Raw genomic sequence first — 51,066 nt, forward strand, 5'->3', positions numbered from 1 at the left:
CGGTGCACCGAGGCGACCCGCGCCATCGCCATCTCCAGGCACCCCAGCGCCATCACATCGTTGCCCTCGGTCTTGGCCAGGGCGACCCCGCCGAACAGATCGGAAAGCTCCGCCAGCTCAGCCCGCACCCGCACCCAGGCCGGATCATCCGCCGTCGGCTCGGACACTGGCCCAGACGCATCAGGCTCGGACACGTCAGGCTCAGACAGCGGCCTAGTCACCGGCTCGGATGTGTCAGCGTCGGCAACCGGGATCGGTGCGTCGTCGGCCGGGTCAGGACCCTCGCCGGGCGCGTCATCGCCGGTCACATCCTCCGGCAGGTCCGGCATCTCCTCGATCAGGTCCTCCTCGCCGGTCGGCTCGGCCGCCGGGGCGGGCTCGGCCGAATTAACGGCGGCGGCCGGGAGCGTCTCCTCCGGCGCGGGCACGGTGTCAGCGTCCGGGATGGCGCTGGCGGTGCCGGTGGCGTCAGCATCCGGTACGGCGGGCGCCGTCTCTGGCATATCGCCATCCGAGGTGCCCGGGGCGGTACCGTCCGAGGCGATGGTGTCCGAGGAGGCGGCGTCACCGCTGCTGACGGTGATCGGGTACCACCGGTCGGCGGCGCGGCCCCGCGTCTGACCGTCATTCAACCCCGGCTCACGGCGAGCCCGCCCCTCGGCCTCGAACTGGTTGAGGATCTTGCCCGCCACCATCCGGCTCAGCCCGGCCGCCGCCCCGATCACCGTAGCCGACCCACCCGGCTCGGCGTTCAGCGCCGCCCACGCCGCCGTCACACGCCCGTCCGTGTCCGTGCCGGGGTCGGTGTCCGGGGCAGCGGCGTCGGGGCCGTCAGGGGCCGCCACAGGCCCGGCGTCAGCGGGAATCGCGGCGGCGGTTTCCGCGTCAGCGGGGACGATTTCAGTAGCGGCAATTTCCGCGATGTGAATAGCCATGGCGTGACGCCCTTTCCGGTTGCATCACCGGCCCCCGTCCGGGCCGGTGCTTTTTCGTTTGCATCACGACCATCCCTCGCACAAAACGCGGACGGCAAGTCGACCGGGCCATTTTTTGTATCACCCCAACGGCTGGAGAGGCTAACCTAACAAAATAACCACTGATCTGCGGAAACATCTCGCGAGAAACTCACGGGATCAGCTTGACGTCACACGCGCGTCCGGCTCTTCGCCTTTTCGTCGGACCACGGCGAACGATGCCCGAATGCCGCGCGAAAGAATCTGCGAGAATAATATGCATCCCGGTTGACAAGCGTTGTTGATCGAGCCCTCATTGAATGAGGTGGTAACACCGCCGACACGGCACCGGAATAACATGCCCGGGACATCGAAAGGCACACCACATGGCACACGCCAACATGACCGCCGCCCGTCCCATCGTCAGCCCCCGGCAGCCCGCGCTCACCGACCATGGCCCCGAATGGGCGATCACGAGGGACCCCCGCTACGTTCAACCCGTCATCGTCCGCCCCGACGCGGCGACGACGGCAGTCTCCTCGAAATCTGCACCTACGAGGAGATGCTCACCTTGGGCGGCGAATGCGACCCCATCGAATGCAACCCCGGCGAAGACGCCCCCACCTGCCCGGCATGCACGCCGAGCGCACAACCCGACTCGACATGATCGCCGCCCACATGACCGACATCCTGGGCGACTACCACCGCGACCGACACGGCAGGGTGAGGGGCATGTACGCGGCGATGTCGGCGACGACGCGGGGGCCAGGGGAACCGTCGGGTGTTGGGGGTTGGCGGCGCGAAGGCGTCACCCGTCACACGCGCCGGTCACACGCGTGCGACGCACCCATGACGACCTCAGACGAAGACGCTGCTCGCCGCTCAGACCGAGGTCACCACCGAGACCGGCCCGCGGCTAAGCCGCGAGCCGGCCAGACTGCTGGCAGTCCAAGAAGAACCAAGGGATGCAGGCAAGCCGCTGCCGCCGCACAGGACACGAGCAGCACGACCAGCCCCTTCACACACGCGCACACATATTCAAAGGACTCGTCCTTAGACGAGTCGGGCCGCCCACCGCACCGTCCGAAACCGGGAAGACCTGCGAAAACAACACCTGAGAGGGGTAGCGGCCTTAACCGCGGCAGGGAACGCCACCCCTATTTCCAGTACGGAAATCTCCCCCCATCCGACACACCTTCGCTGCCGCACACGCCCCGATAGCGAACGCGGGAACCGAGGTCGGTGCGGCCGCTCCCCGGCCCCAGGAGTGAGGCGGGCGGCGAAGAGAACCTGCTCACCCAGCACCTTCTCGGCAAGGGCCTCACCAGGGCCGGCCGGGCCGGCAACCCCACGGTGGGCCACGGTAGGAGCATCAGCGAGAGAGGACGGGAAAGTAGCAGATGATGGGAACCACGCCGGCAGAGGAGGAGGCAGCACGTCAACGTGCCCGCACATATATTCAAGGAGTCGCCTTAAGGCGATTCGGGGCGGCCATCGCAACAGCCGAAACCCGCCTAACCTGAGCAGATGGCACACCGATGGGTGTCGCGCTCTTAGCGGCGACACTGAGCGCGACAACAAAAAGCGACACCGAAGGCAACACCGAACAACGCCCCGCCCATGCACCCGCAACAGCGACCGCGACACCCCAAACGGACTCAACACCCATCTCCTCGTCTCAGGCGGTACGTTCGCCTTGCCCCATCAGAGCAACGCCATCCCAGCCCGGTCGATCCGCTCAGCACCCCCTCTGCATCGGGCGGACGGACCGGTATCGACACCCACCTCCGCGCCGCCTGTCAAGCCTGAGCCCCGATCAGACATGCGTGGGTGTGGTCTCGGGCCTCAGCAGGGACAACTACGGCGGGAGACGACGGGGCTCGGCGATGACGAGGCCCGTCCACGCCTACCGTCCCGCCCTGGCGAGTTGGACCACCTGTTTCCCGGGCTCGCGCACCTGACGGTGAGCGGCCCCGACGCCTGCCCCGCGCCCACATCGCCCATCCATGCGGCCACCATGCCACCCGCGCCGGATCAGAGGCGGCAACCGCCCACGTGCCCGTCCCTGACCGTTCGGCGGCCAACGTCGCTGACGGCGGCGTAATTGGTCTGGCCGAGGTCAGTGAACGACCACGTGGACGAGTGCGCACCAGGACTCTGCTGACGGCGGGCGGAGCCGCCGTCGTCGAACGCCTTGATAACCCTAGGCAGCGCCGGGGCCAGCAAGCTCGGCGGCCAGTCGGACTCCTCGCCTCACACCATGGACGTTCTGCCAGACGCCACCGGGAATCGTGTCCCGCGCCTGGTCTGCCACAGCCCGAGTCCAGCGTCTCATCCGCCTCCCTTACCGGACCCACGGGCGTGTCGCGGGTGGCTGGCGAGTTTCTGGTTTGCTAAGCGGAGCATGTGACGGCTGTGCCACGCTGCTAGTTCGACAGCGAGCGCGGTCACACCCATCGTGGAGTGGCCGCAGCGACCGGCGCAGTAGGGACCGCTTGATGATCATTCGTAGGAGCTGACTGTGTCGGTGCCCGTCGTCTACTTCCGAGCAGTCGGTCGCGGAGAGCGTTGCTCTCGGGGCGGTGGGGAGGTGCCCCGTGGCGATCAGTGACTCAGACATCTCGAGCACATTGACCGCATACCTTGAGCAGCACCCGGACGAAGCCGCGCTGCTGTCTGAGCCGGTACGACTGCTGTCTCAGGGAGGGGATTTCGCCTCGCGGCGGAATTTTCGGATGCACGTGACCGTCGGAGCGCTGCTGGTCCGAGGCGCCAAGATCCTGCTTGTCGAGCACCTTGCGTACGGGATCCCGCTGCAGCCCGGAGGCCACCTGGAGCCGACCGATACCACGCTGATCGACGCGTCAGTGCGCGAGTTGACGGAGGAGTGCGGTGTCGACCCCGGCCAGGTCTTCCTTGCGTCGCCGACCCCCGTCTACATGGAGTACGGCGCGGTTCCGGCCCGGCCGGCGAAGGATGAGCCGGATCACTACCACTTGGACATCGGATACGCGTTCGTGACAGATGCAGACGTGGGGCGAATTCAGGAGTCCGAAGTGAGCGGGGCCGCCTGGTACCCGCTCGCCGACGCCGAGCGCCTTGTCGGGCCCCGCATTGCGCGGGCGATCAGCTGCCCGGCTCGGATCGGTTGACCGGGTCCGTCGAACGCTTGCGGTCGGCACCAGAGCCGCTGTTCGCCACCTCAGTCGGCGTCGGTCGCGCTGTGGGTGCCCACTCACTCAAATGACGGTTTGACGCTCCGGTCCCGGCTCCGCTTGAGCTCGAAGAAGCCATCCGTCCCCGCAACCAGGACGAGGCCGTCCCAAAGACGTCCAGCAGCTTCACCGCGGGGAGCCGGTGTGATCACGGGGCCGAACAAGGCCGTGCCACCGATACGGAGAACGGGCGTCCCGACATCGAGGCCGACCTCGTTGAACGCCTCGTCATGCGAGGCTTTGATGAGCTGATCGAACTCCGTGCTGGTGGCAGCTGCGGCCAGTGACTCGGGCAAGCCCGCCTCAGCCAGAGCTTCGGCGATGACTTGGGGGTCGTCGCGACGTCTTTGATTGTGAAGCCGGATGCCGATGGCGGTATACAGCGGTCCGAGGACGCCACGGCCAGCGTGCTCGGCGGCTGCCGCGCAGATGCGCACTGGACCCCATGCCTTCGTCATGAGGTCTCGGTATTCGGCGCTGAGTCCCTTGCCTTCGCGCTGGACGAGGTTCAGGTGGGCCAGCGACATGATCCGCCATTCGGCGCGCACCGGCCGGACTCGCTCGACCTCCAGCAGCCAGCGCGAGGTGATCCACGCCCAGGGGCACAGTGGATCGAACCAGAACGGGACCTCCTCGCGGTCCGTCTGCTCCTTGATCATCATGGTGAGCACCGCTTCCCTTGGGCTGGTTTCGCATATGCCTGTCGGCGGGTTAGATGTCGAACAATCCGCTTTGAGCGGGCATGTTGCACTTGGCCGTGCGGCCCGCGATCTTCACCAGAGCCGCGAGATCGCTGAACTGAGCATCCCCGTCCACGGCGCTGATGAGCTGGAGGAACACCTGCGCGGTGACACCGACGTCGGCGTAGGCCCTGTGGCGATCCGCCGGCTGCTTGATGGCGAAATGCGCCAGCAGCGTGTCGAGTTTGTGGTTCGGCAGGCCTGGGACGAGGTATTTGGCGAGCGGGATCGTGTCCAGAAAGTCAATGCGGGCCAGCACCGGGCAGTGCTCGCGCTGGTTGTAGATGAGGTTGGCTTCGGTGGCGGCGTGTTGAGCCACCAGCAGGTACTGCTTGCCCGCGGCGAAGCGCCGATCCAGTGCGCTCAGCGCTTCGGCCGGGGTGGGAGCCTGCCTGACCTGCTCGGGCGTCAAGCCGGTTTGTGCCGTAACGGCCGGCGTCACCGGGGCGAACGCGGGCGGCCGGATAAGAGAAGCGAACGGCCTGCCGGCCGCCGTCCATGCGCCATGTTCGTAGCGAAGGGCGAGAGCGGCAACCTCGATGGGCTGGGCCGGGTAGCCCTTGGGGGTCGTCGCCTCGAAGTCGATGACAACGAACGTCGTTGCCAGGAAGGCGGGGTCGTCTGTCAAGCCGCCCATGTATCCACCGTTCTCGCAGGTTCCGCGGCGTTGCTGGCCCGCGCCCGCCACATCAAGAAGAGCATGCCTGCGTACCAGCCGTTGTGCGCCGTCATCGACCGATGAGGCGGGCGACAGACTGCGTGGCGGCATTCAGGTCCGGCGCGTTCCAGAGGTACTCGCCCGTCCAGGTCTCGCTCAGGGACCGATACAGATCCGACATCACCGGCAGAAACTCGGGCGGCAGTGGTGCCGGCTGCGGCCACCGGCTTCTGGGTACGCCCTCGGCGATCAGCTTGCTGACCGGTACCTCGAGTCCGTTGTCCACGTACCAGTTCCGCAGGACCTGCTTGCCGCAGTGCATTCCGTTGTACATCAGGCGGCTTTCGTCGGGTGTGCCGGGACTGTCGGCAAGTACGATGCGCGCGGCGCTCGACACCAGGTACTCGGCCTTGCCGTCGCAGTGGCTCAGCCCGAGCTTACGTGCGTGGCCGGTCAGGACCTTGTTGACCTTGACGGTGGTGTCGCGCATGGTCTGGAACTGTTCGTCGCTCAGGCCGGCGAGGCGCTGGGCCTCGGGCCCGCCGATGAACCGGTTGATGTCCTCCAGCATCGTTGCGTACTCGATGAGGGGATTCTGCAACTTGTCCCCGACCTTGGGGATGCCCGGGAGCCCGATCTCGGCCGGTGTCAGCGCGCCGGTTGCGAGCCGGCGGTGCACGGAACTGCCTTGCGGGAGTTCGTTGCGGAAGAGGACCTGCACGGGTATGAGGTAGTTTCCGGTTTCCGGGATGAGCGGCTCGGCGTTCGGGGCAGGGAGACGCGCGAGATCGAACTCGATTCGGTTTGGGGCGATGAATCGGCGGAAATGGGTTGGCACGCCCGCCGCCTCCAGCATCATGAAGTTGAAGACGGCCATCCGGCAGATCGCCTCCCCTTTCCCGGCAATCTCGTCCGGCATCCTGCCGTAATGGAACACCGTGTACGTGTCGGTGTACTCGAAGACTGCGACGCCCTCCCTTGTGGCCGTGGGGGGTTCGATGATCTTCAGGTTCTTGGTCGAGTGGAGGACGGGCATCGTGCTCTCCTGGTGCGATGGCGTCACGTCGTCATCCGGCGGAATCTGCTGATTGTGGTGGGCATTGGCGCCGCCGCCTCTGAAGCGAAGAGGTGGGCGGTTCTCTCGGCGCCTTTGCAGGTGGGGGTTAGGTGGCCGTCAGCCACCGTGATTACGTGCATGTCGGCTGCGCGTGCGGCGGTGATGCCGTCGGGAGCGTCATCGATGGCGAGGCAGTGGTCCGGCGGGATGTCGAGGCTTCGGGCAGCCTCGAGATACAGGTCAGGAGCCGGCTTGCCATGTGTGACGTCTTCTCGCGCGACAACCGCTGCGAACTCGTCCGTCAAGCCCAGAGCGTCGAGCCCCGGATGGACGAGAAGCTGGCTGGCGCCTGACGCCACGGCGCAGGGCAATCCAGCACGGCGCGCGGCGTGCAGGAGGGAGACGACGCACGAGATGGGGGTGATGTGGTGCATGGTGGCGAGCAGGTGGGTGCGGCTGTGCCGGATGATCTCGTCGTGGGTCAGTTGTCGGCCGCCCGGTAGTGCGGCAAGCAGGTCGTGGATGGACAGGCCGACGTGCCGGACGTACCAGTCGTGGTTCAGGTCGACGCCGTGTGGCCGCAGCGCCAGTCGCAGCGCGTGCTCGTGAACGGGTGTCGTGTTGGCAAGGGTTCCGTCGAAGTCGAAGACGAGGGCGTCAACGTCGTCGGGTATCGCCGGCGCGCAGCAGTAGCTCGGTGAAGTCGTTGCTGGGCAGGTTGAGGGGCGGCAAGCCTCGTTCATGCCGCCGCCGATTCCTCGCGGTGGCCGCAGCACATGCACCGGCCTCCCGAGCCCTGCCACGGCTCGTGCAAGCAGCCCAGGCTGGTCCCGGCGTCGTGGATCCATGCCCGGATCTGCTCGGCAGCCTCGTACTCGTCCATGCTGCGCCGGTCCACGACGCGGTGGCGTGCTGGATCGGTGGCGGGGAGCCGTTCGTAGAGCGCGCATGCCTCCCGCATGAACGTTGCCTGCTCGGTCGTGAAGATGCGCCGGTCGCGCCGCTGCGCGCGTTCGACGGCCTCGCGGGCGTCGTCCGTGACGAGGATCGTGAGGTCGGGCGGGGGCCGGTAGCAGGTTGCGAACTCCAGCAGGGAGGCTGCCGTCTCCAGAGCGGCGTCTGGGTCCATCGGGTGCAACTGCAGAGCCTGGCAGACCGCCGTGGTGTCGATGCTGCGGCCCTCGACGACGGTACGCCCGTTGGACAGTTCGGGAATGATCGTGTCCAGGTCATACCGTTTGATGGCCAGCAGGATCAGAGCCTCGGCCAGGGGAGTGCCCCCACGCAGGAACGGGTCCCCAGTGCTGGCCTTACGCAGGGCGCGGAGCAGTGCTTTACCCAGTCCTGGACGTTCGCTCGCCTGCTGGGAGAACGCCTCCATCATCAGCGGCTCGCCGTCGAGGGCTCTGACAGCGCGTGTGGTCAGATACGTCTTGCCGACTCCGGTGACGCCCTCGACGGAGATGAGTGGGCCTCGCGTGCAGGAGTGGCGTACCGGTGTGATCATCATGCGGTGGGTCCGTTTGGAGGCGAGGGCAGCGCGTTGGAGGAGCGGGATTCTGGGGCGTCGGTCACGTGGTCCATGCGGCGGCCTCTTTGGCGATGGTGGCGGCGTAGCGGTCGAGTGTGGTCTCGGTGTCGCGTTCGGTGAGGCTGATGGCGAGTGTGTGATCGAGGATCTGGGCGGCGCCGCGGCAGGGTTGGTCGCGGTCGGTGAACATGGGCCGGGTGTCGCAGGGGACGAGCTGAAAGCTGCCGGTGGAGTTCGGCACTCCCTGCTGTGCGAGGTGTTCGGCGAATGCTCGGGGGTTCGGCAGGTCGATGTGAAGTAGCGGGGCGAAGCCGTTCCACTTCTCTCGCGTCGCTGGCGCGAGGGCGATCAGGCCGGGTGCCTGCTCCAGGGCATGCAGCAGGTGGCGGGTTTGTGTGCGGCGCAGTTCGACCAGGCTTGCGAGGCGGCGGAGGTTGGCCAGGGCGATCGCGGCGAGCGGGGGAGCGAGGCGGGAGTTGGTTGCCAGGCGGCTCAGTGGGGCCTCTCCCGGGGGAGCCGGCTGCCAGTGGCTGCGGAAGGCGGTCGCGTGCTCTGCCACGTCGCGGCGGGCGGTGAGCAGGAAGCCGCCCTCGCCGCTCCAAAGGATCTTGCCGTCCTTCATGCTGAAGCATCCGACGGTGCCGACCGTGCCGGCCCGCTGCCCGTCGCGCGTGGTGCCGGCGGCCTGCGCGGCGTCCTCGATGATGGCGAGCCCGTGCTCGGAGGCGAATGCCGCCAGGGTCGCCGGGTCTCCCATCCGACCCCACAGGTGCACCGGGATGATCGCCCGGGTCCGCGAGGTGACCTTGCGGGCCGCGTCGTCGTAGTCCAGGTCCAGGGTGGCTGGGACGCTGTCGACGAACACCGGCGTTGCCCCGAGGGCGTCGAGAGGTGCCACGGTCATGACGACGGTCAGTGCCGGCACCAGGACTTCGTCGCCTGGGCCGATGCCGCAGGCGGACAGCGCGGCGTGCAGGGCCGCGGTGCCGGAGGCGACCGCGACGGCGTGCGGGACGCCGAACGCCTCGGCCAGGTCCCGCTCCAGTTGTCCGGTGGCGGGGCCGCCGCTCGGGTCGGGCATCTGCCCGAGCACGACGGCGAGCTGCTCTGCGAGTAGCTGCGTATCGGGGATCGGAGGGAGCGTCATCGGATGGCCTTCGCGTTCAGCATCTGCGGCATGTCGAGCACGAGCGGCCACATGTTCACGCAGTCCCGGCTGAACAGCGAGCAGTTAGTGCACGCGGGCCGGTCGGCGAAGAGCGTGCGCGCGTCGGCGTCACGGATGCTGCGCCGGTGCTCGGGCGGGGTGGCGGCGATCCGGCGGTCGGAGGGACAGTCCCAGACCGAGCCGTCGGGCTGGATGAAGAACAGGCGGGCACCGCCGAAGCAGTTGGGCACAAGCGCGCCCTCTTGAGTGGAGATGGCGGCGACAAAGCGCCGTGCGTAGGAGGGGTCTGGCAGCGCCAGGCGGCTCGGTTCGTTGTAGAGGCGAGCGAGTTGTTCGGCCACGCCCGGTACGTCTTCACGGCGGTGGGCCAGCTCCGCGAAGAGCTTGTGGTCGGGCGTCAGGGAGATCGGCTGGGGAACGTAGTAGTCCACACCGAGCTGGTTGGCCAGGCGGGCCATGTCGGTGATTTCCTGCGGGCGTTCCCGCATCACCACGGTGTAGATCCCTACCTGCGGCGTGTGCCGGTCGCCCCGGGCGTTCAGCAGGGAGCGGATACCGGACAGAACATCGTCGTAGCCGAAGCGCCCAGAACGGGAGGGGCGTAGCCGATCATTGGTCCGGGCGTCCGCGCTGTCCAGAGAGACCGAAACGCCGTCGACGCCGAGCGCGATGAGCCGCTGGGTCACCGGCGGGCGGGTGAGCGGGATCCCGTTGGTGGCGATCACGACCTGACAGCCTGCCTCTTTGATGAGTTCGATCACCTCCAGCGTGGGAGGCCAGTCCAGCGGTTCGCCGCCGGCGATGACCACCCGCTCGATCGGCGAGCCGGCCAGGGTCCGGGCGAACTCTCTGAGCGCTCGGGGCGGCAGGTCGGTGCGGGACAGGTGCGACAGGACGCCGACCTCGATGGGCGGAGCCTGTTTGTGTTCTTCGATCGTGCCGAAATAGCAGTGGGGACAGGCGAAGGCGCAGGGCGAGCGCAGGCCCCAGAGCAGGGTCGTATCACGCGGCACGGTTGGCCTCCCGCTGCTTCATGAGGTCCTGCACGACCGTGCCCACCGCTTCGGCGACTGCCCGAGCGGACTGTCCGGCGGTGTCGATCACGGTGTAGCGGCCGGGCTCGGCGGCGGCCAGCCCGGCGTAGAGGGCGTCGGCTTGCTCGATCACACGTCGATCCCGTGGTGTCAGCGTCCGCTCAATCCGGTCGGCGAAGCGCCGCATGCACACCTCCCGGTCACCAGTCAGTAGGACCGTGGCGTCGGGCTGGGGCCGCCACCGCGACATGGTCGAGAGCACGTGCCGTGCGACGTGCGCGGGATCGGCTTCCGGTACGTGCTCGCAGAGGATCGCGGCCTGGTAGACGGCGACGGTGTCGACGCCGCGGTCCTCGATGACCACCGTGGGCGTAATCGGGTAGAAGACGGCGAGGCGTTCGACTTCGCGGATCTTCAGCGCGAGCAGGGCCAACGTCTCCGCGACTGGATGTCCGGTGCGCAGACAAACGTCGTTTTCCGCGGACAGGGCGGAGATCACGTCTCCAGTCAGGGTGTTGCCGGGCTGGTCGGTGAGTTCGTCCAGCAGCAGACACCGCTGGCCGAGATGGGCGGCGAGCGCACGAGCCGTGCTGGTCTTGCCGACGCCGTTGATGCCCTCGATGGTCACCCACAGCGGCCGGCGGGGGGCGAGCCCACGGCGGGGCGCGGGGACAACTGCGGTATTCATGCGGGCCTCCGGCAGACGTACAGCAGCTCGGTCGCCCTCGTCGGTACGGACACCGTCGAGACCGTGTCCAGCAGCGCCGTGGGGATGCGCACGGCCAGGTCGCGGTACCAGTCGGCCGCACCTTGCCCGAACCGTTCGGTTAGCTCGCCGGCCACGACGTCCGGTTCGGGCGGCAGCAGGCCCATCACGTCCTCAATGACCAGGCCCGCCTCACCGACGACCTGCTCCACCTCCTCTCGCGACCACTCGTAGACGTGGACGCGATACTGCAGAGGCCGAGGCGGCGGGCCGAACGCCTGCGGTGTGGACAGGAACAGTAGCCCGCCAGGCGCGAGCGCCTGTGCAGTGCTGTGCAGGCTGCGCGCAGCGAGCTCGAAGGGCAGATGCTCCAGCGCCGAGGTGTACAGCGCCACGTCGAACGCGGGCAACTCCGGCCAGAGCTCGGCCACATCGCATTCGACGAGTTCCACTGGGAAGAGCTCTCCGTATGTCTCGCGCAAGTACGCGATCCGTTCCCGGGCTTCGTTCAGGTTGGCGGGGCTGATGTCCAGTCCGACGTACCGGTCGATCTGTGGCGCGTAGCGGTGCAGCAGCGGCAGAGCCAGCCCGCGGCCGCAGCACACGTCCAGCACCTTCGCGCTGGGCGGGCACCGTTCGGCGACGATGAGGTGCTGCATCAGGTTCATCAGCCCCGAGGCCTTGGCCTCTCCGCGATGCAGTGCCGCGTAGAAGTCGTCCATCTGGTTGGTGCTGTACGGGCCGATCATGGGAGTCCCGGGCCGGGTGCGGAACTGCTCGGGAAGCTGATCAGTGCTCGTGCTCATCGTTGCTCTCCCAGGGGAAGATCACCCACCCGTGGGTGATCGTGCCGATGTAGGTGACGGCGGCCTCAGCCGGGAGGCGGCCGGTCCAGTTGTCCTCGTTCATCACGCACACCGCGCTCCGAACCCGGCTGGCGCCTGCGTCGGTGACCAGTTGTGCTGTTGCGGTGAGGGTGTGCCCGGTGCCTGCGACGTCGTCCACGATCAGGACGTCCAGGCCGGTGAGGTCGCCGAGCGAGGCTGGGTTGACGGTCACGGGCTTTGGGGTCTTCGTGGCGTTGGTGCTGTTGTCCGTGGTGTGGGTCACCTCCACCGCCCGGACATCCCGCAGCCCGAGCCGGTGGGAGAGGCAGACAGCCGGAACGGCGCCACCGCGCAGGACCGCTACCAGGGTCTGGGGGATGCCGTCCACCCTGACCGCCTCGGAGATCCAGCGGACCAGCTCTTCCATGCGAGGCCACAGCAGGTGCGTGATGCCGGAAGGCACCACCGCCGAGGGCCTGATCGCCATCATGGCGCCCCTCGTCGGCCGGCGAGGGTGAGGAACTGCTGGGAGAGCAGCGGATCGGTCCTGAACCGGCCGCCGGCCTGCACAGTGGACGTACGGGCCGTCTCCATCCGGACACCACGCATGCTCATGCACAGGTGCACGCCGTGCACCGCGACGGCCACGTCCTCGCTGCCGATGGCTGCGACTACGGCATCGGCGAGCTGGCGGGTGAAGCGCTCCTGCATCTGGAGCCGCCCGGCGTAACGCTGCGCGATCCGGCCGAACTTCGACAGCCCCAGGACAGTGCCGTCAGCGAGATAGCCGACGTGCGTGTCCAGCTTCATCGGCAGCATGTGGTGCTCACACAGGGACCACACGCTCAGCCCTCCGACCACGACCAGCTGGTCGCTGGCGAGGGTCTCGGTGAAGCACGTCGCCATTGCAGAAGGGTCAGGCGACAGGAAGTCGCGCCACCAGGCCGCGACGCGCGAGGGCGTGTCCAGCAGGCCCGCGCGGCTGGGGTCCTCTCCCAGAGCGATGAGCAGCTCGCGGACCAGCATGATCACGTAGGGCGTGTCTATCGTCGGGCCCGGTACGTCATCGGTCGGCTGTGAGACGGCTCGGCCGGGATGCGCCGTATCAGAAGGCCGCACGGCGTCCGTGGTCATGGTCTTTCCTCGCTTCCAAAGGCTGGGCCAGGAGATACGGAGCGGTGGCTGTCACCGGCCACGTTCGTCACCCCAGAGCAGGACGTGCAGGCGAAGTGATAGCGACCAGCCACGGGAGATGACCGCCTCGGCGAGCAACTGGGCGTGGCCCAGTACGCGCTCGGTGGTGACGCCTTCAGGCATCACCCACACCTGCTTCATTGCGAAGCGCTCGGCGAGCTCGGCGATCTCGTCCAGGTCGGCCATGTCTCGGGCGACGAATTTGAACACGGCCTGCCCGGCAGCCGACAGCGTCTCCAGGACGGCGGCCTTGATGCGCAGGTTGGCTGGAAGGCCGGAGTTGGCCAGCTTGGGAGAGACGTTGAAGCGCAGCCCGTCCATCAGCAGAGCCGGATCGGGGGCAACGGTGCCGTTGGTTTCGATCTCCATGCGGCGGCCGGCCTGCAGCAGCGGCTCGGCCAGCGCAGCCAGGTGGCGCTGTTGCAGGAGGGGTTCTCCACCAGTGACAACGATCAGCGTCACCGGGTGGTCCAGTGCCCACGAGACCAGATTGGTGACCAAGACGCGCTCGCTCTGCTGCCGTAGGTCGAAGCGTGCGGTGTCCCACGTGTACGGTGTGTCGCACCAGGTGCATGACAGGTTGCAGCGGGACAGGCGGATGAACAGCGCGGGCTGACCGATGCTGGGCCCCTCGCCTTGCAGCGTCGGGCCGAAGTGCTCGGCGATCAGGAGCGCCGGAGCGTGAGACGGGGCAGACTTCGTTGCGGCGATCACCTGGCGTTCCCGACCGTGCAACGCGCCCACGTTTTGGGGGTCTCGCTCACGGTGACGGCGACCAGTCGCCCTGCGATGACCGGTTGCACGTTGTCGAGGAACCACCTGACCAGGTGGAGGGCCAACCGCTCCGAGGTCGGCTCGACGTCGAGCACCTCGTTCAGGTCGCGATGGTCGAAGTGCTCAGCGAGGTAGGCGCTGAACGGCAACAGGTCGCCGAAGTCGGTGACGAATCCCGGGCCAGCGAGCTCGTCGGCGGTGAGCTCGACGGTTACCCGGTAGCTGTGACCGTGCAGGCGGGCGCATTTGTGCCCGTCAGGTAGCCCGTTCAAGCGGTGAGACGCCTCGAAGGTGAAGGTCTTGCCGATGGTCAGGCCGACGCCGTCTGGGCCTCGCGGATCATGGTGCGGTCCAACGTGGGTGAGGGAGGGGCGGGGCGTTGTCATCGTGGTCTCTCCGTTCTGCTGCTGGCCGTCACGACGGATAGCGACGTGAGGCGGCTCGTGCGGCGGGGCGGCTTGTGGCCGCGGGGACGTGGTGCTTGTGGGCGGCGCAGGACGGGCCCGCGCATTGAGGGAGGGACGATAAGCGGGCGAACCGGCGCAGAATGGGCAGGATGGGAGCGGTCCACCACAATGCGGCGGCGGCGAGGATCATCAGGGGTGGGCCGGCCGGGCCGTAGGTGTCGCGATACTCGCGTTCCCTGTGCCAGTACGCCCGCTGTCGCGCGCGGCAGCCCCGGCACATCCGCGAAGGGTCGCCCTCGGCGAGCAGGGCCCGGGAAACCAGGGTCGGGCGGATGCCCAGCAAGGTCAGGGGTCCCCACACCAGGCCGATCCACTGAATGACGGTCACGACGCCACCCGGCGCTTCCGCTTGTCGTGGCGGTAGTGGACGTGGCAGCCCACCAGGTGGTTCCAGACGAGGAGGGCTTTGAGGTGCGGACCTCTGCCGGTCTCCAGGCGGTTCCCTTCTCTGCTCCACCGCGTCACAACGCCCTCGCGGCCTTCGTGGAGCAGCGTGTATGCGCCGCAGCACGAGGACTCTTGCACCCACACGAAGACATCCGATCTGGGAATGTACGGTTCCCACTTGAGTTGCACGTAGATCACATCCGGGTGACGTGGCGGCCAGACACGGAGACCGGGTGAGGTTCGGCCAACCGCCGCGCCTGCTAACGGGCCCCGTGATCAGAGGGGGTCGAACCGTCTGCCCCAGGGCGTTCCGAGGACCGGTGTCAGAGGACCGTGCCGAGCTTGCGCCAGTCGTCTCCGGGCCTTCGAATGTCGCCCGGGTGCTCTAGGTCACGCACCGCGTAGTCGTCGCCGTCCCCGATCATGGCGTACTCCAGGCCCGTGCCTTTGACCAGCTCGAACCTGTCGTCGTCCACGTCGATGTCGTGCAGGTCCACCCTGGCCGGCGACTGAGCCCTTCCGCCGAGCCTTCTCTGGCCGATGACCGCACCCAGCCTGCGGAAGTCGTCGCCGGCCCTGCGGATCTCGACGGCCGGGAGGTTCTTGTCGCGGACGGCGTAGTCGTCGCCGTCCGCGATCACCGCGTGCTCCAGACCCGTGCCTTCGAGCTGCGCGAACGTGGCTTCTTCCACGTCCATCGCGTACAGGTCGGGCTCGAACAGTCTCTGTGTGCTGACCATGGGGTCTCCCTCGGGTTGTTGCTTCGTTGTTGCCGGGCGCCGGCCCCGGCCTGGATCCCCGACCCGCCGAAGCCGCACGCGACGACGGGCCGGGGAGGCTTCATGGGTGACGGCCGGTCATGTCGTGAATGATCGCCATCTGGTTGCTCAACTCCGCCATGAGTGCAACAGGGTTCCCGCGCTCCAACCGTGGCCGCAGCCCGGCGGCCAACATCTCCACCGAGAGCTGCCAAGACGGCACGGCCCGCCAGATCCAACCGGTTGAGAAGACTTCGTAGAAGATCGTCCACTGCGGGTAGGTGAGGCGGAGTACCGCGAGCTGACGGTCACGCATGTCCAGCTCAAGCCATGCCTCGATCACGGTCGAGGCCATCTCACGCTCCGCCGGCGAACAGAAACGGACCGCCCGGCTTGCGTTGGGCGCGTATGACCGGCCGCGAGCTCAGGTAGGCAGCAGAGCTCGCGTGGCTGAACCGCGCGTGCCTACCCTTCCCCACAGCGCTGGGCGAGAGGACGAGCCTCGCCGTGGCGCGCAGACCACCGCAGGCTGGGCTGCATCGAGAGCGGCTTCGACTGTCCCAAGCCGTCAAAGAGGAAGAAGTTTCTGTGTCCGGGTGCACAGATTCATCACAACGCTGAGTAACAGAGCGCGAACAGGTGGCGTTGGGGGACACTAGGGGACGCGAGCGTGTCACCTTCCCTGATGAGGTGCGACGGCATGACCGACGAGACTGGCCTGCCAGCCTGGGCCGAACGCATCCGACACGAGCGCCGGCAACGCGGCTGGTCTCAGAAGCAAGTGGCCGTCCACCTGTTCAAAGCCGCCGGTGACGAGATGGCTTTGGCGGAATTCGCGTCGGTCCTGCGGAGGGTTAAACGGCACGAAGCGGGCAAGGGTCGTCCTCGTGATCCGTATCCCCTTCTGTACTGCCGCGCATTCAAGATCCCAGAGGCTAAGCTGTTTGAGCGTCCGGCGTTGCCGGAGGTCACGACCGATGAGAGCGCCGACGACGACGCGAACTCGGTCTCCTCGCCCTCCCTCCCTTGGCTCTGGGAAGCAGGACCGACAGTCGATGCCATCTACGACATCACCAAGAGCGACCTCATGCTGAACCGTCGCGAAGCGGTCAAGGCGCTGGCTATCACGGCCGGGCTCCCGCTCGTCGATCCGGTACAGCGCTGGCTCGCGCACCCGCCCCCCGCGCCCTCCCCGTCCGACTACAGCGGACGGATCGGATTGGACGAGGTCGCCCAGTTGGAGCAGGCGGCGAACGTCTTCCGCACATGGGACGACCAGCACGGCGGCGGGCTCGCCCGTAAGGCCGTGATCGGGCAGCTCAACGAGGTGGCCGACCTGCTGCGCGACAGCCACCCCCACGAGGTGAGCGTGCGCCTGTTCCACGTGATGGCGCAGCTTTCGAAGATCGCCGCCACCATGTCATGGGACTGCGGCATGCAGACCGCGGCGCAGAAGTACTACGTCATGTCTCTGCAGGCGTCCACGCCCGGCCAGGACAAGCCGTTCGGCGCGAGCGTCCTGGCGTCCATGGCCCGGCAACTGCTGTACCTCGACCAACCGCAGGACGCGCTAGAGCTGATCCGGCTCGCCCTGGACGGAGTCAGGTCCACGGCCACACCTCGACTCCGCGCAATGCTGCACACCCGAGAGGCGTGGTCGTACGCCAAGATGGGCCGACCCGAGTCCTTCAAACGCGCCACGGGCAACGCCGAGGAAGCATTCAGCGAGATCGGTTCCCGCGACCCCGACCCGGACTGGATCGCGTACTTCGACGCCGCCGAGCTGGCCGGGGTGACCGGCGGCCGATACCTGGAGCTGGCCCACCACGACAACCGGTTCGCAGGCGACGCCCTCGACCACATCCGACAAGCGGTGGCGCTCCGGCAACGTTCCAGCATGCGCAGCCTCGCGCTCGATCAGGTCGGGCTCGCCTACGCCCACCTCATCAGCGGCGACCTCGACGAGGCCGTGACCGTGGGCAACGCCGCAGCCGACACCGCCGGGCAAGTCCAATCCGACAGAGTCAGAGTGCAGCTCCGCGAGTTCTATCTTGAGATCGAGACCCGGAAAGATCCCATCGTGGCTCCCCTTCAGCAGCACATCCGCGAGACGCTGGCACGCTAGAAACCGGCGCTCAGGAAGGACTCGATGATGCGTATCGGCGTGACCGGCCACATGAACCTGACCCCGGCGACGGCCCGCCTCGTCTCCGACGCGCTCCGCGCGCACCTTGCCTCGTTCACCGGAGAACTTGTGGGCGTGTCCTGCATCGCTCGTGGGGCGGACAGCCTGTTCGCTGACGCGGTGCTCGCGGCCGGCGGATCGCTGGAGGTGGTGCTGCCATCGCGGGACTACCGGCAGACCAAGGTGAAACCGGATCACGCCGAACAGTTCGACCAGCTCATGCAGGCGGCGAAGACCGTGCGTCTCATGGACTTCGACCACGCCAACCGACAGGCGTACGAGGCCGCCAACGAGGCCGTACTGTCATCGGTCGATGAGCTGGTGGCCGTCTGGGACGGACAGCCCGGTACCGGCACGGGCGGAACGGCCGAGGTCGTCGCCGAGGCGCGCAAACGTGGCCTCTCCGTAACCGTCATCTGGCCCGAGGGAGCCACGAGAGAGTAGGCGCCATGGGATCAAGCTTGAGATTTACGCCCGACCAGCCGCCGTATTAGACCTCAGCACCGACACCGCTGCCCGCCGCTACCGCGCGACGGCACCTCCCGCTACTGGAGAAGGTGCTGGCCTACCTCATCTCTCTGTCGCGACCGGGTCCACATCGACGGCCAGGAGGCGCCAGGCCAGACCCACCGATGAGGGATGGACGGCGGGGCACGGTAACAACGACGTCGCGTACGACGTCGCGGCCCCTTGGCCGTGCTGTCCCTCGCCGCCCGGCACAGCGTCCAGGTGCCGGAACAGTACGACGCTATCGCAGTGTTCACATGCTGGTTGGACGCCTTCGGCTGCCTCTACTGGAGCACCCACGATCAGCTGTCCGAGGCCGAGCCACTTGTGGCGTTGATTGCGCGTCCCTCCTGGTGCGACGGAGAGCCCAGCATCGCCAACGCCCCAGCAGTTGGCCGCAATCGCCCTGAGTAACCTAGCCGGTCGGCTCGCGGCAGAAGACACCTGTCGTGCGCGTGCTTGCCGACTCGGCTTGTCTCGGCCGGATCACCGACGCCTTGCTGTGCCATGGCTGGGCCGGTCTGCTGACCATCTCACCCCGCGACAGCACCACTCCGGACCGGTTCATCCCCTCGGTTTCGGCGCGCGAGATCACGTTGGTCATGGCTTTCAGGGCGCCACCCGCGCGGATAGCAGCGACATAGAGCGAGGGGCTATTCCTTGTGGGTCAGTTGTTGTCTCAGGAGATCGTGACGGAAGTAGTACAGGTCGCCAACTTGTCTGAGCACGCCGCGCTGGTAGCCATCATCGAGGAACGTGGCCACCCGCCAGGGCAGTTGGCCGGATGCGGCGAGCATGGCGCGGGCCAGGAGCAGGCGGAGGCGAAAGGCGGACAAGACGGACACGGCGAGGATGGTCACGAGGGCGGCCAGGGTGAGCGTTTCCGGGGATACGGACGGCCGGGTGACGGCCGTGTGTACGACGGCCATGTCAAGCAGCCCTACCTGCAAGGCGATCAGGCCGCGGGAGAGCGTCACTTGGAGCCAAAGCGCGGCCCCGAGCGCAATGACTACCCCCTGATCGGCTCTCAGGTCAGCGCCCATCGTGAAAAGACCGAAAACGAAGACGAAGAAGGCCGACGTCGCGATCCACGACATTACTTGGCTCGTGGGGGGCGGTTCTCGACGGTCTTGAGCGAAAACGTAGACGAAGGTGGCTATGGCCATGGCCGTTCCGAGGAGGGCGCCCCAAGCGGGACCCGCTGCTACATCGAAGGCCGTGCCAGCGCATAGCCCTGACAGCAGACCAAGGATCACGCCGTAGACCCAGGGTGGGACGACGTCGATCAGCTCCAGCGAGGAGATGCCCCGCCGACCAAAGTGTCGGGCCAGGAAGGATAACCAGTGATGCGCGGCGTCCGGGCGCCAGGCGAGGTTGGGCTGCTCGTACGCGCTGGAGCGGCCGGAGCGACTTGGGTAGCCGGATGGGTTGCGCCCGTGATGGCTGGCCGAGCCTGAGTAGAGGGCCGGCACAAGTTCATTGAGGAGATGGGCCTCAAGATCGCGTCTGATTGTGAAGGTGAGTAAGTGGTCGGGGTTCGCCGCCCGTTCGGCGTAGGCCACGCGGGCTAGGGAGAGGGCCAGCGGAGTCGATAAGCCGTGGGCGAGTTCGCCGTCCGGGTTAGCGGTCAGTTCGGCGAACACGTTGGACCATTCAGGCAGCCGTGCGGGTTTCGTGGTGATGGTCAGGTAGTCACGGATGGCGGCGGCGTCGAGCGGCTTGATCTCGATGGCGGCCGCCGCCGTGAGGACGTCCGCCTGCTGGGAGCCAATGGTGGCTAGGTATTCCGCGGTACGGCTGGTAAGGACAAGGGGATACCTGGCGCTGAAGGCGGCGTTGATCTGGATGAGGGCCTGCTCCCGTTCGGAGGCGGGCATCTCGTCAAGGCCATCCAAGATGAGCAGGAGCCGGTCCAGAGACAGCGGCTCGGCGAGGTCGTAGCCGTAGTCCTCCACCAGACGGGCGTAGATCCAACCAATGATGAGCTGGTTAGAGGGAGTCCACGTCGAGAGCCGCAAGATGACGGGGACGGGGCCGGCTTGCTCGCGGGCGGACAGGCAGGCTAGGGCGAAGCGCATCACCAGCGAAGTTTTGCCGGCGCCGGGTTCACCGAGCACGACCAAGCGTGTCCGGGGCAGTTTGGTGTGAATGGTGTGATAAAGGTCGTCCAGGCTGCCGTCGAGGTCGATGGGTAGGTCATTGTCGCCAATGACCCGCCAGTGGTCGCTGACCGGCGGGCCGATCGTCCGCCAGGAGACGGGCAGAGGCTCCGGATCCAAGAGGCGCTGCCGCAGTTCCTCCGACTTCCATACCTGCTCCACTTTGACGGCCAGTCGCTCGGCATGCGCCGCTACAGCGTCCGCCCCTAGCTCGGCTACGTCCAGCGTACCGAGGTCGCCTCTGCGCTTGGCTCGCTGTCGTAACCAGCCGATCATCGCCGCTGAGGCGACCAGGGCGGTGACGACGAAGCTAAAAATGCTGGCCCACTGGTCGGCGTACTCGCGGCCCTGAGAGACGAAGAGCACGACCACGGCGATGGCTATGAATGGCACGAGGATGGACGTGGCGACCAAGGCCCACCAGTACCACCCACGAAAGTCCGAGTTTGAGCGCGCCACGCCAGCTGACACTACTAGTAGAGGCGCGAGAAGCGGTTTGTGATGCAGACCCGGCTGCATCGCGCTGGTCATAACGCAAGCCTCTAGTTAACCGGGACGGCGGTGCCCTGAGTCGGCGTTCGAGGGCGGCCACGACCTGCTCGGGTACGGCGGCCGTGGCCAGCCGGCATCGCTGCGGTGATGCCCGTCAAGCGCATCGCTCCGCGCCGGGGGGCGCACGGCGTGAGCGCCGCGCATACTCAATGCGTTCGAGCTCAGGATCGCTCTCGCCGTTCCAGGCAGGATGGTGGGAGCAGGCCAAGCGGATGAGTTAGCGAACTCCTGCACGTGGCCCGGCTACTGAGCCGACGTGCATGATTGGGTTGAGAGGTTGTCATGGTCGAGTAGGTGAGAGCGGCGATCTCCGTGGAGACCTTCGAGATCCTGAGGTCATCGACAAGGTCGACGTGCGTCGGATGAGCATGCAGAGCAGGTTGGCATTGCAGGGCGGCGCTTCGACGCTAAGGAAAGTAAGTGCCGCGCGACCGTGTGTAGGCTCGATCTGCTGTTTAGGCTTGTTCCCTGGTACAAACCGCGGCAGGAACCTCCTCCCTCGAACGCTGCCACCCGTCGTACTTCATGAGCTGCTTGTAAGCACACCCCATCAGCCGTCAAGCGCCAGTCAGAAGCGCCTACCTGGCTCGAGTCCGGTAAAGCGGGCAAGCTCAGTTCAAGCTCCAGAGCGCTGACCTGCGGCAGGAAAGCATCTCCAATGTTTGACACCTGAAGCACACCAGTCATGAAAATTCGTCGACTTCAGGAACAGTCGCATCTTTCCTGTCAACATTGGGCATACGCTCGCGCATGCATACCCGTGAAGATGGCCTTTTCTGGATAGCCGAAATTCCTAATATGGTCATAAAATTGAAACAACTCCAGACCTACCCATGATTGTCACCTGGGTGATAAACACGTTGTTCCCTGATCCGTGAGAAGTTCAGCAAGACCCACGGGACGCAGGCGATCCAACGATGGAAGTGGATGAGTGCCCAAGTGCTCAACGAGGCTGATCTGTTTACGCAGGACGCGTCGGTGCCGGCGGTAGGCCAGCTGGTCACGGTACGTAACCGCAACTGGGTGGCGACGGCAGTGGAGCGTTCCTCGATCGCGACCGAGCAGCCGGGCAGTCCGCTACTGGCCGAAGCGCAGCACCTGGTGTCGCTGGTTTCCGTGGACGGTGACGCCGGTGACGAGGAACTGCGTGTTCTGTGGGAGCTTGAGCCCGGCGCGACGGCACGAGAGCAACACGCCCTGCCTTCTCCTCTGCGGGGGTTCGACGAGCCCGCGAAGTTGGACGCGTTCCTGGACGCGGTGCGCTGGGGCTCGGTGGCGACGGCAGACAAGACGCTTTTGCAGGCTCCGTTCCGCTCCGGGGTCAAGCCGGAGGACTACCAACTTGACCCGGTGGTGCGGGCGTTGCAGATGCCTCGTACGAACCTGCTGATCGCCGACGACGTCGGTTTTGGCAAGACCATCGAGGCGGGGCTGGTGATGCAGGAGCTGATGCTGCGCCACCGGGCGCGCACGATGCTCATCGTCTGCCCGGCCTCGCTCACGCTGCAGTGGCGCGACGAGATGCGCGACAAGTTCGGCCTCGCCTTCAAGATCGTGGATGCGGAGCTCCTAAGGGACCTTCGGAGAGCGCGTGGTGTGTACGCGAACCCGTGGACGCACTACCCGCGGCTGATCGTCTCGATCGACTGGCTCAAGCGGGACCGGCCCCTGGCGATGCTGCGTTCGATCCTGCCACCGGTGCCGCAGTATCCGCGGACCTTCGACCTCCTGGTGATCGACGAGGTACATACCTGTGCTCCCTCGGGCACGGGGAAATACGCGGTGGATTCGCAGCGCACGGTCGCGATCAAGACGCTCGCCCCGCACACCGAGCACCGGCTGTTCCTCTCGGCAACCCCGCACAACGGTTACCTGGAGTCCTTCACCGCGCTGCTGGCGCTGCTGGACAACCACCGTTTCGCCCGCACCTTGGTGCCCTCGGAGGAGGCCAAGGCCCAGGTGATGGTGCGGCGGCTAAAGCGGGACTTGCCGCCGCGCTGGGACGGCACCCCGCGCTTTCCGGAAAGGGATCTGGACCATCCCCTGGAGGTCGTCTACGACGCCGCCACCTGCGATGCCTACGCCAAGCTCAACGAGTACGCGCAGTCACGCCGGGAGACAATCTCCGGGCAGCAGTTTCTGGCTGAGATCGCACCGAGCCGAGCCACGGACTTCGTCATCACACTGCTCAAGCGGCGCTTCCTGTCCAGCCCGATGGCGTTCGCCAACACCGTAGAGGCCCATCTGAAGTCGATGGCCGCGCGGGAGCGGAAGGACAACGACGATCGAGTTGACGACCGCCGCGCGGATTCGGTCGTGGAGAAGATCCTCGCCACGATGGTCGAGCGATTAGACGAGACTGCCGAAGACGACGAGGCCTTTGGGGACGCGGAGGGCCAGGCTCTGACCACCGTCCGCCGATTAGTCCCGCCGCTCTCTCTGTCCGAGCGGAAGCTCCTGGAGGGGTTGCGCGACTGGGGGCGGAACAGCTCGGGCCGAGACGACGGCAAATTCACCGCGTTCTTCGACTGGTTACGAGCGATCGTGCAGACCGGAGGCACAGGCGGGGCGAAAGACGACTGGAACGGTGAACGCGTCATCGTGTTCACCGAGTACCGCGACACCCAGCGTTGGCTGCTCGACCTGCTTATCGGCGCAGGGGTTCCGGCCAAGGCAATCGGGCAGTTATACGGCGGCCAGGACCGTGACGAGCGTGAGCGCGTCAAGAACGTCTTCCAGGACTCTCTGGATCTGCACCCCATGCGGATTCTGCTCGCCACTGACTCTGCGAGCGAAGGCATCAACCTGCAGAATCATTGCCACCGGGTGCTCCATTGGGAAATCCCGTGGAATCCGAACCGGCTCGAACAGCGTAACGGCCGCGTGGACCGGCATGGACAGAGCGCCCCAAAGGTCGAGATTGTGCACTTCGTGCCCAGCGGCTGGGACCGAAGTCAAGAAGAGGATACCGGGTTCGCTGAGGGCACCCTGGAGGACGCGATGGCGTTCCTCGGTGTCGCAGTGCGGAAGGTCGACCAGATCCGGACCGACCTCGGCAGCGTCGGCGAAGTGATCGCCAGCCAGGTGACGCAGAAGATGCTCGGCAAGCGCTCCAGCTGGCAGAGCAGCGACAAGGAGATGAAGCAGCGCGCTGGCAAGGCCGTGCTGAAGATCGAGCGTAATCTGGCGCACGACCTGCAGCAGGCGCAGGAACAGCTCACCCAGACCCGGACCGAGCTGAACCTGAACCCGAAGACGATCGAGCAGGTGGTACGCACCGCGCTGCGCCTGGCCCACAACAAGGACCTCGTCGAGGTCCCATCGCCCAAGGGCGTCAACGCGCGCTGCTTCAAGCTCCCTGACTTGAAGGAGGGGTGGGCGCAGGCCCGCAACGACGGCCTGCGGCACCCGGTCAGCGGCAAGGAACGCCCTGTCACTTTCGACCAGGATTACGCCGGACGCAACGATGTCGTGCTGCTGCATCTGAATCACCGCCTGGTGGACCTGTGCCTGAGGCTGCTCCGCGCCGAGCTGTGGTCTCAGGGGGAGCACGGAGCGCACTTGACCCGGGTTACCGCCCGAGTCGTGCCCGGTGACCTCCTGCGTACCCCGGCGGTGATTGCGCATGGCCGTGTGGTACTCACCGGGAACCGCGGCGTGCGCCTGCACGAGCAGATCGCCCTGGCCGGTGGCGCGCTCGAGCAGGGCAAGTTGGTCGTGGAGAAGAACCCCGAGGTTCTGGAGCGCTGGCTGGCCGCGGCATCGCAGGACGCGCCGCCGCCGGAGCTCCTGGACCGGCTGACCGGGCTGTGGCCCGCGCTGGAGGCCCCGCTTGGCAGAGCCCTCGCGGCCGAATCCAAAAAGATCGCGACCAAGCAGAGCAAGGTTCTGGAGAAACGCTGCGAGGAAGATGTCAAGGCGATGCGGGCGGTCCTGGCCGAGCTGGAACGCAACATCCGTGAAGCCCTGAAAACGGACCCGCTCTGGCGTCAAGACACCCTGTTCACCATCGACGCCGAACGCGATCAGCTCAAGAAGGACCACGACGAACTCACCGAACGCCTCGCCGCAATCCCCGGGCAGATCGAGTCCGAGGCTACTGCCCTGCGCCACCGCTACGCCGACCCAGTTGCCCGCAGATTCCCCGTCGCAGTCACCTTCCTCGTTCCCGCCTCCGTGACCGTGGGCGCCACTACCTCACCTCAGGCAGGCCGCTGATGTCAGCACCCACGGCAGCAAAGCGTCCGCGCTTGCCGACGTCCACCCAACAGACGCCGATCGAACAGCACGCCGAGTGGCTCAACCTCCTGCGCCCTGACGGCCCGTTCCTCTCCGCAAAGATTCTCGCCGAGGCGTTCCCACAGGGCTTGGGCGTTGTCGAAACCGAGCTGCGCGCCCGGATCCGCCAGGCGTGGGCCGAGCTCCAGGCCGATCCCGCCACGCTCTGCTCCGCCTGGCAACATCTGGTGATGAAGGAACTGCTTGGCTATCAAGGGCAGGCCCTGCAGAACGGCTCGATGCTGCCGCGTGAGCTGGTCACCGGTGCCGGCACCGGCCCCGACGCGCTGCTGATGGGGCCGGCAGACCCTACCAGCGGGCTACCAGGCGCGGCCGAACGCGCCTTGATCTACCGCCGTCCCTGGGACGAGCCGCTCACTCGCGCGGTCAAAGGGCTGCCGTCGCTGGCCGAGCAGGCCGCTGAGTTATGCCGCCGCCGGGCTGTCCCCGTTGCGCTGCTCACTAACGGCCGGCGGTGGGTTCTCGTCCACGCCCGGCCCGCCGCGCCGACCTCCGTCGCGGTATTTGACGCCGACAACTGGTCCGAAGAACCGCTGCTGCTGCGTGCCTTCGTCTCGCTCCTCGGCGTCCGCTGCGCCGCCATCGCACCTAAGGGCCGTGACGGTAACAACACCGGCTCCCTCGCCGCCCTGTTCACCCGCACCGCCGACGACACCACCACCGTCACCAAGACCCTCGGCAAGCAGGTCCGCGAAGCCGTCGAACTCCTCGTTGCGGAACTCTCCCGCCTCGACCGCGAAGCCGGCGGCACCCTGCTGGCGGGCATCCCTCCACGCACCGTCTACCGCGCCGCCCTGACCGTCATGATGCGCATCGTGTTCCTCCTGTACGCGGAGGAACAGAACCTGCTGCCCTCGGGCGACGAGCTGTACGCCGACTCATACTCGGTCACGAAGCTCCACGACCGCCTTGACCAGGACGACGCGGCCATCGCCGACCGCTGGCAGGCCGCCTGGCCCACGCTGCTGGCCACCTTCCGAGCCATCCACGGGGGTGCCCGCCACCCGGACATGTGGATCCCCGCGTACGGCGGATCGCTGTTCAACCCGTCCCGGTTCTCCTGGCTGGAACGGGCGAAGGTCACCGACCGGGTCGTCTTCGCCATGCTCGACGCGCTGGTCAGGCTCAAGCGCGTCTCGCCGGCGGGCAAGGTCACCTCGACGGAGCGTCTGTCCTACAAGGGTCTCGACGTCGAGCAGATTGGCCACGTATACGAAGGCCTTCTAGAACACTCCGCGGTCCGGTACGAAGAAACCCACCTCGGGCTCAAAGGCAAGACGCGGTCCGATGCCAAACTCTCCGATCTGGAGACCTGGCACGCCACCGGTCGCCTCGCCAACGAGGTCACGAAGCTCGCCGGGCTGACAGCGAAGCAGTTCGCCAGCCATCTCGCGACCGAACCTATCAGCGCGGACGTTGGCAAACTCGACGCGGCTTGTGACAACGACTCCGCCCTCGCGGCCCGCGTCCGCCGATTCTTCGGCCTGCTCCGTCCCGATCTTCGTGACGAGCCGATCGTCCACCCTGCAGGGACGGTCACCGTCGCCCAGGTCGGTGACCGACGCGATCAGGGTACGCACTACACGCCGCGCGTCCTCGCTGAAGAGGTCGTCCTGCACACCCTCGACCCGCTGTGCTTCTCACCCGGGTCCTCAGACGGCATCCAGAGGCCGGCCGATGGGACTCAGCCGCCCGAGTGGCAGGTGCGGTCGGCTTCGGAACTCCTGGCTCTCAAGGTCCTCGATCCCGCGATGGGCTCGGGTGCGTTCCTGGTCTCGGCGTGCCGGTACCTGTCCGAACGCGTCGTTGAGGCCTGGGAGCGCGACGGATTGCCAGATCCAGCCATCTCACGCCTCGGCGAACAGCGCGACGATCGTGACGCGCTGCTTCTCGAAGCCCGCCGTGTGGTCGCCGACCGCTGCCTCTACGGCGTCGACATCGACGAGATGGCTGTGGAACTTGCCAAACTCTCGCTCTGGCTCGTCACTCTCGCCAAGGGCCGTCCCTTCAACTTCGTCGATCACGCGCTGCGCTGCGGCGACTCACTCATCGGTTGCCTTACCACCGATCAGATTGAGGCATTCCACCTCGTGCCCAGCGAGGGTAACCGGATCAACGCGCGCCTGACCGGGGAAATCGACAAGTTTACTGGCCGCCTGCTATCCGAGGCAGCAGAACTCCGCCGTGAGATCGAGGGACATCCGGTCTTAGACATCCGCGATTCACGGACCAAGGAAGCAAAGCTTGCAAAAGCCGAAGCGTTAACCGAAAAGCTACGACTCGCTGCGGACGTGGTAGTCGCCGCAAAATTGTCTACTGCGACGACAAAGTCCAACGATGCCTACAATGACCGTCTGAGCTCAATTTCCGACCTTGTCGAGCGTGCGCTCCTCGGAGATAACGCTGCAGAGGTCGAAGCCCGCACCATCGCCGACAACTGGCTCCTCGGCCCCCGCGGCGGACCGCGTACCGTACCGCTGCGCCCGCTGCATTGGCCGCTGGAGTTCCCCGAGATTGTGGCAGATCCGATCCGTGGCGAGCATCGATTTGATGCCGTGGTAGGGAATCCGCCGTTCATCGGTGGCACTGAGATCAGCGGACGCATCGGCACGGACAACCTCAGCTACATCGGGCAAGTCGTTTCAAGTGGCTACACCTCTGGCGGACGCGCTGACCTCTGCACGTACTTCCTGTTGCGCAACCTGAAATTGGCCCATGGCCGGCGATCCGGGCTTATTCTCGTGAACACTATCGCTCAGGGCCACTCGCGAGATGTTGGTCTCGCACGGTCAGCAGATCACGATCGAAAGATCTTCCGTGCAATAAAGTCCCAGCCATGGCCAGGCACAGCAAGTGTGCATGTATCGCTGGTTTGGCTCGGCAAGATTGGCGCAGGAGAAAAGATTACACTCAACGGTGTTTGTGTGCCCGAGATCGGTTCTAGTTTGACTAAGACGTCGCGAGCCATCGGTGATCCTCATGAACTCAAGGCATTCTCCAGGCAGTCCTCTCAAGGGTGCAAGACGACCAGTCTGGGCTTTCTGCTCGAGCCAGCTGAGGCACATGCTCTAATCGCTAAGGATACGCGCAACGCGAAGGTTATCCTTCCTTACCTCATCAACGATGAGGTAAACAATCGTCCCGACTCGTCTGCAACGCGCCACGCTATCGACTTCAATGACATGCCCGAAGATGAAGCGTGCACCTATCCGGATGTGTTTGAAATCCTTGCCAAACGAGTTAGACCTGAACGGCAAAGAAGAAAGTCTGACGGAAGCTTCCAGTTGCGAAATCCGCTACCGCAGCGCTGGTGGCTGTATGGCGATAACCGCACAGCAATGCGAAAAATCATCGCTGATTATGGCCGTGTTCTCGTAATCGGCAAGCACAGCAAGTATGGTCTGCCGAGTATTGTCCCCAACGGTCAAGTCTTCTCAGACTCCATGGTCGTCTTCTACGCCGCTGACCATGCAGCCATGCTCGCGCTACTGACCAGCGCCTGGCACTTCAACTGGTGGACCGTCAAGGGCGAGTCAACTTTGGAGACGCGTCTCCGTTACACGCCCTCTGACGGCTTCGACACGTTTCCGCAGCCCGAACTTACCCCCCGCATCCGTGCCGCCGGGGAGGAGCTGGACGCCTACCGTCGTCAGGTCCAGCTGACGCGGACACCCCAGCTCGGCATGACGGATCTCTACAACGAGGTCCACAATCGAGCGAACCGGGACGCGGACATTCAACGGCTGCGGGAGATCCACGTTGAGATCGACGAGGCGGTCGCCGAGTCTTACCTCGCGCATCCCCTGGCTTCGGGGTTCGGCTGGACACCGCTGGTCCTGAACCACGACTTTCATGAGACCACCCACGGTCTGCGCTGGACGGTGGATCCCGATGTCCAGATCGAGATGAATGACCGGCTCCTGGAGCTCAACCATGCCCTGTATGCCGACGAGCTCCGTCGCGGTCTCCACAACAAGAAGAAGGCTCCCGCCAAGTCGAAGCTCCCTCCTGCGGGACCTGTGGACGGCGCATTGTTCTGACGTGATGACCGTGTGGCATGGGCGATAAGGCTGTCGGTGCGGAATCTTATGGTGGTGACTTATGAGCGATGATCTGCTGTCCGGCAGGGCTGGCGGCCCGGTTCTTTCGGTCCCGTCGCCGGGGGCGATCCGGGACGAGCTGGCCGAGCTGGTGGTGCGAGACCTGCTTGGGCCGGTGGGCGGCGAGCTGGAGGAGGTCCCGGACTCGCCAACCGACTGGTACGTGCTCGGGCGGCTCGCACCGAACGGCACCACGATCGTGCCGGAGGAGCAGGACGCATCGCTTGGAAACAGTGAGTTGCTGGGGATGGAGGAGGGGGCGCCGGACGCCGACGCGCCGAATGTGCCGAGCCTGAGTCCGTCGTCGGTCGGGTTCACCGCGCGGGTTCGCGGAGACGTTGACCACCTGGAGGTCACTGGGCACTGGGCGCGTTATGTCCGCGACCACTCGACGAACCCGAGTGTCGAGAAGCTGATCTGGCGGCGTAAGCCACATCGGGGAAGCGTCCAGGTCGAGCTGGCAGAGTGGCCGGTGGCACCGGTCGTTCTCAGCGCCGAGGACAAGGCCGTGGTGCTGCGAGGGCGGGTGCGTCGCTTCCAGGAGGACTGGCTGGTCTCGCTGTTCCTGGTCAACACGACGGAGACCGAGGCGAACTCCGCGCCGCACTGGGTCTTCCAGGCAGAGCTCGAGGTAGCCGGAGTGGACGGCGCAGCGGTGTTCCTGCCCCGTCACGGGCCCGGTTCCGGCGGCGACACCGCTGACCGGGGTGAGCAGCGGCGGCTGGCGATGGCTTACCGGTTCAGCCCCGAGTTCGCGGTTGGGCACGGCACTGGGGTGCACGCGACGGCCAGCGGTGCCGACCCGATGACCGCGGTCGCGATCCAGACGAAAGCCGCCCCCGCGTACGACATCGCGCAGACCGATGCGCCGTCGATCAAGGATGACCCCGACCTGCCGGAGCTAGCCGAGCTGCTCGTCGACATGAAGAAGCTGTCCGAGTGCGACCCGCAGGAGCTGCGAGCGGGGCTGACGCCACTGGTCGTCGGCTATCGGGCGTGGATCTCCCGGGCCGAGGCCCGGGTTGGGCAGCCTGGCCAGCATCTCGACGAATACGCGATCCAGGCCGGGGAGGTGCTGGTTGAGGCCAAGCGGGCGGCGGAACGGATCGAGGCGGGGATCGAGCTGGTGCTGGGGGACGCGGAGGCCCTGGCTGCGTTCCGGTTCGCGAACAGTGCGATGCACCTGCAGCGCATCCACACCCGCGTCGCCGCAGCCCGAAGACGGGGCGACTCCCGCAGCGTTGACGAGGTCTTCCTCGACGAAGATCAACTGCTCAACCGGTCCTGGCGTCCGTTCCAGCTCGCGTTCCTGCTGCTGAACCTGCCCGCGCTGACCGATCCGGCGCATCCGGAGCGTACCGCGGGGGTTGAGGCGGTGGCGGATCTGCTGTGGTTCCCCACCGGTGGCGGCAAGACCGAGGCATACCTCGGCCTGACTGCCTACACCCTGGCCATCCGCAGGCTGCGGCCGGGGTTGGGCGGTCTCGACGCGTCCCACGGGGTCGCGGTCCTGATGCGCTACACCTTGCGGCTGCTGACGATCCAGCAGTTCCAGCGAGCCACCGCGCTGATCTGCGCGTGCGAGGTGCTGCGCCGCAAGGACGAGACGCAGTGGGGCGAGGCGCCGTTCCGGATCGGCCTGTGGGTCGGGGGAAAGGTCTCTCCAAACACAACCGACAAGGCCTCCGACTGGGTCAGGGAAGTACGCCGGGCCAGCGGCAGACCCGCGCAGAACTCCGGCTCGCCCTACCAGTTGACCAGCTGCCCGTGGTGCGGCACGAAGATCGAGAAAGGGAAGGACATCGAGGTAGACAAGACGCTGCGCCGCACCTACCTGCGCTGCCCCGACCTGTTCGAGTGCCCCTTTGGTAGCGCCGACCCGGACGGGGAAGGCCTGCCAGCCGTCGTGGTCGACGAGGAGATCTACCGGTTGCTGCCGAGCCTGGTGATCGCGACCGTCGACAAGTTCGCACAACTGGCCTGGAACGGGCGCACCCAGTCCCTGTTCGGACGGGCCTCACGAAGCTGCTCCCGGCACGGCTACATCACGGCCCAAATGGCTGATGAGGACTGGGAGGCCGGCAGCCATCTCGCGGAGGGTCGCCATCCGGCCGCGACGACCACCGTGGCTACGCAGGTGCGTCCGCCGGACCTCATCGTCCAGGACGAGCTGCACCTGATCTCCGGCCCGCTCGGCTCGCTGACCGGCCTGTACGAAGCAGCCGTGGACCGCTTGGCCACCTGGGAATATGCGCCCGGCAAGTCGGCGCGGCCGAAGGTGATCGCCTCGACGGCCACGGTCAGACGTGCCGAGCGACAGATCCACGCGCTCTTCGACCGGCGTACCGAGGTCTTCCCGCCGCAGGGCTTGGAGATCGGCGACAGCTTCTTTGCCCGACAGCGGCCCACGGATTCGCATCCGGGTCGCCGCTACATCGGAATCTGCGCCCAGGGGGTGCGCACGAAGTCCACGATGATCCGCGTATACGTTGCGGTGCTCGCCGCCGCGCAGACCGTGCACAAGAAGTACGGCCACAACCCGGTGACCGACCCGTACATGACGTTGGTCGGCTACTTCAACAGCTTGCGCGACCTCGGTGGCATGCGCTTGTCGGTCGAGGATGACGTCTCCACCCGGCTGGAGCGCATCAACGAACGCGGGCTGACCCGCCGCTACGACTTGCGGCTCGACGAACTCACCTCACGCCTGAGCTCGGAGAAGATCCCCGATATCCTCCAGCAGCTGGAGTACACCTTCCCACGCGTGAACAAGTTGACGCCGATCGACGTCCTCATGGCCACCAATATGATCGCGGTCGGGGTCGACGTGTCGCGGCTCGGCGTCATGGTCGTCGCCAACCAGCCCAAGTCCACCGCCGAGTACATTCAGGCCACCAGCCGCGTCGGCCGAGCCGCCCCCGGCCTAGTCTTCACCGTGTTCAACTGGGCCCGGCCACGCGACCTGTCCCACTACGAGACCTTCGAGCACTTCCACGCCACCGTATATCGGCACGTAGAGGCACTCTCGGTCACCCCGTTCGCGGAACGCGCCATCGACCGTGGCCTGACCGGGGTGCTGGTTTCGCTGGCCCGCAACCTGGAAGCCACTGACAACGGCAACTCTGGCGCGCAGACCTTCGATACGCGCGGCGGCAAGGCTGACCACATAGTGCGTTACCTGGAGCGTCGAGCGGGGGATGTCGCCACCGAACGGGCGGTGGCCACCCGAGTCCGGGAGGAGCTCGACAGCATTCTGGACCTGTGGGCGCGCGAGCAGCGCCGACCGGCGACCCGGCTCGTCTTCGACGTCAAGGGCAAGGTCGACGACATCGTCGCGCTGCTGCACGGTCCGGACTCCGGCCCGTGGCGGCGCATGACCTGCCCCACTTCGCTGCGGGAGGTTGAGCCGGGCATCCGGCTTGTGCTGCGGGACGCGCCGGGCAGTGCCGACGACCATGACGAGCATCCGTTCCTTCCCCGCCCGAACCCGGACGCCGACGACGCTGGACAGCAAGGGGACCTGTCGTGACCATCACCGAGGACGGCCCACGGTCGGCGAACGACCTGCGAGTCGGGGAGCTGAGGCCCAGCCAGCTGCTGCACACCTACGGTGTCGGTGCGGTCGCGGATCTGCCGAACCTCTCGGTGATGATCCTGGGCCTGGACGAGTGGGCGCTGGAGAAGGCCGCGATCATCCCCGAGGAGCGGCTGTTGGCGGCGGTGCGTAGTAAGCTCGGCTTCCAGGTGCAGAACCTGCGGATGCCGCCGTACGTCCCGGAAGATCCCAGAGATGTGAACGGGGCCTGGTCCCGGATCGGTGTACCAGTCGCGGTCTTCCCTGGCTGGTTGCGCTGTACCGACAACCGGTGCAACCGGCTCGCCCCTGCAGGCTCCGGCCTCTTTCACTTATTGTCCAACAGTTACGCACCCGACCAGACTCGCTACGTCCATTCCTGCCGCGATAGTGGCCGCAAGAGGCCCACCGCGGTGCCCGCCAGATTCGTCTCCGCTTGCCCCGCCGGGCACGTGGACGATTTCCCTTGGTTGTACTTCGTTCACCGCGGCGCACCGTACGGGCCGGGCCACACCCTTAAGCTGATCGAGCGCGGTACCACCGGTGAAGCGGCGAACATCTTCGTCGACTGCTCCTGCGAGGTAAACGCCCGGTCCATGGCCGAGGCGATAGGCATCCGCAGCGAGCAGGTCCTCCCGGCATGCCGGGGCCGCCACCCGCACTTAGGCACCTTCGAGTTGTGCTCCGAACAGACTCGGACCATGGCGCTGGGCGCGACGAACGGTTGGTTCGCGATGCAGCTGCGGGTCTTCTCCATCCCGCACGCGAACGACCCGGTCGACAGCGCCGTGGCCGAACACTGGAACGGACTGCGCGTCCTGGCGGATCTGTCACCTGAGGTCGCACGTATAGTCCTGCCAACCCAGATCATGTGGCCACAACTTGAGCGCTTCGGCGTCGACCAGGTGCTGAAGGCGGTCAAACGACGCGGTAACACGCATCAGGCCCCCGCATCCGAGGAGTCCGACGCATTGGACATCGCCGGACCAGAATGGGAGGCCTTCACCGGCGCCCCTCAGAACCACCCTGATTTCAGCGTTAGCGACGAACCCGTCCCGCCGGCGCACCGCGCCTGGCTCAGCCAGGTACGTCTGGTTAAGCGGCTGCGTGAAGTGTCGGCCCTGTATGGGTTCAGCCGGATCGACGCGCCGGAATGGGGCTCGGCGACCAGCGGTGGCTCCGCGGAGGAGGAGAACCGGGCCCCCCTGTCCAGCACCGCACCGACCTGGGTGCCGTGCGCAGAGACTCGAGGCGAGGGCATCTTCCTGCGCTTCGACGAACAGGTAGTCTCCGCTTGGGAACAGGACCCGAACGTCATCCAGCGTACGAAAACCCTGATGGAAGCACACCGGAAATGGTGCGCCCACCGCCGGATCGAAGCAGAGTGGCCAGGCATCCGCTACGTACTGCTGCACACCTTCGCCCACGTGATGATCCGCGAGGTCGCCCTCGAATGCGGGTACGGAGCATCCGGAATCGGAGAGCGGATCTACGCGCGCGCCGGAGAGGATCCGATGGCCGGCATCTTGCTCTACACGGCGGCCCCCGACAGCGAAGGCACCCTTGGCGGCTTAGTCAGCCTCGGCGGACAACACCGACTCGGCGCACTGATCGGCCAGGCACTCGAAGCGGCGCGGCTGTGCGGCTCGGATCCCCTGTGCGCCGACCACAACCCGGTCGTCCACAGTCGCCTGCACGGCGCAGCCTGCCACGCTTGCCTGTTCGCCGCGGAAACCTCCTGCGAGCGGGGCAACCACTTCCTGGATCGTGAACTGCTCGTCGAAACGTTCAGTGGCCGGGCGGGCGGGTTCTTTACGCAGTTCTCTACGACGTGACCCGCCCCGACGTCCCCCTGGCAATACCGCCCCTTTCGCATGTACTGTCCGGGCTCGTCGCCAGCCTCCCGGGAACTCACCTCGCTGCCTGGATCCGCGTCCTGCGTACTGTCGCGACCCCTGACGAGCGGACCGAATCCTTCCTCGCCTCCGCCCACCCGGGCGCGGGCATCGGACCTCGCGCCAGCCTGCTGGTGACCTCATGGATAGCCACCAACACACAGCTGACGGGTCCTGCCGTCGCTCTCGCTCTCGAAGCCGCCAGCCATCGCTACGAACAGGACCTCGCCTCCCACCACGTCGAGATCGCCGTCTCCGGCCCGGTGAGCGACGCGGTCCCCATCAGGCTGACCGCGTCCGTCGCTGTTGATGTGATCCGGGCTGCGACCAGCGGCCTTCTGGTCACGAGCTACGCCGCATTCGGCGTCCAAGAGATCGTTAGCGAGATCTGGGCAGCGGCGGACCGGGGTGTCAGCGTCGATCTCATTCTGGAGACTGCTCGTTCTGCTGGCGGAAGGCTAGGAGGGGACAGCGACGGCCGCACCGCCTTCCATGACCTTCGCTTCCACCCGGACGTGCACCTGTGGCAATGGGCGAATGACCAGCGGCACGGTTCCGGAGGCCGACGCGGCAGCATGCATGCCAAGGTCATCGCCGCCGACCGGGTCATCGCCTTCCTCGGCAGCGCAAACCTCACTGACAACGCCTACACCGATAACCTGGAAATTGGCGCGGTCATCCACGACCCCACCTCTGTGGCCAACCTCGTCGACCACTTCACAACCCTGATGCGCTCAGAGCAAGGCCCTCTGATCCGATTGCTCTGGTCCCCATGACCTGGTGCAGCCAGTCCATGGCCCGGTAGCAGTGCGCCTGCCGTAAATTCCATCCGCACAGGTAAAGCGGCATGTTAGTACTCGTGGAGGACGCCGCCGAGTCGGTCTCGTCGGCGTATGTTCAGGTCGATGATTCGTTCGGGGTCCGTGATCGGGTCCGGGACGGGACGCAGCGGGGCGGCTTGGTTCAGGGCTTGATGGGCTCGTTGCTGGTTGTAGAGGTGTTCGTACTCGCGTAGGGCGTGACGCAGGTGTCGTTCGTTCCAGAGCAGGCAGCGGTCCAGGAGTTCGTTGGCGGCAGGACTGCACCCATCGCTCCATGATCGATTTCATTCGCGGCATCCGGATACCGGTGAGCGCCGTCTTGATGCTGGCCTCGACGAGGATCTCGTCCACGAGGGTGGGGAACTTGCCATCTGAACGCTTCACCCGCTTGGAGAACGTTCAGCGATTCGTTGGCCGGCATGTACCCAGGATGCCGGTGATGATCCACTTGAGGACACCCGTGGGTCGCTCCAGCAGGCAGTAGCGAGGCAGTCGAAAGCCGCGAGAGGCGAAGAAGCGACCGTCATCGAAGCTGTCGCAGAATGAATAATGTTCATAGCAAGCTTTCATGACAGCAGAACAGTCACCGCCCTCAGCCGGTCAAGGCGCTTTAGTAGGCTAGGCAAGACGAGTTCGTGCAGTCCTTCCTGCTCGCACCGGTATCCGTCATTGCGAGCAATCGCTTGGGCGAGGGCTTGAAATGGCTTCGGCGCTCTTGTGGCAAGATCTCGTGCTTTTCGGCACCAGTTCATGCGGTCTTCGGCGTCTTCGTCGAGCATGTAGCCTGCTCCGTAAAGATCGGCATCCATGGCGACGGGATGAATGGTGCGACCGCTCTTCGCCTGTAGATTGAGAATAATCTCGATGCCGGGAGGATCAAGATCGCCCCAGGCGGCGATGGGGATGTCGGGCATTTGGGCTAGGAAGTAAGCGAGAGCGTCGGAGGCGTAGCCCTCCATCCAGATGCACAGCCATGTCTCGTGAATGGGGGTACGGCTGAGCGCTTGGAAGGTCTCCTGATTCTCGATGAGGAGAATTCCTCGGGCGGGGACCTCAAGAATCCCTTGTGTGGCCGCAGCTGTACCGGGGAGTGCCACGAAGGGTCGGGCTGCTGACGCATCTGCGACCAAAGAAGATAGTTTCCAGCTAAGCGGGCCGAGCATACGGATACCGGTGTCTGCGGTGTACACGGCTTCCTCAAACGAAGTCGCGATCAATCTGCTAAAGGCCGCTTTGGCGGAATCGGTCCACTTCTTACTGCCGCCCAGGGCACGAACGGCCAACTCGCGCTCGGCGAATTTCCATCCGCGGTTGCGGCCCCGGGCCCATTCGGCGGCGGCATTGAGCGCTGCCGCATATGTGTTCCAGTTCTTGGTCGCGGCGACGGTACCGTTGGGAGGTAGCCACCGTGTGTCGTTGCCGAGTGCGGTGAGCAGGGCGAGTTCGTTGGCGAGTTCTGGGATGTCTTCAAGCCTGCGATGTAAGTCGGCGCGGGCGTAAAGAATACGGGCCTTTTTCGCGATGCGCTGATATCTGGCCTGGCCGCGCTTGGTGCGTAGCGGGCCGCCGACACCGATGAGAAGGTGACGCAAGGTAGTGCTGTAGGCGCTGTCGAGCAGTGCTTGATCGGCGCGGCCCAGGTGGATAGCTCGCTCGCTGACGCTGGCAGTGCCGAACAGGTCTAGGATATCCGCCCGCTGACGTGCGGTCATGGCGAGGTCCATTGGCTTGTCCAGGCTGCCGCCGTTGTAGATCCTCTTGCGGAGGGCTGCGCAGAAGGCTGCTCCGCCGTCAGTGCACGCCCAGTCGGCGAGATCCTGGGGCAGCTTAGTCCTCGTCATCGTCGTCCTTGTCCTCCTCGTCTTCAGGCTCCTCTTCTCCGCTGTCGTGATCGCCCGCCTCTACGTATGCGTCTTCGCTGGCATTTCCCTCGTCGTCGAATTCGTCCAGGTAATCGTCCTCTTCCTCTCCCCAGTCGAGGCCGACCTCGAAGCCATCCCCGAACCGCAGCGCGGGGTCGGGCAGATCGTGGCGGCGAGTGCCATCCCAGATGATCGGAGTGGTCAGGACGCCTGCGATGTTGGGATGCCGGAAGAGCTGGTAAGTGGCGACGCCAGGAACTTCCTGATGGAACCCCCATTCGTCGTGGCTGGCCATGACGACGTCAAGATCCAGGCTGGTGAGCAGGCCCATGCAGCGGCCCCGCATCGGGGCGTCGATGCCCGCGAACGCCTCGTCGAGGTAGACCGGCCGCGGCGCGGTCGGCGCGGCTCCTGCGTAGTGGGCGGCTGCTGCTACCAGGAGCGGGAGTTGGAGCATGACAGCCTTCTCGCCGCCAGACCCCAGTTGATGCTTGTCGTCCGTGAGATCGTTCCACTTCACCTGGGGACCGGGCTTGTAGCGGATGCGGATACGACTCCAGGAACGGTAGTCCAAGGCCTGACGAAGATGGACTCGCCAGTCGGCGGTGGTCTCACGGCTCCGGGCCTCCTCCACTTGGCTAACCAGGAAGCGGATGAGTTGTTCGCGTGCGGCCTCGGGAAGGTGCTTGCTGGCCTGTCCGTCGAGCGCTTTCAACGCTGCCTTTACTTCGGGGGCCTGCCGGGGGGCGGGCTCCCAGATAAGTTTCATCAGATACCCGGATGCCGTGGGAGCCTGCTTCAGCAGGGTATTCATTCGCTCAATGAGCTTGGCTGCCTCGGCTCGGCGGCGGCGCAGATGGTCACCCAGATTTCCGAGGAGTACCTCGGTGAACACCTTGTGCTCGTGGTCGTCGAGCATGCTGCGCCGCGTGCTGATCTCGTTGGCCATGATGTCCTGTGCCTCCTGCACGCTGCACAGAACACCGTTGTGCCAGATCTGGACCACGAGCAGCGGGCCGTCGTTGCTGGCCCGGGGCCGCCAGTCAGGACCGGTAAGATTAATCTTGAGCGATCGGAATTCCTCGTCGACCTCGTCGCGGGCGTTATTGCGGTCCTTTTCGTTCCATTTCTCATTGGCGAGGCGTCGGACAGCAGCCTCGGCCTGGGCTTCGACGAGTTCAAACTCGCTCGCCGGTGCATCGTCGACGTGGGCAAGGGCCAGAAACCCGTTCCGGGCCAGTCTTCGATAGCCTTCGACAGCAAGGCTGTGGACTTCTTTGCAGCTGCTGCACTCCTTCTTTGCGTTGGCAACAGCCCCTTCCAAGACGCCGACGTTCACCGACGCCTTTCGGGAATCGGCTAGGCAATCCTTGAGGGCTCTGTCGGTATCCCCCAGTTCTTGCTCCGCAGTGGCAAGCGCGGTTAGTACCTTCTGCGGGCCTGCGCCGGCATGGCGCTGGTGGACGTCGAGGACTTCCTTGTTACGCGCCAGCGAGCCTTCGGCGTCCGCCAGTTCCGTTTCTCTGGTGCCTCGATTCCTCGTGCAGATTGCGAGACGCTTGTCCGCTTTGGAGGCACGCTCGCTCTGCTGCCGCCACTGCTCCGCCGCATGACACACATCGGTCACCGCAGAGCGGTACTGCTCCAGTGCCTCCCGCTCCAAAGAGATCAAGTTTGCGTCTATCGGCACCGATCGCGGACGGGCGTAGTCGTCCAGGACAGTCTCGGCCTTCACCACGACGTCACGACAGCTATGTTGATGACGCTGCGCTACGTCGACTTCCTGACTGCGCTGCTTGAGTAGCTCCTGGGCGGTCGTCAGATTTTGGCGCGCCTCCCGCAGGTCCAGATCCTCATTCCGGGCCTCGCCATACTCGATATCTAGATTGTCTAGACGAGTTTGCAGGCCCGAGATGGAACTCTCCATATCTGTGATGCGCCCATCGAGCTCCGCGATGAGGTTGTCGAGGATGGCGAGCCGACGCTGACGCTCTGCCTCTCGCGCCGCGGCCCCGATATAGGCTGCGGCAGTACTCGTGGTCCGCCCATGCAGGGGCCCGATCTTCCAGGAGCCGTCGAGGCCGATGTGGGAGCCGTTCATGCTGGCACCGCCATGGTTCCAGAGCGCAATCGAGGCGAGGATGGTGTCCGTGGTCTCGATGGAGACCAGGGGGTGTTCGACCGGGGACAGCACATCGGTAAGCGACCGGTCGGCCCGTGTGCCAGTGGTCGGGACGATGACCGTTTCCAGGGTGTCCGGGGCGAGGACCTGGCCATCGGCGGTGATCCATGCATCGAGGACTCCGGCGGCAAGCATGGCTGCTTCTAGCCTGGCCTTCTCCGCGCTCGTGAGGCCAGGCCTGAAGTCGAGGAGCTTCCACAGCGGCGCCCCGTCGCCGAGTTCCTCGGTTCGCTCACGACGCTGAGCGACAGGCGCCCCTGGTACCGGGTCGGTTTGTGCCGCGACTTGCTCACGTTCGCGGGCTGTCGTCTTACGCTGGCTCGTGAGCGTCTCGAGCGCCGCCTGTTCGCCGGCCAAGGTGCGCGTCAGCGCGCGTTCTGCCCGCTGGGCGTGCGGAGCGATGAGATCGGCCAGACTGGGGTGTCCCGGCTCGCCCAGCATAGGGACAGCGTCCAGCAGTTCGCGGAGATGGTGGTCGGCAAGTGTCAGTTGTGCACACCGCCCAGCCCACGCAACAAGGAACTGGGCCAGTTCGTTCACACAGTGCTTGAGGAGTTGCAGCTTCTTGCCAAATGAAGCGTCAGCTTCGTCACGTAGACCGACCACGCGTTCGAGCCCTTGCGTGGCTGCCCTGTATTCGGTACGAGCCTGCTCGACCTCCTGCACAAGTTCCAGCGCCTTGGCCAGGATTGCGAAGCGGGAGTCGATGTGGCCAGCCAGTGCCCGACGCGCTGCCGACGGTTCGCCTCGGATCCGCTCGTTCTCACTCTGGTGTACGTCCTCCAGCACGGCAGCCGTGGCACGTAGGACGGCTTCGCCCTCCATCTGGACCAGATGAGCCAGCGCCTGCTGGCGCCCCTTGGCCTCGCTGAGCAGTTCGGCCTTAGCATCGGTCTCGGCTTCTACCGCTTCCTCCAGACGCGTTTGGGCGTTGGCTATCGACTGCTCTGTTTCCGCCACTTGCTTGTGCAACTGCGTGATCAGGCCATGCTGTCTCATCTCCGGGCTGGCACGCAGTTCCGCTATGCGGGCGTATAGGGCGTCACGCTGCTGTTCCGACTTCACCTGCCTCACCTCGAGCGCGGCGACTTCGTCCCGTGTCTTCTCGAGAACAGTTTCCTGATGCTTGTGCGCGGCCTGGGCCGTATGCAGCTGCCTGCTGGCGTCGAGGAGTTGCTCAGCATCGTGGCGTACGACTCTTCGCGCCAGGCGTTCATAAACGGACAGGAACGTTCCGACGTGGCTGTGGTCGCGGACCAGGGTTTCCAGCTCCTCACGGTTGCTGGCAAGTTCGTCAAACTTCCCCGCGAGGTCATCGATCAGCGCTGCGCTCACTGGAGGAAGGCTCTCGGAGAGCATGGCCATGAGCTTCTCCGCGCTGAAGTCCTCGCTCAGCTTGGGCTTGCGCAACGTGAGCAGGAGATCAACCAGTGCTCGCAACCGAGCCGTCGAGAATCCGAAGAGCTGGCTGGCAACAGCCGCACGGTAGTCCTTGGCGCGCTTGTGGACGCAAGGTTCGCCCAGTACGGCTTGCAGCCCCTTGCGCAGATGGGGGCGCTCCTCGTCGTTCCACAGTGAGAAGTCGGAGCCAACGCGGCGAGGGGTGGTGAAGAACCAGGATGCATACAGGCCCTTGGAATGGGTGGCCAAGGCATGCATGCCGATGCCGATGGTCAGGTACTGCTGGCTTCCGTCTTCCGCGATGCGCCCGTACTCCGTCCACACGTATCCCACCTGCTGATTGCGCCCCCCGTACAGGAGGTTGTCTCGCATGGTTCGGGCGGCGTTGCCGAACGGGTCGATGCGCCGGGCATTGAGGACGGCATCCAGCAGTAGTGGGCTTGTGACCTCTAGCGCCTTGGTCTTGCCACTGCCATTGTGTCCGCGCAGGATGAGTTTGCCATCGTAGAAGACGAATTCCTGCTCCTCATACTGCCAGATCCCGATCATGCCCATCCGGAGCGGTTGGTAGCGGGTCCGCGTGGGGATCGGAGGCTCTCCCGCGAGGATTCGCTCCAGGGCATGGACTCCTGACGGCTCCTGTGATGAGTCCGAAACAGAGAGGTCAGGTGAGTATGTCATCGCTTGGCTCTTCGAGGGTCGGGTCGTCGGTGGGTGAAGTCTGGAGGTCGTCGAGGCCGAACAGCATTAGCCCCGGTTTTTCGGTGCGCGGACCGCGCCCGCTGGGATCGCGGAAGCGGGCAAGAGCAGGACGTATCAGGATGCCTCCAGGGACCTCACAGATCAGGTCCAGCCCGATGAGGATCGGGGCTGCAGCCTGCCATGTGTGCTCGCCGTCAACGGGCTTCTGATTGATGGTCGTCATTGTCTTGGCCAGGTCGGCGGCGACTTCTGAGCTCAGTTCAAGCAACCGTGTTGTCCCGATCCAGCCGGTACGGTCTGGGGCATCGACTACCTCGTGGAACAGACGCTCGGCCAGAACGAGAGCCGCGAACGACGCGGCACTGGTCTTGGGAAACTCCAAGTCGGTGAGCTCCTCATCGACGATCGCAGCACCTTCTGCCCGGACCTCCACGCGCGCCCCGAGCCCTGCACGCAATGCCTGGATCAGTTCCTGCATATGACCAAGGAAGTACTCACGCTGGTCGCTCGGTAGATCATCGAAGTAGACCACCGGGTCGTCCACGAGCCGGCGCATCACGGCATGGTGCAAGGCGCGGCCCTCGGAGATCATCCGATCGGTCCCAGTCGCGATCAACAGCTCTTGTGGGCCGGTGGTCAGGGACGGCGAGACGGAGGTGCTGAGCATCAACGCCGCAGTACGGTGGTCCACGTCGTACAGAGCGTCGCCTATCCCTCGGATGTAGTCCTGCTCGTCCTCCTGAGTCACCACCGTGTCGAGGGTGGAGACCAGGACTCGCAGCCTGCACAACAGCCGAACCATGAGAACAAGATCTCGGCGCTCGCGGCTCACCGTAGCGTCGAAGCGCCGCAGGCTCGGATGGGTACGGGACACGACCTCGATCTTCTCCGCGAGTTCGCTGATGACGGTCTGGGCTCCGCAATCCTCCAGTACCGCGAGAACCAAACAGAACAAAGCGCATTGCCGAGCCGTTGGCGCGTCGGATCCCTGGCGTCGTACATTCCCCGGCGCTTTGAACAGACGCACCCGGTCCCGTTCCACGCGCAACTGCCAGCCCAAGTGATGCTCGAACCATGCCTGTAGCTCCGTTTGGTGCGTACGAGCCATCTCGACGGTGCGTGTGTGGACTCCTCGACGGTGCAGCAGAGGGCGCGCCAGCAATGCCCGTACTACGTGGACGCGTTCAGCTCCGGTCACACCACTCCAACGCGTCATGTGGCCTCCTCACGTAGGTGGAGGGTCAGTTCCATGTCCTCCAGGGACATCCGTCCGCCTCGGAGCCCCACCACCGCGGGGGCCGCGGTCCCAACTTGACCCTGCCGTCCGCCGACGGGAGACAGGACCACCAGAAGCCGCCCATCTGATGTCCGGGTCCGGTACGTTCCCTTGCGGTCGGGGCGCACCGACAGAGCCGTATCAAGGCAGCGCAACAGGACCTCCGCCTCGGCTTCGCTCAGTGTGCCAAGCGCAGAGAGTCGCACCGGGCCGCGACCAGTCAGCGAACGCTCCGCGTTCGCTTCCTCTTGCTGCTGACGACCCTGCTGCGCCGCTAACATGCTTTTGGCTCGGCGTGATCTACGCACCCGGGGTACAGGTCCCGGTCTCGTCCGGGGTCCGTGCGCCCGATAGGCAGCGGAGACGGATGCAGGCCTCCCGTCCCACCAACTCACCTGGTCCAGCACGTCCTCGTCGTCCTCTAACGGACGAAGCACTCCCAGGTGTCTGGCTCCGTGCAACCCGAAAGCGGCACGCCACAGCCCAGCGACATCTCCGCGGGGAGCCTCGTCCATCCGGTCGAACCACGAAGCCATCGCCACCAGGTCAGCGGCTCGGTCAACCTTCCGGAACCGCTGGTCATTGATCTGGCGGATAGTCAGCAGAATCTGGTTGACGGCGTCAGAAGCCCGCTCCTGCAGCGTCTGTGTAACTGCGGGCCGGTCAGCGGTCTCGTAGAACCAACTTCGCAAGCCCGCCCACTGCCCTTCCATGCGCGCGACCTCCCGAGCCACGATCTCTTCATGGCTTCGCCCGCGCTGCGGCGGCGCCTCTATGTCCGCGATCTGCGGCAGCAAGTCAGCGACCCCACGCTCCTCCACCTGTACGATCACGTCCGCGATCTGCGGTGCGTACCGCGACAAAGCAACGATGAACGTCTGCAGGTAGCCGACGACCACCTCCTTGTACGCCAGGAACGCCTCGATTTCCGCATCACCCTCCACCACGAGCGACCGGTTCAGACCTTGGACGAACAACTTCGCGTTCTCCGACAAGTCCACGAATCCTCGCACCAAACGCTGGAACGCCTGGGCACAGCCGGCCAGGTCCGCCGGCGTCTGTCCGGCAGCTCTTGCCAGAGCCCTCAACGCGTCGAGCACCTCGGGCAGGGTAGATGCTTGAAGGGAACCGGCCGTGCCCATCTCTTGGTCGATAGCTGTGAGCATCCGGTGGACTTGGGCGCCTTCGGACGTCAGCTGGTAGAGGAAGTCCTTATGAAGAAACTCCTGCGCAGAGCCGCTGCGCCGCATGTTGTAGATGCGATCGACATTGCGCCATCCATACAGAGAATCCAACAGCTCGTCCATCGGGGGCAGTTCCGCGGTCAACTCCGGCGCTTCCGTCAGTTTCGCCCTCACCCGCTGGTCGATTTCTGGCGTGGAAAGGTGAATGCCCAGCCGTGACTCCTCCTCCAGCAGCACGTCCAGAGCGAGCCTGTAGTAAACGGCATTGCGCACCGTCAGGTAGGTGACGATGGGCACCTGGTGCCCGAAGCCGTGTAGCTGGCTCATGAGCGATCCGCGCCAGGTCCGTACTCCTGGAGAACCAACGCGAGTACACCTTCCAGCTGAGCTATGCCGTGGGCGGTCTGGGCCCACGACGGAGACAACGCCACTGACCTGGGCTTTCATCACCCATCCACCGCTGTCTCCGTGGAGGACAACGCGTCTGGTCACCACAATGCGGGCCCAGCGACCGGCGCAGTGTCGGCCCCTGAAGATCTCCGCAACAGCAGCGACCGCTAGTTGCGCAAGATAACCATTAGCAATGTACAGCCCCGCCGGGTGCCAACTGTCACGTCATAACCAAAAATCACGTGACTCTACGTACAGGGCGTCGACGATGGTGGCATCGCCGCTGGTGGGGAATCTGTCGCGTTGCTAGAGGACCTCGGCAGGTCGTGTGACCGACGGGGACGTGAGCTGCGCCCACGGAAATCGATCACCGGGACGATGTTTACCCGTAAGCGTCTCACTGCAGGAGGATGATTCAAGAGTTACAGCTCAGGCCGATGCCATTGGGGGACAAAGATGCCCGAAAGAGACCCATCACAGAAACCAAGGTCAACCGCTGCACCACGGATTCTGGCACCCCGAAGGCGGCGAAAACCTCGACTAGGGCTTCCATAAGCCCAGGGCGCAGTCGCCGACCGCGAGGACCGAGGCGCGTCGGCGGGCATAGTCGCACGCATCAGATCAGCCTAGGACTCGCTGGTAGCCGTCCTTGAGCGCAATCAGTTCCATGGAGTCGTCGGAACGGATCCCGATCCCACCTTGGTCGACGAGTTGGCGCCCGGAACCTCCAAACCGCCCAAGACCCCCTTCAGGCACGAGGCTCCCTCATGGGCGAACCGAATGGTCAAGGCCGTGCGATTGCCCGGCCGGTTGCTCGGTGGTTGCTCTTCGGCCATCGGCACCCGTGAACACGCGGTGGCATTTTTGGGCATTTCGAGGACGACTAAAAGGGATGGAGCATTACAAGGAAGTACATATAGGTACGGCCTGACACAAATCCTCTCTTAATCAGCGGGTCCGGGGTTCGAGTCCCTGGCGGCGCACAACCTCTGATCAGGCTCGGCTTCGTTATGACAGCCGGGCCTGATCTTTGATGGGGCCGTGATGAGGCCAGGGTGAGCGCGTCAGCGAACAGTAGCCTGATGACGCTTCCGTCGGCCTACGGTCTGGCTCTGCTTCCGGACAGAGCCACTACGGCGACGGGGGCGATTGCTTCCAGGCGGTCGGCGTCCGGCCTTGCGAATGAGGCGGGCTACGGCTTCGGCGGTGTCACGGGCGACCTGTGGGACGACGATTACGTAGGTATCGGCCGTCAGCACGATGCTGGAATGACCAAGCTGGTCCTGGATGACCTTGAGGTCCGCGCCTGCCTGAAGCGCGAGACTGGCCGCCCCATGTCGAAGGTCGTGCAGGCGGATGGGTGGAAGCCCGCTCTCGTGGATCATGGCGCCGAAGGTCCGGGTCAGGACGTCGGGGGTCATTGGCCGGCCGCGTTGGGTGGTGAAGACGTAGCCACCGCCGTCTTCGCTGAGGAGGGCGAGTTCGGCCTGCTGGAGGTCGCGGTGGCGGCGTAGCGCGGTGACGGTGGTGCGATCGAGGGCGATGGTGCGGCGGCTGGTGGGCGTCTTGGGCGGACATTGGGCCAGCCCGCCGCCGTCCAACCGTTGTGTCTGGCTGTTGATCGTGATGAGTGCTGCGTCGAGGTCGAGATCGCACCAGCGTAGTCCGGCGGCCTCTCCGCGGCGCAGGCCGCGCAGGGTGATGAGGTGATAGACGGCATACAGCCGGTGGCCGCTGATCGCGGTGAGGAACGTAGCGGTCTGGGCAGCGGTCCAGATTGCCACCCGGGGACGGGTGCCGCTGCGTTGCCATTCGGCGATCTGGTCGCTGGTCCACACGACTGCATGGGGGCGGCGTAGCCGGGGGAGTTCGATGTAGCGGGACGGATTGTCCGGTAGAAGGTTCTCTCGAACGGCGGCGTTGAGCGCGGCTCGCAGGGTGGCGTGCAGGCGGGCGAGCAAGGTCGCCGAGGCTGGCCGGCGGGTAATGGTGCCGCGTCGCATGATCGTGGTGAACATGTGCTGCACGTCGCGGATGGACAGGTCGCGGAGCGGGATGCCGCCCAGGTGTGGGATGAGGTAGCTGTCGATGTGCGCGGTGTAGTTTCGCAGCGTGGCGGGCTGGAGGGAGACCCTGGAGGCGATCCAGATGCGCAGCCATTGCGCGATGGTCAGCAGGCTGGCTTGAGGATCGGAGCCGGACGTCTGTAGCTGGGCGAGTGCTCTGACAGCGGCGCGGCGGCTGGTGAAGCCGCCCTTACGGAGGCGGCGGCGGGCACCGTCGAGACCGGCGGGGATGTCGAGGGTGAGGTACCAGCTGCCGTGGCCGCGGGTGGTCAGCTTGGGGCAGTGGGCGCCGAGCTGACGTTCGGTTTGTGGATTCCGGCAGCCGCAGCGCTTGTGGACGTGACCAGCGACGGGCATGGCGACTCTCCGACAAGATGGGGTAATGGTGAGTGAATCGTGGGGATGTTTGCGATGATGAAGGGGGCCGGGTCGAGCGAGGGAGGTGAAGTGGGTGTCCTATAGTCCGAAGCTGGCGGCGGCGTTGTCGGGTGCCACGCTTCGTCAGCTCGCGCACTGGCGTAAGGCCAGTTCTGGGCGTGGCGCGGTGCTGGTGGCGGAGGTCTCGTCGGTGCGGCCGGTGCTGTATTCGTTTCGGGATCTGGTGGCGTTGCGTACGTGTGTGAAGCTGCGCAATGACGCGTCCTTGCAGAAGATTCGCCGGGCGTTGGACACGCTTTGCGACGACCTGCAGGAGCGTGAGCATCTGTCGGCGTATCAGTTGGTGACCGATGGTTCGACGATCTACTTGGTCGAGCAGGGTCAGGCCACCGATCTGGTGCATCGCAAGGCCAACCTTGTCATCCATGACATGGTCGAGGTGTTGCGGCCGTTCTACCGCGATGGACGGCACATTACGGACCTGCTACGTCCCCGGGAGCACGTCACGGTCGACCCGGCGGTCCGCGGTGGGATGCCGGTGATCGAAGGGACCCGCGTGCCGTACGACGAGATTGCGGCGTTGCTGCGGGATGGTGTTCCGGCTGAGCGGATCGTGGAGTACTACCCGAGCGTGTCGGCCACGGCGGCGTTGGACGCCGCCGACTTCGCCGACTACGTCGACAGTTACGAGCCTCCCAGGGAGCAGCGTGAGGCTGCTGCTGGATGAGAACGTCCCCCGTCCGCTGCACCAGGTCCTGACGAGTTTCGTACTGAATCACGACATCGTCCACCTGCTGGATCTTTCTGGCTGGTCGGGCACGCGCGATGAGACCCTGTATCCGCGAGCCGCGGCCGAGGGGTTCCACGTGGTGCTCACCAACGACGGTCGTCAGATGCAGCGACCGCGGGAAGTGGCCGCTATAGCCGCCTCTGGTCTGCACCGGATCGAACACCCGCACAAGCACCCTGGGCTGGTCGGGATGGGCGCCGCGATCGCGACGGTCGCCGCTGGATTGCCGAGCGCGCTGGCGTTGCTGGAAGAATCCAGCGGATCACGCTTGATCACTTTGCGAGGCGTCGATCCCACGCTAGCGAGTCGGCTGCGGGTGACCGATCCTGCGCTGAATTCGCCCAAATTCTGGCCTAAGTCTCCGTAGTCTGGGCGGACCCGGCCAGGCGCCAATGCCGAAAATGTGTGAAGGGCAACGGCGAAGCGGTCGAACTCACTCGGGCATCACGCCGCGGCGAGTCCCGTCCTGACCTTGCCTGCGACCGACGCGCCTGGCGTTTTCGCCCGTCTGCTGGTTTGCGCCAGTACGGCAGCGCCACGCACCTGATCCTGCGGCCGTCCCATGAGGGCGTGGGACGGCCGGGGGAACGGATGGTTGTTGAGATGCCGGCGCTGGCCCGCGCTGCTCGGGCCCCACTGCGTGCCGCACCGACGCAATCTCTCAATCACAGGAAAGACGGCGCTGACGGTCATACCCTGAAATCTGATGCCGGGCGGAAAGGTCAACGAGCCGTGATCATCAATCAGGCGGGGAAGAGCAGCCTGCAGGTTGCGGAAACCCTGTTCTCCTCGCTGCTCACCCTTGACGAGCTTGGACCTCTGGTGGACATAGCCATCACCTACTCGGTGAAAGAGAACGGCTGCTCGCACAGCCCTTCCTGCCGACAGCGGGGAAAACGCGCGGCGGAACCGACAACCACGAGCCTGAAGGAGTTTCGGGGACATCGCCATCACGACCGGATGTGCCGAACATGCGGCGGCGCGGACCTGCCTGCGCTGAAACCGGAGGAGATCGCAAGCGTCGAGCAACTGGCGCTGTTTCTGCCCCCGCGGTTGGAGGCGGCGCAGCGGAGGGCTGAGGCCGAACTCGTTGTGGCGGCTCGGGTGCGTGCTGCTGATGCACTCGATGAGCGGGCACGGGCGATCCTCGATGGGTGGGAGCGGAAGCTCGCTGAGGAGCGGCAGCGGGCTGAAGGACGATCCGCCGACGTCCTGAGCGTCGCGACTGGTTGCTGCGAGGACGGGATGTGCACGGCAGAAGCCGATGTGTCGTTCGATCCGCGCACGCTGAAGGTCGACTTCCGGTGCCGGGCCAATCCGATGCACGGCCGACTGGCCTGGAAGGATGACGAGACCTACGAGATATGGAAGCACTGGGATGAGGCCAAATACGACACTCTTGCCCTCATCGCCTCGTTGATCGCTGAGGATGACCCCTGCTGGAGCGAGGTCTACGGCACCCGGGCAGACGACTGGCGAGCGGTGACCGCCGCGCTGCGGGCTTTCGATGAGGCGAACCCGCAGCCCATGGACCTCGGCCTCAACGTTCGGTGTGGTCTGTGCAGTCGGCGGATGGCGCTCCACGAGAGGGAAAGCCGTGCGGACGTGCCCTCGATGTACGAGTGCGGGCACCGGCACACGGATGGCCGTTTCCACCACGAGGAGAAGGCTGATGTCCACCGTGTGGTCGACCGTGTTTTGCTCGACGCGCTCAACGGACGCTTCTCCTGGGTGACCGCGCCCGAACTGGCGCCGGCTCCCGCCGCCCTGGTCGCCTACGCCGACTATCTCACGGCGAAGATCGCGACTTACGATGCGCACATCGGCGCGGCGAAGGCAGACGCGGCTCTTTCGCGGCAGCACACCGACCGGGTGGCGCGGTTGGAGCAGGTCGGGATGATGCAGGAACACGGAGTATTCGCGGTGGCCGGCCCGGATGCACTTGTGCGGGAGCCCTGGCGCAGCAGGTCGGCGCGCGATGATGGCGTGTTCACGGATCTCGGGCGTGCGCTGCTGGTTGATCGGGTTGTGTGCCATCGCGACGGCATCGAGGTCTTCACTCGTCTCGATGAGGGCACCGCACTTTATCGGAGACTGTACGCGGAGGATCTCCGGCAAGAAATCCGCGTGGCTCGTGCCCAGTTGCAAATGCTGGAGGACGAACTTACGGAGTTGGAGGAGACGCCAGCAGGCCCTCCAGACTCACCGTCATCGTGACATGACTCCGATCAGCGAGTGGAGTGGACTTGTCCCGGATGGCCGGACAGCCCGTGGGTCGTGAGGCCGGTGGCGAGACGAGAGCCGACCGAGAGGAGGTCGGTTGCTGCCTGGTTGAGGACGTGGATGAGCGCGGTCATCGCGGCCGGGTTGATCCCGGCGAATGTGCCGCGTATGGCTGTGATCATGGCAGCTGAGGACGCGCTGGCGGGGACGGCTGGTGTGGGGCCGCTGTGCCGTACGGCCAGGGTGGCGAGCTGGTGGAGCGCGTCCGCCAGGGCGGACTGGAGGAGACGACGGTGCTTGTTGAGGCTGTCGGCGAAGCCTGGGGCGGCCGCCACCGCCCCAGGCGCAGGCGCTCGTCTGGCGGGCAGCGGAGTCGAGAGCGTCGCGATGGGCGACGGCGAGTGCGCTGACGCGCCGGAATGCTTGAAGGGTCGCTGCGTACTCCGCCATGACGAAGGTAAGGATCTCAGGCCAGTGGGCGTCGACCCGCTGGTTTGGCAACTCCTCCTGAATCGTCCGACGCGACCGCTGTTATGGTCCGATCTCTCCGAATACCAGAGTGGGGTCGTAGTCGTCGACCATGGCAATCGGCTCGTCGAGAGTGATCGTGAAGTTCCAGCCCTCGTTCTGGATTGCCTGGCCAAGTTCGTCCCAGGTCAGCTGTCGGCCGTCGACGACCACGGCCATCTCATCCGGGCTGCGCCAGATGATCCTGCCGCGTACCTCGCGGTCGGCGATGGTCAGCTCACCGGTGAATGGGCTGCGCTCGAGGTAGTGCCTGCCGATCTCCCGGCGGGCGGTCTCCCGCACATGGTCAAGAGCGCGTTGCGGGTCGGCGTAGGGGGCTGCGAGCGACCGGAACTCATACCCTTCCTCGACGCCGACTTCCGTGAGGTCGGCTTCAATACCGGTGGCGCCGTGAGTTGTCAACACCGCCTCAAAACTGACCCCTTTCCAACGTCTGAAATCTGACCCCCTGACTCGTGTTGATGGTTACTGTGTGTCGCGGTCGGCGGCGGGAGGGCGGCCGAGGTCGCGGTTCTTGAGCCGG

At 65.6% G+C, this 51,066-nt stretch carries 36 protein-coding genes and 1 pseudogene; 11 read left to right on the forward strand and 26 right to left on the reverse strand.

The annotated features are described in order from the left end of the window. Window positions 1–935 (reverse strand): annotated as a pseudogene (locus ITP53_RS19110) (hypothetical protein); the annotation flags it as partial. 2,615 nt (window positions 936–3,550) lie between these two features. Between ITP53_RS19110 and ITP53_RS19115 the strand changes: the two are divergent. Continuing rightward, on the forward strand, window positions 3,551–4,105 hold the full coding sequence (locus tag ITP53_RS19115; RefSeq protein ID WP_195896769.1) for an NUDIX hydrolase: 555 nt from the start codon (window positions 3,551–3,553) through the stop codon (window positions 4,103–4,105). 83 nt (window positions 4,106–4,188) lie between these two features. On the opposite strand, the gene ITP53_RS19120 is transcribed toward ITP53_RS19115, so the two are convergent. The 16 genes from ITP53_RS19120 to ITP53_RS19195 form a co-directional block, all read right to left on the reverse strand. Beyond that, window positions 4,189–4,830, reverse strand: coding sequence for a mycothiol-dependent nitroreductase Rv2466c family protein (locus ITP53_RS19120; RefSeq protein WP_195896770.1), 642 nt, complete (start codon window positions 4,828–4,830; stop codon window positions 4,189–4,191). 49 nt (window positions 4,831–4,879) lie between these two features. After that, window positions 4,880–5,545, reverse strand: a complete 666-nt coding sequence (locus ITP53_RS19125; RefSeq protein WP_195896771.1) for a 3'-5' exonuclease — start codon at window positions 5,543–5,545, stop codon at window positions 4,880–4,882. A 91-nt stretch (window positions 5,546–5,636) separates the two neighbouring features. Then, on the reverse strand, window positions 5,637–6,602 hold the full coding sequence (locus ITP53_RS19130) for a phosphoribosylaminoimidazolesuccinocarboxamide synthase (protein ID WP_195896772.1): 966 nt from the start codon (window positions 6,600–6,602) through the stop codon (window positions 5,637–5,639). A 23-nt stretch (window positions 6,603–6,625) separates the two neighbouring features. Beyond that, complete coding sequence (locus tag ITP53_RS19135; protein WP_328815040.1) at window positions 6,626–7,405, reverse strand: HAD family hydrolase; 780 nt, start codon at window positions 7,403–7,405, stop codon at window positions 6,626–6,628. Next, window positions 7,363–8,133 (reverse strand): nucleoside/nucleotide kinase family protein, encoded by a 771-nt coding sequence (locus tag ITP53_RS19140; protein ID WP_195896773.1) that lies wholly within the window; start codon window positions 8,131–8,133, stop codon window positions 7,363–7,365. Before ITP53_RS19140 ends, ITP53_RS19135 begins: the two co-directional genes overlap by 43 nt. A gap of 61 nt (window positions 8,134–8,194) precedes the next feature. Then, complete coding sequence (locus ITP53_RS19145; protein ID WP_195896774.1) at window positions 8,195–9,301, reverse strand: DegT/DnrJ/EryC1/StrS family aminotransferase; 1,107 nt, start codon at window positions 9,299–9,301, stop codon at window positions 8,195–8,197. After that, entirely contained in the window at window positions 9,298–10,335 is a 1,038-nt protein-coding gene (locus ITP53_RS19150; protein WP_195896775.1) for a radical SAM protein, read from the reverse strand. Before ITP53_RS19150 ends, ITP53_RS19145 begins: the two co-directional genes overlap by 4 nt. Then, window positions 10,325–11,044, reverse strand: a complete 720-nt coding sequence (locus ITP53_RS19155) for a dTMP kinase (RefSeq protein ID WP_195896776.1) — start codon at window positions 11,042–11,044, stop codon at window positions 10,325–10,327. The genes ITP53_RS19150 and ITP53_RS19155 overlap by 11 nt, the downstream gene beginning before the upstream one ends. Continuing rightward, window positions 11,041–11,868, reverse strand: a complete 828-nt coding sequence (locus tag ITP53_RS19160; protein WP_195896777.1) for a class I SAM-dependent methyltransferase — start codon at window positions 11,866–11,868, stop codon at window positions 11,041–11,043. The genes ITP53_RS19155 and ITP53_RS19160 overlap by 4 nt, the downstream gene beginning before the upstream one ends. Further along, a complete protein-coding gene (locus ITP53_RS19165; RefSeq protein ID WP_207756128.1) occupies window positions 11,852–12,379 on the reverse strand; it encodes a phosphoribosyltransferase in 528 nt (175 codons plus the stop codon). Before ITP53_RS19165 ends, ITP53_RS19160 begins: the two co-directional genes overlap by 17 nt. Then, window positions 12,376–13,023, reverse strand: coding sequence for a GTP cyclohydrolase I (gene folE / locus ITP53_RS19170; RefSeq protein WP_195896778.1), 648 nt, complete (start codon window positions 13,021–13,023; stop codon window positions 12,376–12,378). Before folE ends, ITP53_RS19165 begins: the two co-directional genes overlap by 4 nt. A 51-nt stretch (window positions 13,024–13,074) precedes the next feature. Beyond that, complete coding sequence (locus tag ITP53_RS19175) at window positions 13,075–13,827, reverse strand: 7-carboxy-7-deazaguanine synthase QueE (RefSeq protein ID WP_328815045.1); 753 nt, start codon at window positions 13,825–13,827, stop codon at window positions 13,075–13,077. Further along, window positions 13,794–14,243, reverse strand: a complete 450-nt coding sequence (locus ITP53_RS19180; protein ID WP_195896779.1) for a 6-pyruvoyl trahydropterin synthase family protein — start codon at window positions 14,241–14,243, stop codon at window positions 13,794–13,796. Before ITP53_RS19180 ends, ITP53_RS19175 begins: the two co-directional genes overlap by 34 nt. 28 nt (window positions 14,244–14,271) lie before the next feature. After that, complete coding sequence (locus tag ITP53_RS19185) at window positions 14,272–14,652, reverse strand: hypothetical protein (RefSeq protein WP_195896780.1); 381 nt, start codon at window positions 14,650–14,652, stop codon at window positions 14,272–14,274. A gap of 382 nt (window positions 14,653–15,034) precedes the next feature. After that, complete coding sequence (locus ITP53_RS19190) at window positions 15,035–15,451, reverse strand: hypothetical protein (RefSeq protein WP_195896781.1); 417 nt, start codon at window positions 15,449–15,451, stop codon at window positions 15,035–15,037. A 100-nt stretch (window positions 15,452–15,551) separates the two neighbouring features. Next, complete coding sequence (locus ITP53_RS19195; protein WP_195896782.1) at window positions 15,552–15,824, reverse strand: hypothetical protein; 273 nt, start codon at window positions 15,822–15,824, stop codon at window positions 15,552–15,554. 603 nt (window positions 15,825–16,427) lie between these two features. Between ITP53_RS19195 and ITP53_RS19200 the strand changes: the two genes are divergently transcribed. Both ITP53_RS19200 and ITP53_RS19205 read left to right on the forward strand, forming a co-directional pair. Continuing rightward, window positions 16,428–17,594, forward strand: a complete 1,167-nt coding sequence (locus ITP53_RS19200; protein ID WP_207756129.1) for a hypothetical protein — start codon at window positions 16,428–16,430, stop codon at window positions 17,592–17,594. Between the two features lie 24 nt (window positions 17,595–17,618). Continuing rightward, window positions 17,619–18,098: a hypothetical protein gene (locus ITP53_RS19205; protein ID WP_195896783.1), complete on the forward strand. Its 480-nt coding sequence runs from the start codon at window positions 17,619–17,621 to the stop codon at window positions 18,096–18,098. A 478-nt stretch (window positions 18,099–18,576) separates the two neighbouring features. Here the strand turns inward: ITP53_RS19205 and ITP53_RS19210 are convergent, their stop codons facing one another. Together ITP53_RS19210 and ITP53_RS19215 are read right to left on the reverse strand one after the other, a co-directional pair. After that, a complete protein-coding gene (locus ITP53_RS19210) occupies window positions 18,577–18,765 on the reverse strand; it encodes a hypothetical protein (protein WP_195896784.1) in 189 nt (62 codons plus the stop codon). Window positions 18,766–18,814: 49 nt separating this feature from the next. Next, entirely contained in the window at window positions 18,815–20,734 is a 1,920-nt protein-coding gene (locus tag ITP53_RS19215) for an NACHT domain-containing protein (RefSeq protein ID WP_195896785.1), read from the reverse strand. Between the two features lie 1,065 nt (window positions 20,735–21,799). On the opposite strand from ITP53_RS19215, the gene drmD reads away from it, so the two are divergent. The 5 genes from drmD (at window position 21,800) to drmC (ending at window position 35,516) form a co-directional block, all read left to right on the forward strand. Continuing rightward, on the forward strand, window positions 21,800–25,090 hold the full coding sequence (gene drmD, locus ITP53_RS19220) for a DISARM system SNF2-like helicase DrmD (protein WP_195896786.1): 3,291 nt from the start codon (window positions 21,800–21,802) through the stop codon (window positions 25,088–25,090). 32 nt (window positions 25,091–25,122) lie between these two features. Next, complete coding sequence (locus ITP53_RS19225) at window positions 25,123–29,211, forward strand: Eco57I restriction-modification methylase domain-containing protein (protein ID WP_207756130.1); 4,089 nt, start codon at window positions 25,123–25,125, stop codon at window positions 29,209–29,211. 61 nt (window positions 29,212–29,272) lie between these two features. Beyond that, window positions 29,273–32,800 carry a DISARM system helicase DrmA gene (gene drmA / locus ITP53_RS19230; RefSeq protein WP_195896788.1) on the forward strand — a complete coding sequence of 1,176 codons (3,528 nt, stop codon included), beginning with the start codon at window positions 29,273–29,275 and terminating at the stop codon, window positions 32,798–32,800. After that, a complete protein-coding gene (locus tag ITP53_RS19235; protein WP_328815051.1) occupies window positions 32,797–34,680 on the forward strand; it encodes a DUF1998 domain-containing protein in 1,884 nt (627 codons plus the stop codon). Before drmA ends, ITP53_RS19235 begins: the two co-directional genes overlap by 4 nt. Further along, a complete protein-coding gene (drmC, locus tag ITP53_RS19240) occupies window positions 34,677–35,516 on the forward strand; it encodes a DISARM system phospholipase D-like protein DrmC (protein ID WP_195896789.1) in 840 nt (279 codons plus the stop codon). The genes ITP53_RS19235 and drmC overlap by 4 nt, the downstream gene beginning before the upstream one ends. 611 nt (window positions 35,517–36,127) lie before the next feature. On the opposite strand, the gene ITP53_RS19245 is transcribed toward drmC, so the two are convergent. From ITP53_RS19245 to ITP53_RS19265, 5 genes are all read right to left on the reverse strand, one after another. Beyond that, window positions 36,128–37,402, reverse strand: a complete 1,275-nt coding sequence (locus ITP53_RS19245) for a Wadjet anti-phage system protein JetD domain-containing protein (RefSeq protein WP_195896790.1) — start codon at window positions 37,400–37,402, stop codon at window positions 36,128–36,130. Next, the gene (locus tag ITP53_RS19250) at window positions 37,389–41,687 is read right to left on the reverse strand and encodes a TIGR02680 family protein (RefSeq protein WP_268961081.1); all 4,299 of its coding nucleotides are present in this window, start codon (window positions 41,685–41,687) and stop codon (window positions 37,389–37,391) included. The genes ITP53_RS19245 and ITP53_RS19250 overlap by 14 nt, the downstream gene beginning before the upstream one ends. Continuing rightward, on the reverse strand, window positions 41,671–42,924 hold the full coding sequence (locus ITP53_RS19255; RefSeq protein WP_195896792.1) for a TIGR02678 family protein: 1,254 nt from the start codon (window positions 42,922–42,924) through the stop codon (window positions 41,671–41,673). Before ITP53_RS19255 ends, ITP53_RS19250 begins: the two co-directional genes overlap by 17 nt. Continuing rightward, window positions 42,921–44,495: a TIGR02677 family protein gene (locus ITP53_RS19260; RefSeq protein ID WP_195896793.1), complete on the reverse strand. Its 1,575-nt coding sequence runs from the start codon at window positions 44,493–44,495 to the stop codon at window positions 42,921–42,923. Before ITP53_RS19260 ends, ITP53_RS19255 begins: the two co-directional genes overlap by 4 nt. A 1,127-nt stretch (window positions 44,496–45,622) precedes the next feature. Then, a complete protein-coding gene (locus tag ITP53_RS19265; RefSeq protein ID WP_195896794.1) occupies window positions 45,623–46,981 on the reverse strand; it encodes a tyrosine-type recombinase/integrase in 1,359 nt (452 codons plus the stop codon). Window positions 46,982–47,075: 94 nt separating this feature from the next. Between ITP53_RS19265 and ITP53_RS19270 the strand changes: the two genes are divergently transcribed. The 3 genes from ITP53_RS19270 to ITP53_RS19280 all read left to right on the forward strand — a co-directional run bounded on the left by ITP53_RS19270 (window position 47,076) and on the right by ITP53_RS19280 (window position 50,009). Beyond that, window positions 47,076–47,729 (forward strand): DUF433 domain-containing protein, encoded by a 654-nt coding sequence (locus ITP53_RS19270; RefSeq protein ID WP_195896795.1) that lies wholly within the window; start codon window positions 47,076–47,078, stop codon window positions 47,727–47,729. Beyond that, window positions 47,710–48,159 (forward strand): PIN-like domain-containing protein, encoded by a 450-nt coding sequence (locus ITP53_RS19275; protein WP_195896796.1) that lies wholly within the window; start codon window positions 47,710–47,712, stop codon window positions 48,157–48,159. Before ITP53_RS19270 ends, ITP53_RS19275 begins: the two co-directional genes overlap by 20 nt. A 365-nt stretch (window positions 48,160–48,524) precedes the next feature. Further along, window positions 48,525–50,009, forward strand: coding sequence for a hypothetical protein (locus tag ITP53_RS19280; RefSeq protein WP_195896797.1), 1,485 nt, complete (start codon window positions 48,525–48,527; stop codon window positions 50,007–50,009). 11 nt (window positions 50,010–50,020) lie between these two features. On the opposite strand, the gene ITP53_RS19285 is transcribed toward ITP53_RS19280, so the two are convergent. Both ITP53_RS19285 and ITP53_RS19290 read right to left on the reverse strand, forming a co-directional pair. Then, complete coding sequence (locus tag ITP53_RS19285; RefSeq protein WP_195896798.1) at window positions 50,021–50,350, reverse strand: hypothetical protein; 330 nt, start codon at window positions 50,348–50,350, stop codon at window positions 50,021–50,023. Window positions 50,351–50,546: 196 nt separating this feature from the next. Then, window positions 50,547–50,945, reverse strand: coding sequence for a DUF7713 domain-containing protein (locus ITP53_RS19290; RefSeq protein ID WP_195896799.1), 399 nt, complete (start codon window positions 50,943–50,945; stop codon window positions 50,547–50,549). Between the last annotated feature and the right edge of the window lie 121 nt (window positions 50,946–51,066).

Source organism: Nonomuraea cypriaca, assembly GCF_015645445.1.
GTDB classification, from domain to species: Bacteria; Actinomycetota; Actinomycetes; order Streptosporangiales; family Streptosporangiaceae; genus Nonomuraea; species Nonomuraea cypriaca.

What these genes read in the sequence shown, in the direction of transcription:
- ITP53_RS19245 (WP_195896790.1), bottom strand. Translation starts at nt 37,402, where the DNA reads ATGACGAGGACTAAGCTGCCCCAGGATCTCGCCGACTGGGCGTGCACT.
- ITP53_RS19165 (WP_207756128.1), bottom strand. Translation starts at nt 12,379, where the DNA reads ATGATGGCGATCAGGCCCTCGGCGGTGGTGCCTTCCGGCATCACGCAC.
- ITP53_RS19180 (WP_195896779.1), bottom strand. Translation starts at nt 14,243, where the DNA reads ATGACAACGCCCCGCCCCTCCCTCACCCACGTTGGACCGCACCATGAT.
- ITP53_RS19255 (WP_195896792.1), bottom strand. Translation starts at nt 42,924, where the DNA reads ATGACGCGTTGGAGTGGTGTGACCGGAGCTGAACGCGTCCACGTAGTA.
- ITP53_RS19130 (WP_195896772.1), bottom strand. Translation starts at nt 6,602, where the DNA reads ATGCCCGTCCTCCACTCGACCAAGAACCTGAAGATCATCGAACCCCCC.
- drmD (WP_195896786.1), top strand. Translation starts at nt 21,800, where the DNA reads ATGAGTGCCCAAGTGCTCAACGAGGCTGATCTGTTTACGCAGGACGCG.
- ITP53_RS19160 (WP_195896777.1), bottom strand. Translation starts at nt 11,868, where the DNA reads ATGAGCACGAGCACTGATCAGCTTCCCGAGCAGTTCCGCACCCGGCCC.
- ITP53_RS19155 (WP_195896776.1), bottom strand. Translation starts at nt 11,044, where the DNA reads ATGAATACCGCAGTTGTCCCCGCGCCCCGCCGTGGGCTCGCCCCCCGC.
- ITP53_RS19250 (WP_268961081.1), bottom strand. Translation starts at nt 41,687, where the DNA reads ATGACATACTCACCTGACCTCTCTGTTTCGGACTCATCACAGGAGCCG.
- ITP53_RS19260 (WP_195896793.1), bottom strand. Translation starts at nt 44,495, where the DNA reads ATGAGCCAGCTACACGGCTTCGGGCACCAGGTGCCCATCGTCACCTAC.
- ITP53_RS19205 (WP_195896783.1), top strand. Translation starts at nt 17,619, where the DNA reads ATGATGCGTATCGGCGTGACCGGCCACATGAACCTGACCCCGGCGACG.
- ITP53_RS19120 (WP_195896770.1), bottom strand. Translation starts at nt 4,830, where the DNA reads ATGATGATCAAGGAGCAGACGGACCGCGAGGAGGTCCCGTTCTGGTTC.
- ITP53_RS19265 (WP_195896794.1), bottom strand. Translation starts at nt 46,981, where the DNA reads ATGCCCGTCGCTGGTCACGTCCACAAGCGCTGCGGCTGCCGGAATCCA.
- ITP53_RS19195 (WP_195896782.1), bottom strand. Translation starts at nt 15,824, where the DNA reads ATGGCCTCGACCGTGATCGAGGCATGGCTTGAGCTGGACATGCGTGAC.
- drmA (WP_195896788.1), top strand. Translation starts at nt 29,273, where the DNA reads ATGAGCGATGATCTGCTGTCCGGCAGGGCTGGCGGCCCGGTTCTTTCG.
- ITP53_RS19140 (WP_195896773.1), bottom strand. Translation starts at nt 8,133, where the DNA reads ATGATGATCACACCGGTACGCCACTCCTGCACGCGAGGCCCACTCATC.
- ITP53_RS19125 (WP_195896771.1), bottom strand. Translation starts at nt 5,545, where the DNA reads ATGGGCGGCTTGACAGACGACCCCGCCTTCCTGGCAACGACGTTCGTT.
- folE (WP_195896778.1), bottom strand. Translation starts at nt 13,023, where the DNA reads ATGACCACGGACGCCGTGCGGCCTTCTGATACGGCGCATCCCGGCCGA.
- ITP53_RS19190 (WP_195896781.1), bottom strand. Translation starts at nt 15,451, where the DNA reads ATGGTCAGCACACAGAGACTGTTCGAGCCCGACCTGTACGCGATGGAC.
- ITP53_RS19210 (WP_195896784.1), bottom strand. Translation starts at nt 18,765, where the DNA reads ATGACCAACGTGATCTCGCGCGCCGAAACCGAGGGGATGAACCGGTCC.
- ITP53_RS19145 (WP_195896774.1), bottom strand. Translation starts at nt 9,301, where the DNA reads ATGACGCTCCCTCCGATCCCCGATACGCAGCTACTCGCAGAGCAGCTC.